Source organism: Diaphorobacter ruginosibacter (genome assembly GCF_014395975.1).
In the GTDB taxonomy this organism is placed as follows: domain Bacteria; phylum Pseudomonadota; class Gammaproteobacteria; order Burkholderiales; family Burkholderiaceae_C; genus Diaphorobacter_A; species Diaphorobacter_A ruginosibacter.
The window spans coordinates 4,271,631-4,327,330 of the sequence record NZ_CP060714.1 but is presented as its reverse complement, the minus strand read 5'-3'; the positions used below and the strand labels follow the sequence as shown (position 1 = coordinate 4,327,330).

50 protein-coding genes, 2 tRNA genes and 1 pseudogene (1 of these 53 only partly in view) are annotated in these 55,700 nt (G+C 65.4%); 29 read left to right on the top strand and 24 right to left on the bottom strand.

What is annotated here, in order from left to right:
- Nucleotides 1-58: 58 nt before the first annotated feature.
- On the bottom strand, nucleotides 59-919 hold the full coding sequence (locus H9K76_RS19610) for an energy transducer TonB (protein ID WP_187596965.1): 861 nt from the start codon (nucleotides 917-919) through the stop codon (nucleotides 59-61).
- The gene (locus tag H9K76_RS19605; RefSeq protein WP_187596964.1) at nucleotides 916-3,024 is read right to left on the bottom strand and encodes a ribonuclease catalytic domain-containing protein; all 2,109 of its coding nucleotides are present in this window, start codon (nucleotides 3,022-3,024) and stop codon (nucleotides 916-918) included. The genes H9K76_RS19610 and H9K76_RS19605 overlap by 4 nt, the downstream gene beginning before the upstream one ends.
- A gap of 183 nt (nucleotides 3,025-3,207) precedes the next feature.
- Here H9K76_RS19605 and H9K76_RS19600 point away from each other — a divergent pair, with 183 nt between their 5' ends.
- Complete coding sequence (locus tag H9K76_RS19600) at nucleotides 3,208-4,842, top strand: PglL family O-oligosaccharyltransferase (protein ID WP_187596963.1); 1,635 nt, start codon at nucleotides 3,208-3,210, stop codon at nucleotides 4,840-4,842.
- 51 nt (nucleotides 4,843-4,893) lie between these two features.
- Here H9K76_RS19600 and H9K76_RS19595 read toward each other — a convergent pair whose 3' ends face one another.
- Entirely contained in the window at nucleotides 4,894-5,478 is a 585-nt protein-coding gene (locus H9K76_RS19595; RefSeq protein ID WP_187596962.1) for a YqiA/YcfP family alpha/beta fold hydrolase, read from the bottom strand.
- Between the two features lie 121 nt (nucleotides 5,479-5,599).
- Between H9K76_RS19595 and rodA the strand changes: the two genes are divergently transcribed.
- From rodA to H9K76_RS19575, 4 genes are all read left to right on the top strand, one after another.
- Nucleotides 5,600-6,772, top strand: a complete 1,173-nt coding sequence (gene rodA / locus H9K76_RS19590; protein ID WP_187596961.1) for a rod shape-determining protein RodA — start codon at nucleotides 5,600-5,602, stop codon at nucleotides 6,770-6,772.
- A 72-nt stretch (nucleotides 6,773-6,844) separates the two neighbouring features.
- Nucleotides 6,845-8,305, top strand: a complete 1,461-nt coding sequence (gene tldD / locus H9K76_RS19585; RefSeq protein WP_187596960.1) for a metalloprotease TldD — start codon at nucleotides 6,845-6,847, stop codon at nucleotides 8,303-8,305.
- Between the two features lie 750 nt (nucleotides 8,306-9,055).
- Nucleotides 9,056-10,177, top strand: a complete 1,122-nt coding sequence (locus H9K76_RS19580; RefSeq protein ID WP_187596959.1) for a 3-deoxy-7-phosphoheptulonate synthase — start codon at nucleotides 9,056-9,058, stop codon at nucleotides 10,175-10,177.
- 62 nt (nucleotides 10,178-10,239) lie between these two features.
- Nucleotides 10,240-10,551 carry a hypothetical protein gene (locus H9K76_RS19575; protein ID WP_187596958.1) on the top strand — a complete coding sequence of 104 codons (312 nt, stop codon included), beginning with the start codon at nucleotides 10,240-10,242 and terminating at the stop codon, nucleotides 10,549-10,551.
- Nucleotides 10,552-10,639: 88 nt separating this feature from the next.
- Here H9K76_RS19575 and mpl read toward each other — a convergent pair whose 3' ends face one another.
- Nucleotides 10,640-12,052, bottom strand: coding sequence for a UDP-N-acetylmuramate:L-alanyl-gamma-D-glutamyl-meso-diaminopimelate ligase (gene mpl, locus H9K76_RS19570; protein ID WP_187596957.1), 1,413 nt, complete (start codon nucleotides 12,050-12,052; stop codon nucleotides 10,640-10,642).
- Between the two features lie 254 nt (nucleotides 12,053-12,306).
- Between mpl and H9K76_RS19565 the strand changes: the two genes are divergently transcribed.
- The 8 genes and pseudogenes from H9K76_RS19565 to H9K76_RS19530 all read left to right on the top strand — a co-directional run bounded on the left by H9K76_RS19565 (nucleotide 12,307) and on the right by H9K76_RS19530 (nucleotide 19,220).
- Entirely contained in the window at nucleotides 12,307-12,903 is a 597-nt protein-coding gene (locus H9K76_RS19565) for a hypothetical protein (RefSeq protein ID WP_187596956.1), read from the top strand.
- Nucleotides 12,904-12,961: 58 nt separating this feature from the next.
- Entirely contained in the window at nucleotides 12,962-13,546 is a 585-nt protein-coding gene (locus H9K76_RS19560) for a TlpA disulfide reductase family protein (protein WP_187596955.1), read from the top strand.
- A 111-nt stretch (nucleotides 13,547-13,657) separates the two neighbouring features.
- Complete coding sequence (gene accB / locus H9K76_RS19555; RefSeq protein WP_187596954.1) at nucleotides 13,658-14,122, top strand: acetyl-CoA carboxylase biotin carboxyl carrier protein; 465 nt, start codon at nucleotides 13,658-13,660, stop codon at nucleotides 14,120-14,122.
- 10 nt (nucleotides 14,123-14,132) lie between these two features.
- Nucleotides 14,133-15,482, top strand: coding sequence for an acetyl-CoA carboxylase biotin carboxylase subunit (gene accC, locus H9K76_RS19550; protein ID WP_187596953.1), 1,350 nt, complete (start codon nucleotides 14,133-14,135; stop codon nucleotides 15,480-15,482).
- Nucleotides 15,483-15,597: 115 nt separating this feature from the next.
- Nucleotides 15,598-16,488, top strand: a complete 891-nt coding sequence (gene prmA / locus H9K76_RS19545) for a 50S ribosomal protein L11 methyltransferase (RefSeq protein WP_187596952.1) — start codon at nucleotides 15,598-15,600, stop codon at nucleotides 16,486-16,488.
- 87 nt (nucleotides 16,489-16,575) lie between these two features.
- Nucleotides 16,576-16,641 (top strand): annotated as a pseudogene (locus H9K76_RS23730) (MJ0042-type zinc finger domain-containing protein); the annotation flags it as partial.
- A gap of 252 nt (nucleotides 16,642-16,893) precedes the next feature.
- Nucleotides 16,894-18,246 (top strand): DUF3426 domain-containing protein, encoded by a 1,353-nt coding sequence (locus H9K76_RS19535; protein WP_187600820.1) that lies wholly within the window; start codon nucleotides 16,894-16,896, stop codon nucleotides 18,244-18,246.
- Between the two features lie 74 nt (nucleotides 18,247-18,320).
- On the top strand, nucleotides 18,321-19,220 hold the full coding sequence (locus H9K76_RS19530; protein WP_187596951.1) for a carbohydrate kinase family protein: 900 nt from the start codon (nucleotides 18,321-18,323) through the stop codon (nucleotides 19,218-19,220).
- 131 nt (nucleotides 19,221-19,351) lie between these two features.
- Here the strand turns inward: H9K76_RS19530 and H9K76_RS19525 are convergent, their stop codons facing one another.
- The 8 genes from H9K76_RS19525 to H9K76_RS19490 form a co-directional block, all read right to left on the bottom strand.
- A complete protein-coding gene (locus tag H9K76_RS19525) occupies nucleotides 19,352-20,020 on the bottom strand; it encodes a histone H1 (protein ID WP_187596950.1) in 669 nt (222 codons plus the stop codon).
- A 194-nt stretch (nucleotides 20,021-20,214) separates the two neighbouring features.
- On the bottom strand, nucleotides 20,215-21,411 hold the full coding sequence (locus H9K76_RS19520) for a ribonucleotide-diphosphate reductase subunit beta (RefSeq protein WP_187596949.1): 1,197 nt from the start codon (nucleotides 21,409-21,411) through the stop codon (nucleotides 20,215-20,217).
- Nucleotides 21,412-21,545: 134 nt separating this feature from the next.
- A complete protein-coding gene (locus tag H9K76_RS19515; protein WP_187596948.1) occupies nucleotides 21,546-24,482 on the bottom strand; it encodes a ribonucleoside-diphosphate reductase subunit alpha in 2,937 nt (978 codons plus the stop codon).
- 365 nt (nucleotides 24,483-24,847) lie between these two features.
- Nucleotides 24,848-25,459: a 1,6-anhydro-N-acetylmuramyl-L-alanine amidase AmpD gene (gene ampD / locus H9K76_RS19510; protein ID WP_187596947.1), complete on the bottom strand. Its 612-nt coding sequence runs from the start codon at nucleotides 25,457-25,459 to the stop codon at nucleotides 24,848-24,850.
- Nucleotides 25,440-27,011, bottom strand: coding sequence for a sigma-54-dependent transcriptional regulator (locus tag H9K76_RS19505; RefSeq protein WP_187596946.1), 1,572 nt, complete (start codon nucleotides 27,009-27,011; stop codon nucleotides 25,440-25,442). The genes ampD and H9K76_RS19505 overlap by 20 nt, the downstream gene beginning before the upstream one ends.
- A 14-nt stretch (nucleotides 27,012-27,025) precedes the next feature.
- Nucleotides 27,026-28,729 carry a sensor histidine kinase gene (locus H9K76_RS19500; RefSeq protein WP_246475165.1) on the bottom strand — a complete coding sequence of 568 codons (1,704 nt, stop codon included), beginning with the start codon at nucleotides 28,727-28,729 and terminating at the stop codon, nucleotides 27,026-27,028.
- Between the two features lie 27 nt (nucleotides 28,730-28,756).
- Entirely contained in the window at nucleotides 28,757-29,005 is a 249-nt protein-coding gene (locus H9K76_RS19495) for a PP0621 family protein (RefSeq protein WP_187596945.1), read from the bottom strand.
- Between the two features lie 2 nt (nucleotides 29,006-29,007).
- Entirely contained in the window at nucleotides 29,008-29,808 is an 801-nt protein-coding gene (locus H9K76_RS19490) for a cytochrome C assembly family protein (RefSeq protein WP_187596944.1), read from the bottom strand.
- Between the two features lie 95 nt (nucleotides 29,809-29,903).
- Here H9K76_RS19490 and ffh point away from each other — a divergent pair, with 95 nt between their 5' ends.
- Nucleotides 29,904-31,295 carry a signal recognition particle protein gene (gene ffh, locus H9K76_RS19485; protein ID WP_187596943.1) on the top strand — a complete coding sequence of 464 codons (1,392 nt, stop codon included), beginning with the start codon at nucleotides 29,904-29,906 and terminating at the stop codon, nucleotides 31,293-31,295.
- 99 nt (nucleotides 31,296-31,394) lie between these two features.
- Nucleotides 31,395-31,937, top strand: coding sequence for a hypothetical protein (locus tag H9K76_RS19480; protein ID WP_187596942.1), 543 nt, complete (start codon nucleotides 31,395-31,397; stop codon nucleotides 31,935-31,937).
- Between the two features lie 73 nt (nucleotides 31,938-32,010).
- Here H9K76_RS19480 and H9K76_RS19475 read toward each other — a convergent pair whose 3' ends face one another.
- Both H9K76_RS19475 and H9K76_RS19470 read right to left on the bottom strand, forming a co-directional pair.
- Nucleotides 32,011-32,973 (bottom strand): sugar kinase, encoded by a 963-nt coding sequence (locus H9K76_RS19475; protein WP_246475164.1) that lies wholly within the window; start codon nucleotides 32,971-32,973, stop codon nucleotides 32,011-32,013.
- 88 nt (nucleotides 32,974-33,061) lie between these two features.
- Nucleotides 33,062-33,454: a RidA family protein gene (locus tag H9K76_RS19470; RefSeq protein ID WP_187596941.1), complete on the bottom strand. Its 393-nt coding sequence runs from the start codon at nucleotides 33,452-33,454 to the stop codon at nucleotides 33,062-33,064.
- Between the two features lie 114 nt (nucleotides 33,455-33,568).
- Here H9K76_RS19470 and H9K76_RS19465 point away from each other — a divergent pair, with 114 nt between their 5' ends.
- Genes H9K76_RS19465 through H9K76_RS19430 form a run of 8 tightly spaced genes read left to right on the top strand, consistent with a single transcriptional unit; the run spans nucleotide 33,569 to nucleotide 42,837 of the window.
- Entirely contained in the window at nucleotides 33,569-35,164 is a 1,596-nt protein-coding gene (locus tag H9K76_RS19465) for an ABC transporter substrate-binding protein (RefSeq protein ID WP_425489629.1), read from the top strand.
- A 42-nt stretch (nucleotides 35,165-35,206) separates the two neighbouring features.
- Nucleotides 35,207-36,157, top strand: coding sequence for an ABC transporter permease (locus H9K76_RS19460; protein ID WP_187596940.1), 951 nt, complete (start codon nucleotides 35,207-35,209; stop codon nucleotides 36,155-36,157).
- The gene (locus H9K76_RS19455; protein ID WP_187596939.1) at nucleotides 36,157-37,002 is read left to right on the top strand and encodes an ABC transporter permease; all 846 of its coding nucleotides are present in this window, start codon (nucleotides 36,157-36,159) and stop codon (nucleotides 37,000-37,002) included. Before H9K76_RS19460 ends, H9K76_RS19455 begins: the two co-directional genes overlap by 1 nt.
- Nucleotides 36,999-38,063 carry an ABC transporter ATP-binding protein gene (locus H9K76_RS19450; protein ID WP_187596938.1) on the top strand — a complete coding sequence of 355 codons (1,065 nt, stop codon included), beginning with the start codon at nucleotides 36,999-37,001 and terminating at the stop codon, nucleotides 38,061-38,063. Before H9K76_RS19455 ends, H9K76_RS19450 begins: the two co-directional genes overlap by 4 nt.
- Nucleotides 38,060-39,034, top strand: a complete 975-nt coding sequence (locus tag H9K76_RS19445; RefSeq protein ID WP_187596937.1) for an ABC transporter ATP-binding protein — start codon at nucleotides 38,060-38,062, stop codon at nucleotides 39,032-39,034. Before H9K76_RS19450 ends, H9K76_RS19445 begins: the two co-directional genes overlap by 4 nt.
- Nucleotides 39,031-40,341 carry an amino acid deaminase gene (locus H9K76_RS19440; protein ID WP_425489628.1) on the top strand — a complete coding sequence of 437 codons (1,311 nt, stop codon included), beginning with the start codon at nucleotides 39,031-39,033 and terminating at the stop codon, nucleotides 40,339-40,341. The genes H9K76_RS19445 and H9K76_RS19440 overlap by 4 nt, the downstream gene beginning before the upstream one ends.
- A 19-nt stretch (nucleotides 40,342-40,360) precedes the next feature.
- On the top strand, nucleotides 40,361-41,314 hold the full coding sequence (locus tag H9K76_RS19435; protein WP_187596935.1) for a MurR/RpiR family transcriptional regulator: 954 nt from the start codon (nucleotides 40,361-40,363) through the stop codon (nucleotides 41,312-41,314).
- A 53-nt stretch (nucleotides 41,315-41,367) separates the two neighbouring features.
- Nucleotides 41,368-42,837, top strand: a complete 1,470-nt coding sequence (locus tag H9K76_RS19430) for an N-acyl-D-amino-acid deacylase family protein (RefSeq protein WP_187596934.1) — start codon at nucleotides 41,368-41,370, stop codon at nucleotides 42,835-42,837.
- Nucleotides 42,838-42,863: 26 nt separating this feature from the next.
- Here the strand turns inward: H9K76_RS19430 and miaB are convergent, their stop codons facing one another.
- Nucleotides 42,864-44,204 carry a tRNA (N6-isopentenyl adenosine(37)-C2)-methylthiotransferase MiaB gene (gene miaB, locus H9K76_RS19425; protein WP_187596933.1) on the bottom strand — a complete coding sequence of 447 codons (1,341 nt, stop codon included), beginning with the start codon at nucleotides 44,202-44,204 and terminating at the stop codon, nucleotides 42,864-42,866.
- Nucleotides 44,205-44,379: 175 nt separating this feature from the next.
- Nucleotides 44,380-44,775, bottom strand: coding sequence for a hypothetical protein (locus H9K76_RS19420; RefSeq protein WP_187596932.1), 396 nt, complete (start codon nucleotides 44,773-44,775; stop codon nucleotides 44,380-44,382).
- 31 nt (nucleotides 44,776-44,806) lie between these two features.
- Between H9K76_RS19420 and H9K76_RS19415 the strand changes: the two genes are divergently transcribed.
- Together H9K76_RS19415 and H9K76_RS19410 are read left to right on the top strand one after the other, a co-directional pair.
- Complete coding sequence (locus H9K76_RS19415; RefSeq protein ID WP_187596931.1) at nucleotides 44,807-44,962, top strand: hypothetical protein; 156 nt, start codon at nucleotides 44,807-44,809, stop codon at nucleotides 44,960-44,962.
- Nucleotides 44,963-45,028: 66 nt separating this feature from the next.
- Nucleotides 45,029-45,787 carry a metallophosphoesterase gene (locus H9K76_RS19410; protein ID WP_246475163.1) on the top strand — a complete coding sequence of 253 codons (759 nt, stop codon included), beginning with the start codon at nucleotides 45,029-45,031 and terminating at the stop codon, nucleotides 45,785-45,787.
- Between the two features lie 26 nt (nucleotides 45,788-45,813).
- Here H9K76_RS19410 and H9K76_RS19405 read toward each other — a convergent pair whose 3' ends face one another.
- Nucleotides 45,814-46,737 (bottom strand): LysR family transcriptional regulator, encoded by a 924-nt coding sequence (locus tag H9K76_RS19405; protein WP_187596929.1) that lies wholly within the window; start codon nucleotides 46,735-46,737, stop codon nucleotides 45,814-45,816.
- 101 nt (nucleotides 46,738-46,838) lie between these two features.
- On the opposite strand from H9K76_RS19405, the gene H9K76_RS19400 reads away from it, so the two are divergent.
- From H9K76_RS19400 to H9K76_RS19390, 3 genes are read left to right on the top strand one after another with little or no spacing between them, the layout of a single operon-like run.
- Complete coding sequence (locus H9K76_RS19400; RefSeq protein ID WP_187596928.1) at nucleotides 46,839-47,471, top strand: glutathione S-transferase family protein; 633 nt, start codon at nucleotides 46,839-46,841, stop codon at nucleotides 47,469-47,471.
- A gap of 47 nt (nucleotides 47,472-47,518) precedes the next feature.
- Nucleotides 47,519-48,442, top strand: coding sequence for a DMT family transporter (locus H9K76_RS19395; RefSeq protein WP_187596927.1), 924 nt, complete (start codon nucleotides 47,519-47,521; stop codon nucleotides 48,440-48,442).
- A 29-nt stretch (nucleotides 48,443-48,471) separates the two neighbouring features.
- On the top strand, nucleotides 48,472-48,786 hold the full coding sequence (locus H9K76_RS19390) for a DMT family transporter (RefSeq protein WP_187596926.1): 315 nt from the start codon (nucleotides 48,472-48,474) through the stop codon (nucleotides 48,784-48,786).
- 85 nt (nucleotides 48,787-48,871) lie between these two features.
- On the opposite strand, the gene H9K76_RS19385 is transcribed toward H9K76_RS19390, so the two are convergent.
- The 6 genes from H9K76_RS19385 to H9K76_RS19360 all read right to left on the bottom strand — a co-directional run bounded on the left by H9K76_RS19385 (nucleotide 48,872) and on the right by H9K76_RS19360 (nucleotide 54,051).
- A tRNA-Met gene (locus H9K76_RS19385) sits at nucleotides 48,872-48,948 on the bottom strand.
- A 59-nt stretch (nucleotides 48,949-49,007) separates the two neighbouring features.
- Nucleotides 49,008-49,084 (bottom strand) — tRNA-Met (locus tag H9K76_RS19380).
- A gap of 111 nt (nucleotides 49,085-49,195) precedes the next feature.
- Nucleotides 49,196-49,975, bottom strand: a complete 780-nt coding sequence (locus H9K76_RS19375; protein WP_187596925.1) for an enoyl-CoA hydratase — start codon at nucleotides 49,973-49,975, stop codon at nucleotides 49,196-49,198.
- 136 nt (nucleotides 49,976-50,111) lie between these two features.
- A complete protein-coding gene (locus H9K76_RS19370; protein ID WP_187596924.1) occupies nucleotides 50,112-51,926 on the bottom strand; it encodes a M61 family metallopeptidase in 1,815 nt (604 codons plus the stop codon).
- 169 nt (nucleotides 51,927-52,095) lie between these two features.
- Nucleotides 52,096-52,812: a DsbC family protein gene (locus H9K76_RS19365; RefSeq protein WP_187596923.1), complete on the bottom strand. Its 717-nt coding sequence runs from the start codon at nucleotides 52,810-52,812 to the stop codon at nucleotides 52,096-52,098.
- A gap of 75 nt (nucleotides 52,813-52,887) precedes the next feature.
- The gene (locus H9K76_RS19360) at nucleotides 52,888-54,051 is read right to left on the bottom strand and encodes an FAD-dependent monooxygenase (RefSeq protein ID WP_246475162.1); all 1,164 of its coding nucleotides are present in this window, start codon (nucleotides 54,049-54,051) and stop codon (nucleotides 52,888-52,890) included.
- A gap of 121 nt (nucleotides 54,052-54,172) precedes the next feature.
- Between H9K76_RS19360 and H9K76_RS19355 the strand changes: the two genes are divergently transcribed.
- A complete protein-coding gene (locus H9K76_RS19355; protein ID WP_187596921.1) occupies nucleotides 54,173-55,063 on the top strand; it encodes an MOSC domain-containing protein in 891 nt (296 codons plus the stop codon).
- Between the two features lie 32 nt (nucleotides 55,064-55,095).
- Here H9K76_RS19355 and H9K76_RS19350 read toward each other — a convergent pair whose 3' ends face one another.
- A protein-coding gene (locus tag H9K76_RS19350; protein ID WP_187600744.1) for a pirin family protein crosses the window boundary here: on the bottom strand, nucleotides 55,096-55,700 show its 3' portion. Its footprint extends 274 nt past the window's final position; only the last 605 of its 879 coding nucleotides appear in the window; the start codon falls outside the window, past its right edge — the gene reads right to left on this strand; it ends in the stop codon at nucleotides 55,096-55,098.

Here is a 55,700-nt window from a genome sequence, read left to right as displayed (position 1 = left end):
ATGCGTCGCGTTCAGGAGAGGCAGGTGCTGCACCGGCTGCAGGCACCATGGACCACCCTCAGCGCAGGTCGGTTTCCAGGGTCTGGTCGCGCGTGAACTTGAAACGCGAGACCACGGCGATCTGGTCTGCCTTGGAGCGCATCGCGGGGCCGAAATGGCCGAACGGGCCCGAGGCGGTGGCGATGGCTTCGGCGCGGCGATCCAGCTGCTTGTTGCCCGAGGTCTGGGCGACCTCGGTGTCGAGCACGCGGCCGTCGTGGTTCACCGTGATGATCATGATGAGCTCGCCGTAGAGCTTCTTGCCGCCCGCTTCCGGGAAGTTCTCGGTGCCCTTGTCCTCGACCTTGCGGCGCAGCGCATCGTAGTAGACGGCGTACACCTCCTCGCGCGTGGCGGGGCTGATGTAGCGTTTCTTGGGGCGCGCGTTTTCCTCGTTGATGCGCTTCTCGATCTCGGCAAGCACCTTCAGGAGCTGCTTGCGCTTTTCCTCCTGCACCTGGTTGTCGGCGCTCTGCGCCTGCTTGCGCGGATCGGGCGGAGGCAGCTTGGCGAGTTCCTTGCGCAGCGTGGCGAGCAGCTGGGTCTGCTGCTCCATCATCGAATCCATCTTGCGCTGTGCTTCTTCCAGGTCGTCGCCGATCGAGGTGAGCGCCGAGTAGGGCAGCGGGCTCGTCGCGCGGCCGCTGGCGGCCTCGCCGCCGCCGGCCAGCGCGGACTGCGCCACGGCCTGTGCCTTGTCGGGCGCCTCGGTGGATTTGGCATTGACCAGGATGACCTCGAGCGGCGTGTCCTCGAACACGCGATTGAAGCTTTCCGGGTCGACAAAGCGCACCGACAGGACGGCGGCGTGCACCAGGATGGAGGCGCCGAGCGCCAGTTGAAGGACGCTGAAGCGCTGGAGGAAGGCAGGCAGTTTCACGGCGCCTGATTATCTTCGGTGTTGGCGCTTTTGGGCTTGCCTTGTGGCGCATCTGCCGCATCGTTTTCGTTGACATCCACGGCGATCGCGATAGGGCCTGCCACCGAGTCGTCATCGTCCTCGTCTTCGGTGACGTCGCCGTCGTCGCCGGCATCGTCCGGATCGTCGAGGCGCTGCAGCACCGTGCCATGGATGTCGAGCGTGATCTCATCGATCTCGCCCAGCCTCACCAGCGCGCGCGCGCCGCGCGGCAGGTTCTGCGCGCCGAGCACGGAGATCACCAGTGGCAGCGTATCGGCGCGCACAAGCATGTTGCCGGCGCCGTTGTCCTTGATGACGGTGGCCTCGATTTCGGTGATCTGGTTCTGCTCCAGGTACTTCAGCGTCCAGAAGCGCTCCATGCCGGCCTGGTAGCCGTTGTAGGCGCTGTAGGCCGCATCGAAGCTCGAGATGATCGAGAACAGGTCCGCGTCCTTCGGCTTGAACGGTGCGGCGAGCGCGGCCGTCTTGCCATGGCGCGCGCACGCGATGATCTGCCACTGGTTGACCAGGTCGACATAGCGGCGCAGCGGCGATGTGGACCACGCGTAGCACTTCACGCCGATCCCGGCATGGGGCTGAGCCTTGGTGCCCATGCGCACCTTCACGCCGGGCGCGAGGCTGTACTGGCTACGGTAGATGCCGGGCACGTTGTGATCGGCAAGCAGCTGGCCCCAGGTGCTGTTGGCGACGATGGCTGCCTCGGCGACGATCAGGTCCAGCGGCGCGCCGCGCTTGCGCGTGGTGATGCTCACGGTTTCGCTGCCGTTCGGTTCGGCGCCGCCGTTGCCTTCCAGGCGGAAGGTGTAGTCGGGGCGGTTGAAGGTTTCGGGCTTGCCGCGCACCACCTCGCGCTGCGCCTTGAGCTGGCGGGCCAGGCGGTACAGGAACGAGAGTTCGGCGCGGCGATCAAGCAGCTCCTGCGGCGTTCCTTCGACGGTGAGGGAGGCATCGCCCAGCCATTCCTCGGTCACGATGTGGTCGAGCCGGTCGTGGCGCAGGTTGACGGCGACCGGCACGCGCTCGAGCCGGGTTTCGGTGCCGGTGATCTCCAGCGTCTCCTCGTTGATGGTCACATACAGCGAGACGGCCGGATTGGCGCGGCCTTCGTCGAGCGTGTAGATCTGCACGACCTCGTCGGGCAGCATCGTGATCTTGTAGCCCGGCATGTAGACCGTGGACAGGCGTGCACGCCCCACGTGGTCGATGGCCGAGCCCGGGTCGATGGCAAGGCCGGGCGCCGCGATGTGGATGCCCAGCGTCACGGTGCCGGAGCCCAGGCCCTGCACCGAGAGCGCATCGTCGATCTCGGTGGTGGCCGAATCATCGATGGAATAGGCCTGCACGTTCGCCAGCGGCAGATCCTGCGGGGGCTGAGGCGCGGTGAGCGGCGGGAAGCCGGTTCCCTTGGGGAAGTTCTCGAACAGGAAACGCTTCCAGTGGAACTGGTAGGCCGAGTCGATCGCGCCCGCGGCCTGCAGCAGGTCCAGCGGCGCCTTGTGCGTGGCGCGGCTGGCTTCGACGACGGCCTTGTACTCGGGAGCGTTCTTGTCGGGCTTGAACAGGATTCTGTAGAGCTGGTCGCGGATCGGCTGCGGGCAGGTGCCCGCGGCAAGTTCGTCCGCCCAGGCGGTGATCTGTGCGGCGATCTGCTTCTTCTTCTCGATGGCGGCCAGCGCCTGCTGCAGGATCTCGGCCGGCGCCTTCTTGAAGCGGCCCTTGCCCGCGCGACGGAAATAGTGCGGAGCCTCATGGAGCGCCAGCAGCGCGGCGGCCTGCTCGGTGAGCGATGCGGATTCGGAGAAATAGTCGCGTGCCAGGTCGGCGAATCCGAACTCGTCCTCGGGAGCGAATTCCCAGGCGAGGTCGAGCTCGATCGCGGCCGCCAGCTCACGCGCCTTGGCGAGCAGCTCGGCGGGCGAGGGCTTCTCGAACTTCAGCAGGATGTTGGCGGCCTTGACCTTGACGCGTTTTCCAGAGTCCAGCTCGATCTGGGCCGAGCTTTCCGCTTCAGAGAGGATGCGGCCGGCCTGAAACTTGCCGGCTTCTTCGAATAGTGCATGCATGGCGCTATTTTCCCATGGCGCGCCGTCTCCCCCAGGTGGGCCGTGAGAACCAAAGGATTTAACGGCAGGATTTAACGAAGGGATTAGCCCGGGAATCACCCAGGGGCGACGCATGCGCCCGAAGGCCGCTTGCCCGTCTATGATGCAGGGCTTGTCGCATTGCGCACGAGCCTGCGTGCCCAAATGAAAGCAGTCACTCACGTTCTTGCCCTGGCCACCCAAAGTCTGGCCGTGGCGGTTCCATTTCTCTTCGCCTACACGCGCTCGCCGATGACCAATTTCTGGCCATTGGTGGCAAGCGCCATGTGCGGCTGGCTGATCGTCATGCTCTGCATCACGCGCGTCGATCGCCCGGCCGAACTGCGCGAGGACCTGGGGCGCTGCCTGTGCTGGGGCCTGATCCTGGCCGGTGCGCTGGCATCGGTGATCGGGCTGATCCAGTTCTTCAAGGGCGATGCGGGGCTGTCGCCATGGATCTACCAGTCCACACTGGGGCAGGCCATCGGCAACCTGCGCCAGCGCAACCAGCAGGCCACGCTCATCCTGATGAGCGCCTTGGCACTGTTGCTGTGGCTGCCCGCCTTGCTTTCGCCGAACGCGCGCCCGCTGCGTCCGCGCTGGGGACCCTTGCTGTCGATTCTGGCGGCCGCGGCGCCATGGGTCCTGGTGCTGCTGTCCATGGGCAGTGGCGTGACGGCGTCGCGCACCGGTGCCGTGGAGTGGCTGGCGCTGGTCGTGCTGCTGTGGTTCTGGCGCGCCAGTGTGGGGCGGCTGGCGCTGCTCATGGGCGTGGCCGGGCTGCTGGCCTATCTGCTGTCGGCCTGGCTGTTGCCCGAGCTGCTTCTGCGCTGGACCGGCGTGCAGATGGATGGCCTGTTCATGCGCGTGGCAGACACCTCGCATCGCTGCACCAGCCGGCTGACGCTGTGGTCGAACATGCTGTACCTGATCGAGCAGCGGCCATGGCTCGGATGGGGCTGGGGCGAGCTCGACTACGCGCACTACAGCACGCTTTTCCCGGGCGAGCGCTTCTGCGTGCTGCTCGACAATGCCCACAACCTGCCGCTGCACCTGGCCGTCGAGCTGGGCCTGCCCGCGGCAGGCGCCTTCTGCGTTCTGGTGATCTGGGCCGTGTGGCGCGGCAAGCCCTGGCGCGAGACCGACCCCGTGCGCCAGCTGGCATGGGGGGTGCTGGCCCTCATCGGCATGCACAGCATGCTGGAGTTCCCGCTCTGGTACGGTCCGTTCCAACTGGTGGCGGTGCTGTCCATTGCCATTCTCCTGCTGCCGCGCGGCGAGGCACAGCCGAGGCCGCGGACGGTGATCCGGGTGCAGGTGGCGCTGCTCACGGCCTGTGTGGCGTGGCTGGCGGGAGCGTTCATCATCGGCAACGATTTCCGCCGCATGGCGCAGCTGTACATCGATCCTCCGCATCGCCTCGCCCAGTGGCGCGACCTGACCGCGCGCGAGGTGAGCCAGACCACCGGCTTCTTCGTCAACCCGGCCGAGTTCGCCTGGCTCACCACCACGACGGTGAACGAGCAGAACGCCGTGCAGATGCATGCGATGGCGCGGCGCCTGCTGCACTATTCGCCCGAGCCGCGCGTGATCACGAAGTTGATCACCAGCGCGCAGTTGCTGGGCCTCCAGGCTGACGTGCAGGAGCAGACCCAGCTGCTCGAGCGGGCCTATCCCGATGCGAGCAAGACGTTCCGGGAACAGCAAGAGCAGCAAAAGCAGAAGGCGTCGGCGGCATCCCAGGCCGGCAGCAGTGCGAGCCAGGCCACACCCGAGGGCTCCGGCGTCGCGGGGTCCTGAGTTCAGTCGCGAAGCAAGAGGACGCAAAAGGAGGGCGCGCGCGCCCTCCCGTCACACCAGGTCGCAGAAGCGGATCACGTCGCCCACCTGCGAGGCGAAGCTGCTCAGTGCGTGGTCGCCGCCCTCCAGCACGTGCAGCTCGGCGTGCGGATAGCGCTCCACCATCTCGCGCCAGTCCAGCAGTTCGTCACCCTTGGCGATGACGGCCATTTCGGGTGCGGCGGGCGGCAGGTGGCGTACGTCCAGGGCCTTGAGCTCATCGACGAAGTGGGGCTGGAAATAGAAATGCTCGTTCGGGTTGTGCCACGCGGTCTGCTCGCCGATGTGCCGCTGCAGGTCGCGTGCGGGATTCACCGCGGGGTTGAGCATCACGCTGCGGCAGGTTTGGTGCTGCGCAAACCAGCTCGCATAAAAGCCTCCCAGAGACGAGCCGATCACGGCGGTTGTCGCGCGCGGCCAGTGGCTGGTGGCGCTCGCCACCATCGCCATCGCATCCCGGGGAGACGGCGGCAACTGGGGGCACCAGAAGTGCACGTCGGGATGATCCCGCTTCACGGCGGCTGCGGTCAGCTGCGCCTTGGCGGACTGGGGGGATGAACGGAATCCGTGCAGATAGAGCAGATGCGTCGTTGCCATGGGAAGAAAGGAACAGAAGAGGAGAGAGCGTCGTCGAGAGCGCTGTCGAGTTCGATGTCTTGGTGCCCGATTCTGCACCTCGTGCGCAGGGTTGTGCGCCGCGCGGGGATAATCGCCGCCCATGTCCGCCGTTTTCGACAAACCCACCGTTCTGCAGCGCATCCTGCCCATGTTGCGCGGGTTCGACTGGCCGCTCATTTTCCTGCTGTTGGTGCTCACCTCGATCGGGCTCACGGCGATGTATTCGTCGGGCTATGACCACGGGACGCGGTTTACCGACCATGGCCGCAACATCCTGCTGGCGGCGGGCATCCTCTTCTGCGTCTCGCAGGTGCCGCCCCAGAAGCTCATGGCGCTGGCCGTGCCGCTCTACACCTTGGGGGTGGCGCTGCTGGTGGCGGTAGCGTTGTTCGGCATCACCAAGAAAGGAGCACAGCGCTGGATCAACGTGGGTGTGGTGATCCAGCCCAGCGAACTGCTCAAGATCGCGACGCCGCTGATGCTGGCATGGTGGTTCCAGAAGCGCGAAGGGCAGCTGCGCGCGCTGGATTTCGTGGTGGCCGGGGTGCTGCTGATGATCCCCGTGGGGCTGATCATGAAGCAGCCCGACCTGGGCACCTCGCTGCTGGTGATGGCGGCAGGGCTCTCTGTGATCTTCTTCGCGGGACTGCCATGGCGGCTGGTGATTCCGCCGATGGTGATCGGTGCCATCGGCATCGTGCTGATCGTCTGGTTCGAGCCGCAACTGTGCGCGGACGGGGTGCGCTGGCCCGTGCTGCACGACTACCAGCAGCAGCGCATCTGCACGCTGCTCGACCCCACGCGCGACCCGCTGGGCAAGGGGTTTCACATCATCCAGGGCATGATCGCGATCGGCTCGGGCGGCGTCTGGGGCAAGGGCTTCATGGCGGGCACGCAGACGCACCTGGAATTCATTCCCGAACGTACGACCGATTTCATCTTCGCCGCCTTCTCCGAAGAGTTCGGGCTGGTGGGCAATATTGCGCTGATCGTGAGCTTCCTGCTGCTGGTGTGGCGCGGCCTGGCCATCGCGGTGGGCGCGACCACGCTGTTCGGGCGGCTGATGGCCGGCGCGGTGTCGATGATCTTCTTCACCTACGCCTTCGTGAACATGGGCATGGTCAGCGGCATCCTGCCGGTCGTGGGCGTGCCTCTGCCGTTCGTGAGCTACGGCGGTACGGCGATGGTCACGCTGGGCCTTGCGCTCGGCGTGCTGATGTCGGTCGCGCGGGCCCAGAACCAGCCGTCGCAGGCGCCGCAGGAGGCGGCATAGCCGCCCAGGTCGCTACAGCGCTCTTACGCACATGTTGCAGCAGGGAGATGAGGCTCTGCCTAAAATGGGCGAATGATCTCCCGCGAACCCACCATTGAACGTTTGGCCATCGCCCGGCAGCTGCTGCTGGAGCCGTTCGGCCTTGATGAGTCCCATCTGGCCCGTGCGCTGGCGGAAATCCGCGCGCACCAGGTGGACGATGCCGACCTGTACTTCCAGTACACGCGCAGCGAGGGCTGGAGCCTGGAGGAGGGCATCGTCAAGACCGGCTCGTTCAGCATCGACCAGGGCGTCGGCGTCCGTGCGGTGAGCGGCGAGAAGACGGCCTTTGCCTATTCCGACGATATTTCCGAAGCCTCGCTGCTCGACGCGGCACGCACCGTGCGCTCGATCGCCTCGGTTGCCAAGTCGGCCCGCACCCGGGTGGGTGCCCGCAAGATTGCCCAAAGCCGCTCGCTGTATCCCGAACTCGACCCCATCGCGACCATGGACAGCACGGCCAAGGTGCAGTTGCTTGAGCGCGCCGAGAAGCTGGCCCGCTCCAAGGACCCGCGCGTGGTCCAGGTCATGGCGGGCCTGGCCGGCGAATACGACGTGGTGCTGGTCGCGCGTGCGGATGGCACGCTGGCGGCCGACGTGCGCCCGCTGGTGCGCATGTCGATCACCGTGATCGCAGAACAGAACGGGCGCCGCGAGGTCGGCTCGGCCGGCGGCGGCGGTCGCTTCGGCCTGGCCTACTTCGATGACGAACTGGTCCACCAATACGTGAGCGAAGCCGTGAATGCGGCGCTTGTCAATCTCGAATCGCGTCCTGCACCTGCCGGCGAGATGACCGTGGTGCTCGGCCCCGGCTGGCCCGGCGTGCTGTTGCACGAAGCGGTCGGGCACGGCCTGGAGGGCGATTTCAACCGCAAGGGATCGAGCGCATTCAGCGGCCGCATCGGCGAGCGCGTGGCCGCCAAGGGCGTCACCGTGCTGGACGACGGCACCATCGCCGACCGCCGCGGCTCGCTCAATGTCGACGACGAAGGCCATGCCACGCAGAAGAACGTGCTGATCGAGGACGGCATCCTCAAGGGCTACATCCAGGATGCGATGAATGCGCGCCTGATGAAGACCAGGCCCACGGGCAACGGCCGACGCGAGAGCTACGCGCATATTCCGATGCCGCGCATGACCAATACCTACATGCTGGGTGGCGACAAGGACCCGCAGGAAATCGTCGCCTCCATCAAGAAGGGCCTGTATGCGACCAATTTCGGTGGTGGCCAGGTGGACATCACCAGCGGCAAGTTCGTGTTCTCCGCGAGCGAGGCCTACTGGGTGGAGAACGGCAAGATCCTGTATCCCGTGAAGGGCGCCACCATCGTGGGCAGCGGCCCCGAGTCGCTCAAGAAGGTCAGCATGATCGGCAACGACATGAAGCTCGATTCGGGCGTCGGCACCTGCGGCAAGGAAGGCCAGAGCGTCCCCGTGGGCGTGGGTCAGCCGACCATGCGCATCGAGGGCCTGACCGTGGGGGGCACGGCGTGACCAGAACAACCCCCTGAGGCGCTGCGCGCCTTCCCCCTTCTCTCGAACTGCTGCGCAGTTCGGGAAGGGGGACGCAGCCGGTGCGGCGGGGCGGCCCTTGCACGGCTGCCTGCGCATCAGGCCACGCCAGTTTCAAAGGGCGCGTCCAAAAAACGAGTAGTGGGCAGATACCACTCAATCCAATTCCAACGAAGCCCAAAGCACGAGCGCAGCGACGTGCCGAAAATTCCTCTTCCAGACTGACTCGCGGTGGCTGTCTGAACGGAGCGCGTAGCGCGCAGTGAGTTTTACCGCGTGACCCCGTATGCCAAGCGCATTTTTGGTGACTTTTTGGGCAAGACCAAAAAGTTACTGCCCCGCCGGGGGCACTCCCGGCCTCCGCCCTCAACCCAAGAATAGCGACCGCATCAAAGCCCCCGGCACCCATCATCACCCACCCCCGACACAGAGCACCCCGATCAGGCCCCACAGAGGCTGTTGCGAAATCGCCACCAAAATTCTTGGTTGCAGTGCATCAAAAAGTGCTACATTGAACCCCTATGCAAGTACGCAGCGCGTTTTACTTTTACTTTTGGTTCTCGTCCAAGGCGGATGAGAGGCCACTGCGCGCACGTTAAAGACTAGCAAGCAAGTTCTCCCAAAAAACCGCCGAAGCTGAAAAGCCCGGCGGTTTTTTGTTTTTCCAGTCCCCTTTTTTGCCACGTTTCCCTTTCAGACAGTCAACCCGAAATCCACGAGGACGCAATTCAAATGACGACTCAAGCAACTTCTTCCGCTGATGCCTGGTATCGCAACGTCGAAAAAACCAGCAGTACCGACGACAACCGCATCAAGGACATCACCATGTTGCCTCCTCCGGAGCATTTGATCCGCTTCTTCCCGATCCTCGGCACCGAAGTGGAATCGCTGATCACCAACACGCGCCAGAACATCCAGAGGATCATGTCGGGCGAGGATGACCGCCTGCTGGTCGTCATCGGCCCCTGCTCGATCCATGATCCGGCGGCCGCCATCGACTACGCGAAGAAGCTGCGGGTCGTGCGCGAGCAGTACAAGGACACGCTGGAGATCGTGATGCGGGTGTACTTCGAGAAGCCGCGCACCACGGTCGGCTGGAAGGGCCTGATCAACGATCCGTACCTGGATGGCAGCTACCGCATCGATGAAGGGCTGCGGATCGCGCGCCAGCTGCTCATCGACATCAACCGCCTGGGCATTCCGGCCGCCAGCGAGTTCCTAGACGTGATCTCGCCGCAGTACATCGGCGACCTGATCAGCTGGGGCGCGATCGGTGCGCGCACGACGGAAAGCCAGGTGCACCGCGAACTCGCATCGGGCATCTCGGCGCCGATCGGCTTCAAGAACGGCACGGACGGCAACATCCGCATCGCCACCGACGCGATCCAGTCGGCCAGCCGCGGCCACCACTTCCTGTCGGTGCACAAGAACGGCCAGGTCGCCATCGTGCACACCAGCGGTAACCAGGACTGCCACGTCATCCTGCGCGGCGGCAAGACGCCGAACTACGATGCGGAGCATGTGGCAGCGGCATGCAAGGACCTCGAGGCCGCAGGCCTGAAGCCCACGTTGATGGTCGACTGCAGTCATGCCAATTCCAGCAAGCAGCACGAGAAGCAGCGGGATGTGGCGCGTGATATCGGCGCCCAGATCGCGGGTGGCTCGAAGTCGGTCTTCGGCGTGATGATCGAGAGCCACCTCAATGCAGGCGCGCAGAAGTTCACCCCCGGCAAGGATTCGCCCGCCGCGCTCGAGTACGGCAAGAGCATCACCGACGCCTGCCTCGGCTGGGACGATTCGCTGGCGACGCTGGCCGAATTGTCGTCTTCCGTACAGACGCGCCGCGCAGCTTGATGGAAAATGGGGTGCATGGCGACATTCGCCCTGATTTTTCCATTCGGCAAAGGACCATCACCATGCGCAGCGAAGTGACCGTGACATTCAGCCCGGAACAGGAGTTCCGCTTCGATCTCGAAGGCGCGGAACCGATGACCAACGATGCGGCGCGTCGCTGGCTGGACGGCGAGTTCGTGCGTCTGGACTGCGAACCCCTGCGCCCCAGCGGCAAGGTGCTGCTGGCCGACAAGGTGCTGGTGGTGGCCGCCAGCGCAGGCCCGCGCCTGCTGGAGGACGCCGGCTGGTCCATGCAGTTCGCGCGCGCGGCCAAGGCCGCCCTGGGCCGCGATGCGGTGCGCATCGACATTCCCTCGATGGCCGTGACATTCTGAGCCCGCTCTCGCTGAACAAAAAACGGTGCCCTGGGCACCGTTTTTTTATGGGATGAAAGGTGGGGGAGGCGCGTTCGCGCCTGTCGCGTCAGGGCTGTGCCAGTGCGGTCAGCAGCTTGGCGTGGATGCCGCCGAAGCTGCCGTTGCTCATGCAGACGATGTGGTCGCCGGGCCGGGCCTCGGCCATCAGCTGGGTTACCAGTGTGTCGATGTCTCCCGCCACATGGGCGCGCGCGCCCATCGGGGCCAGCGCCTCGGAGGCATTCCAGTCAAGTCCGGCGGTGTGGCAGAACACCTGGTCTGCGGACTCGAGCGCCCAGGGCAGCTGCGACTTCATCGTGCCGAGCTTCATGGTGTTGCTGCGCGGCTCGAATGCGGCGAGGATGCGTGCGTCCTTGCCGACCACGCGGCGCAGGCCGTCGAGCGTGGTGCGCAGCGCGGTCGGGTGGTGCGCGAAATCGTCATACACGGCGATGTTGCGTACCGTTCCGCGCAGTTCCATGCGGCGCTTGACGTTTTGGAACAGGGACAACGCCTCGGCCGCCTGGGCCGGGGAGACGCCGACGTGTTCCGCGGCAGCCATCGCGGCCAGGGCATTGAGCTGGTTGTGCACGCCGCTCAGGTCCCACTTCACGTGGGCGACGGCCTGGCCACGGCGCAACACGTCGAAGTCGCCGGGTTCGCCGCTCGCGCCAAAATCGCTGATCGCGTCGCCGAATGTCGTCACTTCGCTCCAGCAGCCTGCATGCAGCACGCGGGTCAGGCTTTCTTCCAGGGCATTCACGACCACCCGGCCGCTTGCGGGCACGGTGCGCACGAGGTGGTGGAACTGGCGCTCGATTGCGGCGAGATCGTCGAAGATATCGGCGTGATCGAATTCAAGGTTGTTCAGCACCGCCGTGCGGGGGCGGTAGTGCACGAACTTGCTTCGCTTGTCGAAGAAGGCGGTGTCGTACTCGTCGGCCTCGATCACGAAGAGCGGAGCCTCGCCCTGTCTTGCCGCTCCATACGCCGAGGCGGCAGGCGAGCCGAGGCGCGCGGACACGCCGAAATTCAGCGGCACGCCGCCGACCAGGAAGCCGGGTTTGCGGCCAGCATGCTCAAGGATCCAGGCGAGCATCGACGTGGTCGTGGTCTTGCCATGGGTTCCCGCGACGGCCAGCACATGACGGCCCTGCAGCACGTTCTCGGACAGCCACTGCGGCCCGCTGATATAGGGGGCGCCGGCATCGAGGATGGCCTCCATGAGCGGAAACTTCGGGGTGCCGTCCGGCAGGCGGGCGCGGCTCACCACATTGCCGATCACGAACACGTCGGGCTTGAGCGCCAGTTGGTCGGCCGCGTAGCCTTCGATCAGATCAATCCCCAGGGCCCGCAGCTGATCGCTCATCGGCGGGTAGACGCCCGCATCGCAACCCGTCACGCGGTGTCCGGCTTCCCGGGCCAACGCAGCCACGCCACCCATGAAGGTGCCGCAAATCCCCAGAATGTGTATGTGCATGGCGACGATTCTACGAGTGGATCGAAAGCACGCCGGTCGAAGCGCGGGAAGAGGCCCGTTTGTGGGGGTATTGCGCTCCTGAATATGTAGCCAATGGTGTTATTTGCCGAGGTGGGCGGTTGCAGGATGTCACGCAAACTTTCAGGTATTGGCATTGGAGCGACAATGTCTGCTGGTCTGCCGTTCTCCCGCCCTGTGCCGCCAGGCCATTGGAAGAGGCGGGGCGAACCCATGCCGAGAACAGGATTGCCGCCATGAATGACGCTCTTGCCACCGAAATTGCGAATGCCGCCGCACGCCTTGTGGTCGAAGAGGGCCTGGAGTGGGGGCCTGCCAAGCGCCGTGCGGTCAAGCAACTGGGACTGCCGCACCGCACGCAGCTGCCGGACAACGATCTGGTGGAAGATGCCGTGCGTGAGTACATCGGCCTGTTCTGCGCGGACACCCAGCCCACCGAACTGCGCGCATTGCGCCAGCTGGCCCTGGTCTGGATGGAGCGCATGCGCGACTTTCGCCCCTATCTGGCAGGGGCGGTCTGGCATGGCACGGCCACCCGGCTGTCCGACGTATATATACAGATGTTCTGCGATGACCCCAAATCGGCAGAGATCTGCCTGATCGATCATCACGTGGAATACGAGCCCCGGTCCGTGACGGGCTTTCGCGGGGAGCTGGTGGACGCGCTGAGCGTGAGCAGTCTCTCGCCGGAGCTCGCAGAGCACATCGGCGTGCACCTGATGGTCTATGACCTCGACGACCTGCGTGGTGCGCTCAAGCCGGACGCGCGCGGCAGGCTGCCGCGCGGCGACCTGGAGGCCGTGCGTGCGCTGCTGGCGCGGCCCGATGCCTGAGAGCGCAACCATCCTCGATACCCCGACTGCACTTTCCGAATTTTCCGAGACCCCTCACATGTCCACTCCCGCCGAACCAGAAGCCGCTGCTACCCCGTCCACCGTTGCCGGCGATTCGTCCGTGTCGCGCCGCCGCTGGCTGATGACGGGTGCCGGTGTGGCCGCCGCCGCTGCGGGAGCCGGCCTGGCGTGGTGGAGGCTGCAGCCGCATGCCGTGGAGGATGGAGTGGCCGCATCGTTCTGGAATGCGTCGATGGAGACATTGGATGGCGCTACCCTGACGATGCGCAAATTCCATGGCCGCCCGCTGCTGCTGAACTTCTGGGCCACGTGGTGCCCGCCCTGTGTCGAGGAACTGCCGCTGCTCAACCGATTCTTTACCGAACATGCCGGCAAGGGCTTTCAAGTGTTGGGATTGGCCATCGATCAACCGGCAGCCGTACGAAAGTTCCTGGACCGTACGCCACTTGATTTCCCCATTGCGCTGGCTGGATTGGCGGGAACGGATCTGGGCCGCGCACTCGGAAACGACGCGGGGGGGCTGCCGTTTTCTGTTCTGTTCGGTAAAGATGGGAACATCTTGCAGCGTAAAATGGGACAATTGAACGAACAAGACATGCTGCAATGGACTTTGCAGGTCTGAGAAGCCCCTCATTCCCTGCTGGAGTTGCAGATATTTGCGCTTAGTTCGATGCAATAGGCTGAAATTGGGGTAAATTTGCGCCCCATTCTGTTTCTAGCCGTTGGAGCTCCCATGGATTTGCGAAAACTTAAAACCCTCATCGACCTGGTGTCCGAGTCGAACGTCTCTGAACTCGAGATCACCGAAGCCGAGGGCAAAGTGCGCATTGTCAAAGGCGGTGGTGCCGTGGTGCAGCAGGTGGTTGCTGCGCCGATGATGGCCCAGCCCATGGCGGCAGCGCCTGCCGTCGCGGCTGCTGCCCCGGCAGCCGAAGCTGCAGCGCCTGCAGCTGCAGCGCCTGCGGGACATTCCGTCAAGTCGCCGATGGTCGGCACGTTCTACCGCTCGGCCAGCCCTGGAGCCAAGCCGTTCGTCGAGATCGGCGCCCAGGTCAAGGAAGGCGACACGCTGTGCATCATCGAGGCGATGAAGATCCTCAACGAGATCGAGGCCGACAAGTCCGGCACGGTGACCCGCGTGCTGGCCGAGAACGGTCAGGCGGTCGAGTACGGTCAGTCCCTGTTCGTGATCGAGTGAAGCGACACGCATGTTCAAGAAAATCCTAGTTGCCAACCGCGGTGAAATCGCCCTGCGAATTCAGCGCGCGTGCCGCGAGCTGGGCGTCAAGGCGGTGATGGTCTACTCCGAGGCCGATCGCGATGCCAAGTACGTCAAGCTCGCAGAGGAAGCGGTCTGCATCGGCCCCGCGCCGTCCGCGCTTTCCTACCTGAATATGCCGGCCATCATTTCCGCTGCGGAAGTGACGGACGCAGAAGCCATCCATCCAGGCTATGGCTTCCTCTCCGAGAACGCCGACTTTGCCGAGCGTGTGGAGAAGAGCGGTTTCCAGTTCATCGGCCCCACGCCAGAATCCATCCGCATCATGGGCGACAAGGTGTCGGCCAAGCAGGCGATGATCCGCGCGGGCGTGCCCTGCGTCCCGGGCTCGGACGGCGAACTGCCCGATGATCCGGTGGCGATCCGCCGCATTGCGCGCTCGGTCGGCTATCCCGTGATCATCAAGGCCGCAGGCGGCGGCGGTGGCCGCGGCATGCGTGTGGTGCACACCGAGGCCGCGCTGGTCAACGCCGTGCAGATGACCAAGGCCGAGGCGGGCACCGCATTCGGCAATCCGGCCGTGTACATGGAGAAGTTCCTCCAGAACCCGCGCCACATTGAAATCCAGGTCATCGCCGACAAGTTCAAGAACGCCGTGTATCTGGGCGAGCGCGACTGCTCGATGCAGCGCCGCCACCAGAAGGTGATCGAGGAAGCGCCGGCGCCGGGCATTCCGCGCAAGCTGATCGAGAAGATCGGCGAGCGCTGCGTGGCTGCCTGCAAGAAGATCGGCTACCGCGGCGCGGGCACGTTCGAGTTCCTGTACGAGAACGGCGAGTTCTACTTCATCGAGATGAACACCCGCGTGCAGGTGGAGCATCCGGTGACCGAGTGGATCACCGGCGTGGACATCGTGAAGACGCAGATCATGGTCGCCGCCGGCGAGAAGCTGCCGTTCACGCAGCGCCAGATCGAGATTCGCGGCCATGCCATCGAATGCCGCATCAACGCGGAAGATCCCTACAAGTTCACCCCGTCGCCGGGCCGTATCTCGATGTGGCATGCACCGGGCGGCCCCGGCGTGCGCGTGGATTCGCATGTCTACACGAACTACTTCGTGCCGCCGAACTACGACTCGATGATCGGCAAGCTCATCGTGCACGGCGATACCCGCGAGGAAGCGATCGCGCGCATGCGCACCGCGCTGCTCGAGACCGTGGTCGAGGGCATCAACACCAACGTGCCGCTGCATCGCGACCTGATGGTGGACGCCAAGTTCAATGCCGGCGGCACCAACATCCACTACCTGGAAGAGTGGCTCGCTCAGCGCAAGCGCTGATGCACCTCCTGTTCCGGCCGGCCTGCGCCCTGGTGCGCGGGTTCTGTTGAAATCGACATGCTGGCATCCATCCCGGATGCCGGCATGTTTTGCTTGAAAGATTGGGAGCCGCATCATGTATGAGCTGTCCTTGTTGTCCCCCGAAGAGCGCGTCGAGGATCTGAGCGAAGCGCTCGAGGCACTGGATGCCCTGAGCGTTTCGGTCGAAGACGCGGATGCGCAGACCGATGCCGAACAGGCGCTGTTCGGCGAGCCCGGCATGCCCGCACCCAAGGGCGGCTGGAACCGCAGCCGCGTCGTGGCGCTGTTCCAGACGCGCGAGCAGGGCGAGGAGGCGCAGCAGATCCTGCAGGTGCAGGACTTCTTCGAAGGCTGCAGCATCGTTGCACTGACGGAGGTGCAGGACCAGGACTGGGTGCGCATCACGCAGTCGCAGTTTGCGCCCGTCGACATCACCGAGGATTTCTGGATCGTGCCGTCGTGGCATGAGCCACCAGCCGCCGCGAAGCACTGCATCCGTCTCGACCCGGGACTGGCCTTCGGCACGGGCACGCATCCCACCACGCGGATGTGCCTGCGCTGGATCGCACGGCACGGACAAGAGGCAGGCGTGCTCGGCCGCGTGCTGGACTACGGCTGCGGCTCGGGCATCCTCGCGATCGGTGCGGCGAAGTTCGGCGCGAAAGACATCGATGCGGTCGATATCGACCAGGCGGCGGTCGACTCCACCATCGCCAATGCCTCGGCCAACAACGTCACGCTCAAGGCCGGACTGCCCGACAAGGCCGAGGGCCGCTACGACCTGGTGCTGGCCAACATTCTGGCCACGCCGCTGAAGGTGCTCGCACCCCTGTTGTGCGCGCATGTCGCGGAAGGCGGTGCGCTCGTGATGGCGGGCATCCTGGAGCGCCAGGAAGACGAGCTCAAGGAAGCCTACGCGCCCTGGCTGAAGCTCGGGGTCAGCGATCGCGAGGACGGCTGGATCTTGATGACGGCGCGTCGCTGACGCGTCGCGCGGGGCCGTGGCTGTTGCCTTTGCTTGCAGGCAGCGCCGATGGTGCCTGCCTGACGCTGCCCCTACAATGCAAAGCCGATGAGCCAGATAACGCGCTGCCCAGCCTGCAAGACAAGTTTCAGAGTTGTCGCCGACCAACTGAGAATCTCAGGGGGATGGGTGCGTTGTGGCCGCTGCAAGGAAATCTTCGATGCCTCCGCGCATCTGGTCGTGCCCCGCTCGCCTGCGGGCGAAGCGGTGAAGCCACCGCAACCCCTGCCGGTGCCGCAGGCCCCTGCTGCACCTGCGCTGGCTCAGGCCTCGACATCTTCGCCTGCGCCTTCCGCATCTGCTGCCATTGAGACTGCGGCAGTTCCTGTGGCCCCTCCTCCTTCTCCTCTTGTTTCGGCGCCTGCCTTGCAAGAGGGCCACGAGCAGGTGCCCAGTCGTCCGAACGTCTGGGGCAGCGCCCGCGATGGCGTTGCAGGACCGCCTGACGCGTTCTCGCCTCCGGCGAACGATGCGGGCGAAAACGCCGCATCCGCAGTGTCCGCCGCGCCTGCCGAATCGCCTCTTGCACCGCCGCCACCTGCGCCGCAACCTTGGGCGGGCTATTTCGCTGCCCCCGTCGCTGCGGCTGCCACCACCGTGACCACGCGTCTGCCTGACAGCATGACGCAGAACATCACCTACGGTTTGCGCCGCGAGGCCAACGTGGTTCCTCCCGGCTGGCGGCCCGATCAGGAACGCTCGGTGCCGGCCGGTGCACCGGCCGTCGTGGCTTCTGCTCCCGTGCCAGCACCCGTCGCTCCTTCTTCGATCGGTGCCGACCCGCTGCAGCGCGAAGAGCCCGCCTTCCGAGATTCCAGCACGTTCCATCCGGCACCTGCACCCGTGGCCGAGCCCGCCGCGGCTGAGCCTCCGGCTCCCGAGCCGTCGATTCCCGAGCCCCTCGTGGCATCCGTTGTCGAGTCCGCGACGGCTCCCGCCACCTCGGCTGCCTTGCACGAGGCTGAGGCCTGGGAGCACGAGGACCAAGCCTCCGGGAGCGTCCCCGAACTCACTTTCGAGGCATCGCGCTTTCCGCTGCCGTTCGATGAACCGGCATTGAGGGTGGACCGCGGTGCCGAACCCGAGAGGAAGGCCGAACCCGCGCTGGAGAGCGAGGCAACGGCTGCTTCCGCCGAACCGCAGCCCGCGCCGCAAGCCACCATTGCCGCGTCCGTAGTGGAGGCAAGCGAGGGCGATGACGAGGTCGGCTTCATGCGTGCTGCTCGCCGCAAGGCATTCTGGAACCGCCCGGCTGTGCGCATCGCGCTGTGGCTTTTGGCCTGCCTGATGGTGGTGGTGCTGCTGGCGCAGTATGTCTTGGCCGAGCGCGATCGCGTGGCGGCCATGTATCCACAGGCCCGTCCCCTGCTCGAGCGGATGTGCAGGCCGCTGAACTGCGTGGTCAGCGCGCCGAGGCAGATTGCCTCGATTGCCATCGACAGCTCGACCTTCACCAAGGTGAAAGACGACACCGATGCGTTCCGCCTGCAGGTTGCGCTCAAGAACAGTTCCGACCTGTCGCTGGAAATGCCGGCGCTGGAGCTCACGCTGACCGACGCCAACGACCAGCCGGTGCTGCGCAGGGTGATTCAGCGCGATGATTCCGGTGCTCCGGCCGAGCTGGCCGCACGCGGTGACTGGAATGGCGTGATCAGCCTGCGCGTGCCGGAAGTGGCGGACCGCGTCACGGGCTATCGCCTGCTGGCGTTCTATCCCTGACCGGCGGGCAAAGGCCACTCACTCCTTTTCTTTTTTCTTCTTCTCTTCACCATCACTGGGCAATTAGCAAAACTATGGCCGTTCTGATCTGTGGCTCCCTGGCTTACGACACCATCATGACTTTCGAGGGGCGCTTTGCCGAGCAGATCCTGCCCGAGCAGTTGCACATCATGAATGTCTCCTTTCTCGTGCCCAGCCTGCGCCGCGACTTCGGTGGCTGCGCCGGCAACATTGCCTATGCACACAAGCTGCTCGGCGGCGATCCGCTGCCGATGGCGGCACTGGGCCGGGACGGTGCGGACTATGTCGAGCGCCTGGGTGTCCTGGGCATCGATGCGCGCCATATCGCGCAGGTGGACGACACCTACACCGCGCAGGCCATGATCATGACCGACCGCGACAACAACCAGATCACCGCCTTCCACCCCGGCGCGATGATGCAGGCGCATGTGAACAAGATCACGGCGGACTTGGGCGCCGCCGTAGGCATCATCGCCCCCGATGGCCGCGATGCGATGCTGCAGCATGCAGAGCAGTTCGTGGCCGCGGGCATCCCGTTCGTGTTCGACCCGGGTCAGGGCCTGCCGATGTTCAATGGCGAGGAGCTGCGTCACTTCATCGAACTCGCCGACTGGGTCACGGTCAACGACTATGAAGGCAAGATGCTCTGCGAGCGCACCGGCTGGAGCGCCGCCGAGATCTCGCAACGCGTGCGCGGCCTGGTGATCACACTGGGCGGCGAAGGCTGTGAGGTCTGGGAGAAGGGCGAGAAGCAGCATGTCGCGCCGGTCAAGGCCCGCGAAGTGGTCGATCCCACGGGCTGCGGCGATGCATGGCGCGGCGCGCTGCTGTTCGGCCTGGAGCGCAACTGGACGCTTGCCAAGTGCGCGGAACTGGGCAACAGGCTCGGCGCGCTCAAGATCGCACAGCGCGGCCCGCAGAACTACACGCTGGATTTCACGGTCGAAGCCTGATCACTGCCCCTCCGCGAGGGGCTTTTTTCATCGTGGGGCGCGGCCCAAGATGAAAAAAGCCCGATGCGCAGGCATCGGGCTTTGGATGGGCGGGCGCAGCAGCATCAAGGCGCTGCGCTGACTCCCATGGCTTAGGGCTTGGCGCCTGTAGGGAAAGGCCACGCAGCCTGTGGGTTCAGCGTGGTCTGTGCTGCGGGTGCAGCAGCAGGGGCAGCGGCAGGTTTTGCTGCAGCCTTCTTTGCAGCGGCCTTCTTTGCAGCAGGCTTCTTCGGTGCAGCAGCCTTCTTCGCAGGAGCAGCAGCCTTCTTGGCGGGTGCAGCTTTCTTCGCAGGAGCAGCAGCCTTCTTGGCAGGTGCAGCCTTCTTCGCAGGAGCAGCGGCCTTCTTGGCAGGTGCAGCCTTCTTCGCTGGAGCAGCAGCCTTCTTGGCAGGTGCGGCCTTCTTCGCAGGAGCAGCAGCCTTCTTGGCGGGTGCAGCCTTCTTCGCCACAACCTTCTTTGCTACTGCCTTCTTGGCAGCGGCCTTCTTGGCTGGAGCAGCGGCCTTCTTCGCCGGTGCAGCCTTCTTTGCAGCCACAGCCTTCTTCGCTGGAGCGGCCTTCTTTGCTGGGGCAGCCTTCTTTGCAGCCACAGCCTTCTTCGCTGGAGCAGCAGCCTTCTTGGCAGGTGCAGCAGCCTTCTTCGCTGGAGCAGCCTTCTTTGCCGCTACAGCCTTCTTCGCTGGAGCAGCAGCCTTCTTGGCGGCCGGAGCCTTCTTTGCAGGAGCTGCCTTCTTAGCAGCAGGTTTCTTCGCAGTTGCCATCATTTTCTCCTTGGGTCGATTAGCAAAGAGCACCCCGTGTCTACTTTGGACACAGAGCGATTCGTGGCCCGGGGAAGTCGGATGTCCAACTCCGAACCACAAATACGGTCACAACCCCGCACCGTGCCTCGTGCGGGCACTGGGTTGCGGGGATGTGTTGGAAAGAACATGACCTGCTGTAATTGGATGATCAATCAGTCCCAGGACAGGGCTCCGCCGGATTGGTACTCGATGACGCGCGTTTCGAAGAAGTTGCGTTCTTTCTTCAAGTCGATCATCTCGCTCATCCAGGGGAACGGGTTCTCTTCATTCGGGAACAGCGCTTCCAGGCCAATCTGCGTGGCGCGGCGATTGGCGATGTAGCGCAGGTAGCTCTTGAACATCGAGGCGTTCAGGCCGAGCACGCCGCGTGGCATGGTGTCTTCGGCGTAGGCGTATTCGAGCTCGACCGCCTTCTGGAACAGGCCCTTGATCTCTTCCTTGAACTCGGGCGTCCACAGGTGCGGGTTCTCGAGCTTGAGCTGGTTGATCAGGTCGATGCCGAAATTGCAGTGCATCGATTCGTCGCGCAGGATGTACTGGTACTGCTCGGCAGCGCCGGTCATCTTGTTCTGGCGACCCAATGCCAGGATCTGCGTGAAGCCGACGTAGAAGAACAGGCCTTCCATCAGGCAGGCGAAGACGATGAGCGACTTCAGCAGCGTCTGGTCGTTCTCGGGCGTGCCGGTGTGGAAGTCGGGATCCATGATCGCTTCGATGAACGGGATCAGGAACTCGTCCTTGTCGCGAATGGACTTGACTTCGTTGTACGCGTTGAAGATCTCGCCCTCGTCGAGGCCGAGCGATTCCACGATGTACTGATAGGCGTGCGTGTGGATCGCTTCCTCGAATGCCTGGCGCAGCAGGAACTGGCGGCACTCGGGTGCGGTGATGTGGCGGTACGTGCCGAGCACGATGTTGTTGGCGGCCAGCGAATCGGCGGTCACGAAGAAACCGAGGTTGCGCTTGACAATGCGGCGCTCGTCCTCGGTCAGGCCGTTCGGATCTTTCCACAGCGCGATGTCGCGCGTCATGTTCACTTCCTGCGGCATCCAGTGGTTGGCGCAGGTGGCGAGGTATTTTTCCCAGGCCCACTTGTACTTGAAGGGGACCAGCTGGTTGACGTCGGTCTTGGCGTTGATGATGCGCTTGTCGGCGGCATTCACGCGTTGATAGGGGGCTGCCGATGCGGACGGCTGTGCGGCAGCCACTTGTGCAGCGGATGCCGATGCAACGGTTTGCAGTGCAGGCTGCTCGAATGCAGACGGAACTGCTGCAGCGTGGTTGTGTTGAGAACCACCTGCCGTTGTATTTTGCGATGAGGGCTTGACTTCTTCGTCCCAGGTCAGCATACGTTTTCCAGTGCTCGAATTATGAAAGCAGCGCCTCAAAAAGAAAAGCGCTGCGGCGATGCTTCGCAAAGATTTGTTGCTTCAAGGCACGCGCGTTGTGAAGCGAAGCACTTCCAACGCGCGGGTTCGGGGCCTTATTGGCAGGCTTCGCAGCCCGGATCGTCGATCGCGCAGAACTTGATATCGGTGGCCGGAATGCTTTCGCTCTGTGTGCGTGCTGCAGCGGCAGCAGCCTCCAAAGCGTTGGCTGGCGCGGCTTTCGGGGCAGCGGAGGTGTTCTGCTCGTTGCCGCTTGCGACCGCGTTGAGCTGGCGTCCGCTCACCGTGCTCATCTCCACGTGCGTCGCAGATTGCGTGCGCAGGTAGTACGTGGTTTTAAGACCACGAACCCATGCGAGCTTGTAGGTTTCATCGAGCTTCTTGCCCGACGCGCCAGCCATGTAGATGTTCAGCGACTGCGCCTGGTCGATCCATTTCTGGCGACGCGCCGCGGCTTCGACCAGCCATGTCGGTGCGACTTCGAACGCGGTGGCGTAGAGGTTCTTCACTTCCTGCGGCACGCGGTCGATCGGTTGCAGCGAGCCCTTGAAGTGCTTCAGGTCCATCACCATCACGTCGTCCCACAGGCCCAGGCGCTGCAGGTCGCGCACCAGGTACTGGTTGACGACCGTGAACTCGCCCGAGAGGTTGGACTTCACCGACAGGTTGCCGAACGACGGCTCGATGGAGGCATCGACGCCGACGATGTTGGAGATGGTGGCCGTGGGCGCGATCGCGATGCAGTTGGAGTTGCGCATGCCGTCCTTGGCGATCTTCTTGCGCAGCGCATCCCAGTCCAGCGTGGAGGAACGATCGACTTCCACGTAGCCGCCGCGCTCCTTGGCCAGCAGGTCGAGCGAGTCGATCGGCAGGATGCCGCGCGACCACAGTGAACCGTCATAGGTCGAGTAGGTACCGCGTTCCCTGGCGAGCTCGCTCGATGCGAAGTAGGCGTAGTAGCAGATGGCTTCCATCGACTCGTCGGCGAACTTCACGGCCTCCTCGCTGGCGTAGGGGATGCGCATTTCATAGAGCGCATCCTGGAACGCCATCAGGCCCATGCCCACGGGGCGGTGGCGCATGTTGGAGTCCTTGGCCTTCTGCACGGCGTAGTAGTTGATGTCGATGACGTTGTCCAGCATGCGCATCGCGGTGCTGATGGTCTTCTTCAGCTTGTCGTGATCGATCCTGCCGTCCGTGATGTGGCGCGCGAGGTTCACCGAACCCAGGTTGCAGACCGCGGTTTCGGTGTCGCTGGTGTTCAGCGTGATCTCGGTGCACAGGTTGGACGAGTGCACCACGCCCACGTGCTGCTGCGGCGAACGGATGTTGCAGGGGTCCTTGAACGTGATCCAGGGGTGGCCGGTCTCGAACAGCATCGAGAGCATCTTGCGCCACAGGTCCACGGCGGGAATCTGCTTGGCCAGCTTGAGCTCGCCGGAAGCCACCTTGGCCTCGTAGGCGGAGTAGGCCTTCTCGAACGCGCCGCCATAGAGGTCGTGCAGGTCGGGAACGTCGGCGGGGCTGAACAGGGTCCAGGTACCCTTTTCCATCACGCGCTTCATGAACAGGTCGGGAATCCAGTTCGCCGTGTTCATGTCGTGCGTGCGGCGGCGGTCGTCGCCGGTATTCTTGCGCAGCTCGAGGAATTCCTCGATGTCGAGGTGCCAGGTCTCGAGGTACGTGCAGACCGCGCCCTTGCGCTTGCCGCCCTGGTTCACGGCCACGGCGGTGTCGTTGACGACCTTCAGGAACGGCACCACGCCCTGCGATTCGCCGTTCGTGCCCTTGATGTGCGAGCCGAGCGCACGCACGCGGGTCCAGTCGTTGCCCAGGCCGCCGGCGAACTTCGACAGCAGCGCGTTTTCCTTGATCGACTCATAGATGCCGTCCAGGTCATCCGGCACGGTGGTCAGGTAGCAGGAGGACAGCTGCGAGCGCAGCGTGCCGCTGTTGAACAGCGTGGGGGTCGAGGACATGAAGTCAAACGAGGACAGCACCTCGTAGAACTCGATGGCGCGCGCGTTCTTGTCCTGCTCGTTCAGCGACAGGCCCATGGCCACGCGCATGAAGAAGGCCTGCGGCAGTTCGATGCGGGTCTTGCGCACGTGCAGGAAGTAGCGGTCGTACAGCGTCTGCAGGCCGAGGTAGTCGAACTGCTGGTCGCGCTCGGTCTTCAGTGCGGCGCCCAGGCGCTTCAGGTCGAATTCCTTGGCGAGGCGCTCGTCGAGCAGCTCGTTGTCCACGCCCTTCTGGATGAACTGCGGGAAGTACTCGGCATAGGCAGCCGGCATCTCGGCGGGTGCCACGTCGCGGCCCAGCACCTCGCGCACGATCGTGTGCAGCAGCAGGCGTGCCGTGGCATAGGTGTAGCCGGGATCCTTCTCGATCTTGGTGCGCGCGGCCAGAATCGCGGCCTTGAGCACTTCGTCCATGGGAACGCCGTCGTACAGGTTGCGCATGGTCTCGGTGACGATGGGCGCTGCCGTCACGCCTTCCCCGATGTTGGCGCAGGCCGCCTCGATGAGCGCATGCAGGCGCAGCACGTCCAGCTCGACGCGCTGGCCGTTTTCCAGCACGTGCATCGTCGGTACCTGCGGCAGCAGCTGTTCGCGGCGCTCGGCGCGCTCCTGCTTGCGGGCCTCACGGTAGAGCACATAGGCGCGCGCGACTTCGTGGTGGCCGCCGCGCATCAGGCCCAGCTCGACCTGGTCCTGCACATCCTCGATATGGAAGGTGCCGCCGCCGGGACGCGAGCGCGTGAGCGCGTACACGACCGACTGTGTAAGGTTGTCCACCACTTCGCGGATGCTGGCCGATGCGGCGCCCTGGGCGCCATGCGTCGCCAGGAAGGCCTTCATCATCGCCACGGCGATCTTCTGTGGCTCGAACGGCACGACGGCGCCGTTGCGGCGGATGATCTGGAACTGGGCGAGATTGCCGCCCGTTGCTGCGCTTTTGGTGGCAGCGGAGGCTGTTGTCTTTGCGGGCGCGTGGCTCGCTTCGGTGGCTGGGTTCTGTACAGCTTGCATTTGATCCTCTTATGGAGCAGTCAGGAGCAGGGCGGCGGGTCTGGCGACGGCGCCGCGCTGTCGGATGAGTCATGACACGGGAGGCCGTGGCACACTATATCTGGGGTGTCCCTGTGGGACAAGACGCTACCTGTAGTGTATCCGTTGCGAGCGCCGATCTGACCAATGTTCACCTTTTGGGCTGTCTTTGGAGCATCGAAAGCGGTGCGCAACGAGTGGTGCAGCCAGCGTTTTCTCATCGAAATCGCCAGTGCATGCGACCTGTCCGGCGATAAGCTCCGCCAGCCCGCATGCAGGTGGAAAAACACCATCGGGAAATTCTTCCGGGGTTGCCCGGCCTGAAGACCACAGACCGGTGTCGGGTGCTAGTGATCTAGTGGAAACCACCAGCCAAGATCACACAAATTGTTGCGTATTTTTTTCCAGTCGAAACCGGCGCCCGGATCGTGCTTGCGGCCGGGCGCCACGTGCTCGTGGCCGGCAATGAAGCGGATCGGGTAGCGCGCGGCGATGTCCCGGCACAGCGCCATCAGCGCCGCGTATTGTGCTGCGGTGAAATCCCCGCCTTCCAGGCCTTCGAGCTCGATGCCGATCGAGTCGTCATTGCAGTTGCTGCGGCCGCGGAAGTACGAGCGACCCGCATGCCAGGCACGCCGGTCGCAGTCGACGAACTGCGTGAGGGTGCCGTCCCGCGCGATCACGAAATGGCTGGAGACCTCCATGCCGCGCAGTGTCTGGAAATAGGGATGGGCGTCGAAGTCCAGGGTGTTGGTGAACAGGCGCTCGATGTCGCCGGTGCCATGCTCGCCGGGCGGCAGGCTGATGGAGTGCACCACCACCAGGTCGATGGCCGCGCCCTGCGGGCGGTGGCCGTGGTTGGGGGAGTCGACACGGCGCGCGCGCGCGTACCAGCCGGCATTCCATCGCCCATGCGATGCAGGGCCGGAAGCACCCGGCTTATTCATGGGTGTCGACATGGTCTGGGCCGCCCTCGGCTTCGGAGATGTTCAGGCGCTCGATGCGGTAGCGGATCTGGCGCAGGCTGATGCCCAGGCGCGCGGCCGTTGCCGTGCGGTTGAAGCCCGATTCACGCAGCGCGCGCACCAAGATGTCGCGCTCCTGCCTGTCGAGCCAGGCCTGCAGGTCATGCGGCAGCGGCGTGCCGCTGGGGTAGGGCGGGGGCGCGTCGGCCAGTTGCAGCGCCGTGTCGGGTGATGCGAAAGCCGACTCCTCTGTGACGGCGCGGGCCTGTGCCTTCGGCGCGGGCGGCACGGACATGACCGCGGGGGCCGCAGGGGGATCGACGAACAGTTCGTCTCCATCGCTGAGCGCCACGGCACGGTGCAGCAAGTTCTCCAGTTCGCGCACGTTGCCCGGCAATGGGTGCTGGGCAATGCGCTGCAGGGCCGGGAGCGTGAGCTTGGGAACGGGGGAACCTGACTCCTGGGCGATGCGTGCCAGCAGGGCCTCGCAGAGCGCTGGCAGATCCTCGCGGCGCTCGCGCAGCGGGGGAATCATCAGCTCGATCACGTTCAGCCGGTAGTAGAGGTCCTGGCGGAACCGTCCGGCGGCGACCTCTGCCGCGAGGTCCTTGTGCGTCGCACTGACGATGCGCACGTCCACATTCTCTTCCTGCGTGGCTCCCAGCGGACGGATGCTGCGCTCCTGGATGGCGCGCAGCAGCTTGGATTGCATGGCAAGCGGCAGATCGCCGATCTCATCCAGGAACAGCGTGCCTCCGCGCGCGGCCTGGAAGAAGCCGTCGCGGTCCGCCGTCGCTCCGGTGTAGGAGCCCTTGCGTGCGCCGAAGAACTCGGCCTCGAGCAGGTTTTCGGGGATCGCTCCGCAGTTCACGGCGATGAGCGGACCCTCCGAGCGCTGGCTGCTGCCGTGCAGCGCGCGCGCGACCAGTTCCTTGCCGGTGCCGGATTCCCCCCGCACGAGGACCGGCGCCATGCTGCGGGCCACCTTGGCGACGCGCTGCTTCAGGTTGCGCATGGCCTCCGAGTCGCCGACCAGTTGCCGCAGCACGGACGACGTGGCGGCATCGGGTGCCGTCTCTTCGTCACGTGCGGAAGGCGACGGCCTCGAGGCGGCATTCGCCGTATTTGCGGCGTTGGCCGTGGGTGCAGCGGCCCCGGGTGTCGGGACCGCGCCCGTGCCCTGGACGGCGGACGCAACGACCGAGCGGAACTGCTTCAGGTCGACGGGCTTGGTGAGATAGTCGAACGCGCCGGCGCGCAGCGCCTCCACCGCATTTTCAGCGGAGCCGTAGGCCGTCATGACCACGCAGCGCTCGCGCCGGTTGGCCTCGCGCAGATGCACGAGCACCTCCATGCCGTAGCCGTCGGGCAGGCGCATGTCGGAGATCACGACGTCGAACTGCTGCACGCGCAACTGCTGCCGTGCCTCCTCCACGGTGGCGGCCGTCTCCACCCGATACCCCTCGCGCAGCAGTGTCAGCTCGTAGAGGGTTCGCAGATCGGGTTCGTCGTCGATGACGAGGATGGAGGCGGCGTAGGCAGGCATGTGTTCGCTGGATCTCAAACCATGATTGTGTCAAAAAGTGAAGGGTTCCCCGGCAGTCGCAGTGATTTGGGGAAGTGGACTGTGAAGGCATTGCCATCGATCTCCCCGCGAGCAAGCACCAGCGCGGTGCGTTCGTAGCGGATGGTCGCACCGTGGCGGCTGCACAGTTCCCTGCTGATATAGAGGCCCAGTCCGCTGGAGCGGCTCTCGGAGGAGAAGAAGGGCTCGAACAGATGCTGCTCCACCGATTTCTCGAGCGGTGCACCATCGCTCCACACGCGCACGAAGGCAAGGCCTTCCGGTGTGAGGCCGGTGTGGATGCACATCGAGTCCTCGTGCGGTCCCATGTAGCGAAGGGCGTTGTCCGTGAGGTTGATCAGCACGCGGCGCAGGTGGTCGATGTCGAAGTTCACCTGGGCGTCCCCCGTTTCCAGCTGCAGCAGGGCCTTGCGGCGCGAAGGATTCTGCATCTGCCAGTCGCTGAAGATGTGGCGCACGGATTCGTCCAGGGATATGCCTTGGGCCGGCACGTTGTCGATCTGGTGGCGCACGCGCGCGATGTCCAGCACCTCCTCCGTGATGCGCGTGAGCCGTTCGGCGTTCTGGCGCACCATCTGGCTCAGGCGCTGCTGCACGGGGTCCTGCAGCTCTTCCTCCAGCAGGGCATTGGCCTGCAGGATGGCGGCAAGCGGATTGCGGATCTCATGGGCCACGGCCGCCGACATGCGGCCCATGGCGGCGAGCTTTTCCGTGCGCAGGCGCGCCTCCATCTCGCGCAGGTCCTGCAGGAACACCACGCACAGCAGGTCTCCGGGCTCCTGCTGGCTGGAGGCGGGGGCGCTCGCATGCGGCGTGGTCAGCCAGGTGCGGGCGCGCAGGCCCATGGGGCTGTGCCCCGGCTGCGGGATGTCGATGTCGGCGGATTGCTGCGTCGCGCTGTCGAAGGTCTTGCGCACCAGCGCCAGCAGCGGGTTCCAGCTTGGGCTGTGGCTCAGCTCGAACGGCATGCTGGCGGGCGCGGCGTCACCGAGCAGCAGCCGCGCGGAGGGATTCACCAGCCGCACCATGTCCTGCCGATCCATCACCAGCACGCCTTCCCCCAGATGCTGCATGACGAGCGCGCTCACATCTTCCTGTGTCTGTGCGGCCATGCGATTGCGCTGGGAGAGCGCGTGCTCCGCGTGCAGCTTCACCGACAGCTGGTGCACCAGATAGGTGACGATGAAGAAACCGATGGAGGTGAGCGCCGCCTGCATGTAGCGCTGGGCGCTGTCGGCGGTGGAGCGTTCGCCAAGCCAGAGCGAGCCGGCCAGCAGCAGGATGGTGATGATCGAGGTGGTGCCCAGCGCCATCATCAGCGTGCCCAGCATGCCTGCCATCAGCACGGGCAGGCCGTAGAGCGGCGTGTAGCTCAGCACGTCGGTCACGAACAGCTGCAGGTAGCCGAACATGACGATGTCCACGCCGATGGTCGGCAGCCACTGCGGTCCGGGCTGGGGCGACGGCACGGTGCGCGTGAGGATGCGCGCCAGCAGCGTGAGCGCGAGGTACGCCACGCAGACGGCCAGCGTGTTGGGGTTCACGGGCGGCAGCTGCCAGACCAGGCCGGCGGCATGCTGTAGCGTGAGGAGCAGCGCCACCATGATCCGGCCGTTCAGGAAGGCGAGCCAGATGCGCAGGAAGGTGCTGTTGCCGGTGCGTTGGGTAGACGGGGGCACGGGGCGCGTGGGTCCGGTGGGGCGGCGTCAGGAGGCCGGGCCCTGCTGCTGGTGTTCGGCGCAGCAGTAGTAGTTGCGGCCGTCCTGGTGCAGCGCATCGCTGACGGGGAGCATCAGGCCGCAGCGTGCGCACGGCACCATCTTTTCCTGCTCGAGGCGGGGGCGGCGCTGCTGCGGCGCCTGATCGCGGCGGCGGGCCGCGGCATCCAGCCGCTGCTGCTTGCGCCAGATCTGGTAGGCAACGAACAGCACGAGGAACAGCAGAAGGTATTTCATGATCATGCGCCCGCCTTGCCCAGCAGCACCTCGATGACGAAGCGCGAACCCACATACGCCAGCAGCAGCAGGACCGCGCCCGCGTACAGCACGTTCACCGCATGCCGGCCGCGCCAGCCGAATCGCGAGCGGCCGATCAGCAGCACGCCGAAGGTGATCCATGAAAGCACGGAGAAGACCGACTTGTGGTCCCACACCCAGGCGCGGCCGTACAGCACCTCGCCGAAGAACCAGCCGGCGATCAGGGTGGCGGTCAGCACCACGAAGCCGGCCGTCACGAAGCGGAAGGTGAGGCGCTCCAGGGTGAGCAGCGGCATGCCGGACGGCGAGTCGGCGGCAAGGCGGATCTGCTTCTCGGCGCGCGTCATCAGCCACGCGTGCACGACGGCGGCAGCGAACAAGCCATACGAGGCGATGCCCAGCGTGAGATGCAGCGGCAGCCACGGCGACGACAGCGCGTGCAGCGGCTTGCCGGGAAAGACCACTCCCAGCAGCACGGCGACCGCGCCCAGCAGCGTCAGCACCCAGAGTGCGCGCATCTGCGGAAAGAACTGGCGTTCCACCAGATAGGCGATCAGCACCAGCCAGGCCGTCATCGACAAGGCGGGCGCGAAACCGAAATGCGGTGCCTGTCCGAGCAGTCCCCAGGCGACCGAGGCACCGTGCAGCACCCATGCCAGCATCAGGGCGAAGCGCGCCTGGGACGGGGAAAATCGGGAACCCGCGAGGGCCGAGACCCCATAGGTCACTGCGGCTGCCAAGGCCAATAGCCATCCGACGGGGGAAGCACTGGGTAAAATCATAGACTTACAGTTTAGCCTTTTGCCCGCTTCCGGCGGGCCAAACATCGCAGCAACCGCCACCGCAGTGGCCCGGTCGCTGCCTCTGGAGCATTTGAATGGCTTCCGCGCTCACCGATAAACTCTCGCGACTCGTCAAGGAGATGCGTGGCCAGGCCCGCATCACCGAATCCAATGTGCAGGACATGCTGCGCGAAGTGCGCATGGCACTGCTCGAGGCCGACGTCGCGCTGCCCGTTGTGCGCGATTTCATTGCCCGCGTCAAGGATAAGGCCCTGGGCCAGGAGGTTCTTGGCAGCCTCAAGCCCGGCCAGGCGCTGGTCGGCATCGTCAACAGCGAACTCGCCGCCACCATGGGCGAGGGCATCGCCGACATCAACCTGAATGCGCAGCCGCCGGCGGTCATCCTGATGGCCGGTCTACAGGGTGCGGGCAAGACCACCACCACGGCCAAGCTGGCCAAGCACCTGATCGACAAGCGCAAGAAGAAGGTGCTGACCGTCTCGGGCGACGTGTACCGCCCCGCGGCCATCGAGCAGCTCAAGACCGTGACGGCCCAGGCCGGAGCCGAATGGTTCCCGTCCACGCCCGACCAGAAGCCGCGCGACATCGCGCTGGCGGCGCTCGACTATGCCAAGAGGCATTATTTCGACGTGCTGCTGGTCGACACGGCCGGCCGCCTGGCGATCGACGAGCTGCTCATGCAGGAAATCAAGGACCTGCACGCCGTGCTCAAGCCCGTCGAGACCCTGTTCGTGGTGGATGCCATGCAGGGCCAGGACGCGGTCAACACCGCCAAGGCGTTCAAGGAAGCCTTGCCGCTCACCGGCATCGTGCTCACCAAGCTCGATGGCGACTCGCGCGGCGGTGCCGCGCTGTCCGTGCGGCAGATCACGGGTGCGCCGATCAAGTTCGCCGGCGTGTCGGAGAAGATCGACGGCCTTGAAGTGTTCGACGCTTCGCGCCATGCGCAGCGCGTGCTCGGCATGGGCGACATCGTCGCGCTGGTCGAGCAGGTCACCAAGGGCGTGGACATGGAGGCCGCGCAGAGGCTCGCCGAGAAGGTCAAGAGCGGCGACGGCTTCGACCTGAACGACTTTCTTGCGCAGCTGCAGCAGATGAAACAGATGGGCGGGCTCTCCACCCTGATGGACAAGCTGCCCACCGAGCTGGCGGGCAAGGCCGGTCAGGTCGACATGGACAAGGCCGAGCGCGAAGTGCGCCGCAAGGAAGGCATCATCTGCTCCATGACCATGAAGGAGCGCAAGCATCCCGCGCTCATCAAGGCCACGCGCAAGAAGCGCATTGCCGACGGCGCCGGCGTGCAGGTTCAGGAAGTGAACCGCCTGCTCAAGGAGTTCGAGCAGATGCAGGCGATGATGAAGAAGATGAAGGGCGGCGGCCTCATGAAGATGATGAAGCGCATGGGCGGCATGAAAGGCATGAAGAACATGATGGGCGGCGGGGGCATGCCCAAGCTGCCGTTCTGAGACGCCCGGAACCCGCGCTCACCATCGACCCTACCGCCAACAACGCCGTGCAATCCAGCGAAGCTCGCCGGGTTGTGCGGCTTTTTCGTTTGAACAGGCATGAATCCTCTTTTGCTTCCACGTTGGGGCGTCGCGAGGGAGTTGTATCCCACGGTGCTGCAGGCGGTGCTCGACTATGCGGTGCTTGTCGATGAAGCCGGAGACGAATCGCTTGAGGCATACCGCGCCCTCGAGGAGCGCCTGCAGGGGCTGACCGGCAAGGACCTCAGCGCCTTCCATCTGTACGAATGGTGGGAAGAGGAGGGTGCCGAAGTACTGGCGTTTCGCATTGCCATGCCCGACCCGCCGAAGCTGGAGCGCAGGTTGAGCCGCGAAGAGGTCGCCGACGTGGTGGATCGGCTGCTGTCAGGCTCTGGCGAGTTCTCCGCTCGGCCCGAACGGGATGAGGATGCGTTCGTGGCTTCGTTCTCCCTGTATCTCGACGTCTGGTATCGACGCCTGCTCGAGTGGAATGCGCCGCGCTTTGATGTCCGCTGGTTTCATCGGCAGCAGGACCGGCAGGGGAACTGGTTCGAACATGGCCGCGATGACTTGCTGGACCTGCTGCTGGGGCTTGGGGCCAGCGGCGGAAACCGAGGCTGACGGGGCGGGGCCTCTTCTCTTGCTTCCCGGTGCAGCATGTCCTGGCGAGGGCGCTCCTCGGGTCGGGGCCCGCTCACCCCATCCGCAATGTCACCTGCTCGGGACGAGGCAGGGGCGCCACCGCGCCGAAGCCCTCCACCGCGATCGACGCCGCAGCGTTTGCGTAGCGTGCGGCGGCGGCCACATCGTCGCCCGCGGCAATGCGCGCGAGCAGGTTGCCGCAGAAGCAGTCGCCTGCGCCCGTGGCGTCCACGGCATTTGCCTTGAATACGGGAACGGCGATGCGCGCGCCGTTCACGCTGACCAGTGCGCCCTTGTCTCCGAGCTTGAGCACCACGGTGCCCGCGCCATGCCGGTGGCTCCAGTCGATGATCTCGCCCGGCTCCTGCAGGCCGGTCAGCACCGTCATGTCGTCGAGGCTGGGCAGGAAGATGTCGCACAGCGATACCGCATGCGTGATGCAGGCGCGTGCGCGCTCCAGGGGCCAGAGCTTGAGGCGCAGGTTGGAGTCGAGCGCGACCTGCGCACCGGCTGCCCGGGCCACCGTCATGGCCGCGAAAACGGTATCGCAGGCGCTCGCGGATATTGCCAAGGAGATACCCGACACCAGCAGCATGCGGGTGGATTGCAGGATGTCCCGCGTTGGAGCTTGCTCCAGCCATTGCGGCGCCATGCGGCTGGCAGCGGAGTTCGAGCGCAGGTAGCTGAACTGGTGGCCGGATTCCCCGTGGGTGACGAAATAGACCCCGGTGGGGTGGCGGGCGTCACGCTGGATGCCCGACGTGTCGACGCCTTCCGCATGCCACAGCGCCATCAGCTCGTCGCCGAACGGATCCGTGCCGAGGCGGGTGAGATAGGCGCATGTCGCTCCGGCCCGCGCAGCCGCGATGGCGGCATTGCTGGTGTCGCCGCCGAAGCCCTGCAGGAACTGGCGCTCGCCCGCGCGCGTCTGGTTGAACTCGATCATGGCCTCGCCCAGCGTGACGAGGTCGAATGCCGGGGTGCTGCTGCCAATGCTGGCGCTCATCGTGCTCATGCGGTTTGTCTCCGTTGTTGAATCTGTTTTTCGTGGCGGGGCCGCCGCCCCGGGATGAAGGCATCCCGCTGGCGGGTGGCGTGGGTGATCAGCCGCGCGGCTTGTAGGCCGTCACGTCCATCTCCACCTTGGCGTCGATGGTGAGCTGGGACACCACGGTCGAGCGTGCCGGCGCGTGGCCGCCGAAGCACTCCATGTAGACCCGGTTGAAGGCCGCGAAGTCGCGCGCGTCGTCCAGCCACACGCTGACCTTGGCCACGTCCTGCAGCGTGCAGTCGGCCAGTGCGAGCGCGGCCTCAAGGCGCTTGAACACCTGGCGCGTCTGTGCCTCGATGCCCCCGATGACGACTTCGCCGGCATCGTTGAAGGGCACCTGGCCCGACACGAACACGAAGTCGCCGCAGCGCGTGGCGGGCGAGAGCGGGCGTGGCTGGCCGTCGGAGGTCTGGGGCGATTGACCGAGCAGTTCGACTTTTGACATGGATCCACCTTGTGTAATGTTATTACTCAAAATATAGAGGAAAACCCCATATTCACGAATGTTCATCGTGAAATACAGTTCGTTTCTGTAATTTTATTACTCATCGGAGACCCTATGCAATCCCGTTCTGCAATCGACACGCCGAAACTCACGCAGGTGCTTTCCCTGGGACGCCGAGGCGCCATGGGCCTTGCCGCAGCCGCTGCTGCGATGGTGGCGATGGGCTCGTCCACCATGGCGTTCGCCGCGCCGTCGGGTGGTGCACTGAACCTGGCGATGATCGGCGAGCCGCAGGGCCTGGATCCGGTGATGTCCACCGCAGACCTGGTCGGCACCATCGCGCAGCACATATTTGAGCCGCTCTACACCTTCGATGGCAAATGGGCGATTGCGCCGATGTTGGCCGAGGCCATGCCCACGCTCTCCAAGGATGGCCTGACCTACTCGATCCCGTTGCGCAAGGGCGTGAAGTTCCACAATGGCAAGGACATGGACTCGTCCGACGTGGTGGCCTCGCTGCAGCGCTGGATGGAAGTCTCGGCACGCGGCAAGTCGGTGGCCAAGGAGGTCGATTCGCTCACCGCCAAGGGTCCGCACGCGATCGAGATCAAGCTCAAGACGCCTTATGCACCGCTGCTCGCAGTGCTGGCCGCGCCCACCGGCATGGCGGCCATCATGCCCAAGGAGGTGCTGGCACCCCAGCTCAAGCAGTTCATCGGCACGGGGCCTTTCAAGTTCAAGGAGCGCCGTCCGGACCAGTTCACGGTGCTCACGAAGTACGAAGGCTACAGCGCACGCAGCGAACCGGCCAGCGGCTACGCCGGCAAGCGCGAGGCGCTGGTGGACGAACTGCGCTTCGTGCCCGTGCCCAATGCCAACACGCGCGTCGAAGGCGCCATGTCGGGGCAGTTCCATTACTCCGACCTGCTGCCCGTCGAGTCGCTCGGCCGCTTGGAGAAGGCGGGCAATGCGGTGGTGCCCATCGTCACCAAGAACTTCGGATTTCCCTATATCGTCTTCAACACCAAGGAAGGCGTGCTGGCCAGCCAGGCGCTGCGCCAGGCTGCCCACACCGCGATGGGCGAGGGCGAGCTGATGGCCGCCGGCTTCGGCGATGCACGCCTGTTCACGCCTGAGCCCAACTTCTTCCCCAAGGGCACGCCGTTCTTCTCCGAGGCGGGCGCCAAGTTCTACAACCAGCGCAATCCGCAACTGGCCAAGGACCAGGCGGCCAAGGCGGGCTACAAGGGCGAGCCGATCCGCATCATGGCGAGCCGCCAGTACGAGTTCCACTACAACATGGCGCTGGTCTACGCCGAGCAGTTGAAGAAGGCCGGCTTCAAGACTGAGTTGCAGGTGGTGGACTGGGCCACGCTGGTGCAGCGCCGCAATGACGCCAAGCTGTGGGATGTGTACTTCACGCACTCGGGCTTCTTCCCGGAGCCCATGCTCACGCCTCCGCAGATGGGCGACGGCGCGCCGGGCGGCTGGGAGACAGAGACCAAGAAAAAGGCGCTGGCCGCGTTCAATGGCGAGGTGAATCCGCAAAAGCGCGCCGCCATGTGGGGCAGCGTGCAGCAGCTCATCTATGAGGAAGTGCCGTTCGTCGAGGTCGGCAAGTTCAACAGCGTCTCCGCGCGAGCGCCCAAGCTGCAGGGATACCAGCCTGCGTTCTGGCCGTATTTCTGGAACACCAGCCTCGCCAAGTAAGGTGCGGCCGATTCACGTCGATCCGACCAAGGAAGATAGACCATGTTCAGATTTCTACTGAACCGATTGCTGGGAGCGGCGGTGGTGCTTGCACTGGTGGCCGTGTTCGTGTTCGCCCTCACGCGCATGGCGTCGGGCGATCCGGTGGCGCTGCTGCTGGGCGACCAGGCCACGGCGCAGGACATTGCCCAGGCGCGCGAGCAATACGGCCTGGACAAGCCACTGCCGACACAGTTCGCCCTGTGGGTCGGCGAGCTGCTGAAAGGCAATCTGGGCCAGTCGCTCTTCCTCCAGCAGCCCGTCAGCCAGGCGATTGCCGAGCGGCTCGAACCCACGCTCACGCTCGCCCTGATGGCGGTGCTGATCGCGGCGCTGATCGGCGTGCCCTGCGGGATGGTGGCCGCCATCTGGCGCGGCAGCCCCGCCGACCAGGTGCTGTCCACCATCGCCATGCTCGGCGCCAGCATCCCGAGCTTCTGGTTCGGCCTCATCCTGATCCAGGTGTTCGCCGTGCAGCTGGGCTGGTTCCCCGCATCGGGCTACGGCGATCCGGACTCGACGTTCGGCCAGCGCGTGCAGCACCTGCTGCTGCCCGCCATCGTGCTGGGCGTACTCAATTCCGCGCTCATCATCCGCTTCACGCGCGCATCGCTGCTTGACATCCTGGGCGAGGATTACGTGCGCACCGCGCGCGCCAAGGGCCTGCCCGAACGGGTGGTGATGATCAAGCATGTGCTGCGCAACGCGCTCGTGCCCATCATCACGGTGCTGGGTCTCACGCTGGCACTGATGATCGGTGGCACGGTGGTCACCGAAACCGTCTTCAACCTGCCGGGCGTCGGCAATCTGGTCGTGCGCGGCGTGCTGCGCCGCGACTACCCGGTCATCCAGGGAACGCTGCTGATGATTGCGGCGGTCTATGTCTTCATCAATCTCGCCATCGACCTGCTCTACACGCTGGTCGATCCGCGCATCCGCCTGGAGAAGAAGTGATGCTGCAGAGCTGGAAAAAGCTGCTCCGCCAGCTGTTCGCGCGCAAGGTCGTGCTGGTGTCGGCGCTGTTGCTGCTGCTGGTGGTGATCGTCGCGGTGGTGTTCCCCTGGGTCTCCAGTGCCGACCCGACGGCCATCGCCATCGGCAAGCGCCTGAATGCGCCGTCGGCGGAGCATTGGGCCGGCACCGACGAACTGGGCCGCGACGTGATGCTGCGCATCGTGCACGGCGCGCGTTATTCGCTGATGATCGGTTTCTTCACCGCGGCTGGCGCCGTGGTGCTGGGCACATTGCTGGGCATGCTGGCGGGATTCTTTCCGCGCCTGGATGCCGCGATCATGCGCTGCGTTGACGCGATGATGTCCTTTCCCGACATCCTGCTCGGCATCGCACTGGTGTCCATCCTGGGCGCTTCGCTCTGGAACGTGATCCTGGCACTCGTCATCGTCTATACGCCGCGCGTGGCGCGCATCGTGCGCGCCAACACGCTGGTGCTGCGCGAGCTGCTGTTCGTCGATGCGGCGCGTGCCATCGGCGTGCGCACGCCCCGCATTCTGTGGCGCCATATCCTTCCCAACCTGATGTCGCCGGTGCTGGTGCAGGTCACCTTCATCTTTGCCTATGCGATCCTCGCCGAGGCAGGGCTGTCCTTCCTGGGCGTCGGCGTGCCTCCCGACATTCCCACCTGGGGAACCATGATCGCCGGCAGCCTCGAATCGGCCGACAAGGCGTTCTGGACGATTCTCTATCCGGGTCTTGCCATCGTGTTCACGGCGCTGTCGCTGCAGCTGCTGGGTGATGGCGTGCGCGACCTGATGGATCCGAAACTGAGGAAGACGGCATGACGCATTCCCCTGCAACACCCTCCGCGGTGGCATCCGGCGCCGCAGCGCGCCTGCGCGTCTCGGGCCTGTCCACGTCGTTCGCGACCGAGGCCGGCCGCATCCACAGCGTGTCCGACGTATCGTTCGTGATCGAACCCGGCAAGACGCTGGCCCTGGTCGGCGAATCGGGATCGGGCAAGTCGGTCACCAGCCTCTCGCTCATGGGACTGCACGCGCGCACCTCGCATGCCGAGGTGGGCGGACAGGCCATCTTCGTCAAGCGCAACGGCGAGGCGGTCGACCTGCTCGCGCTGAAGGAGTCCGACAAGCGCGAGCTGCGCGGCAACGAGATCGCGATGATCTTCCAGGAGCCGATGACCAGCCTGAACCCGGTGCTCACCGTGGGCGAGCAGATCGCCGAGAGTGCGCGCCTGCACCTGGGCATGGACCGCCGGACGGCCCATGCCCACGCTCGCCGCATGCTGGAACTGGTCGAGATCCCCGCGGCGGGCCAGCGTGTGAATGAATACCCGCACCAGCTCTCGGGCGGCATGCGCCAGCGCGTGATGATCGCGCAGGCCATGGCCTGCAACCCCACGCTGCTGATCGCCGACGAGCCGACCACCGCGCTCGACGTGACGATCCAGGCGCAGATCCTCGCGCTCATGGGACGCCTGCAGAAGGAGACGGGCATGAGCATCCTGTTCGTCACGCACAACCTGGGCGTCGTCGCGCAATATGCCGATGCCGTGGCCGTGATGTACGCGGGGCGCATCGTGGAATCGGCATCGGTGCATGCGCTGTTTGCCGAGCCGCAGCATCCCTACACGCGCGGCCTGCTGGCCTGCCTGCCCGGTGTGGCGCGCCGCAATGCGCTGGCGCAGGGCCTGCATGGAAAGCCGGTGCTCAAGGCAATTCCGGGGCAGGTGGCCAGTCCGCTGGCACCTCCGCCGGGCTGTGCCTTTGCACCGCGCTGCGATCGCGCGTCGGCCGACTGCGACCGGCAGGTACCGAAACTCGTGGCAACAGGGGAGGCGAGACTCACCCGTTGCCTGCAATATGTGGAAAGGGTCGCAGCATGACGACGAGCGCCAACCAGCTCCTGGAAGTGCGCGGACTGCGCAAGTACTTCGGCAGCGGCAGCCATCCGGTGCGAGCCGTTGATGACGTGAACTTCTGTGTGAACGAAGGCGAGACGCTGGGGCTCGTGGGAGAGTCCGGCTCCGGCAAGAGCACCATCGGGCGCCTGCTCACGCGCCTGATCGATCCGACCGGCGGGCAGATGATCTATCGCGCAAACGGGGCCGAGAAGGACCTCGCGGCGCTGAGCGCGTCGGCCTACCGGCCGCTGCGTTCGCAGATCCAGATCATCTTCCAGGACCCCTATGCCAGCCTGAACCCGCGCATGCGCATCCGCGACGTGATCGCCGAGGCGCTCGACACGCACGGCCTTGCACGCGGCGCGGCGCGGACGCCGCGCATCCACGAGCTGCTGCAGCAGGTGGGCCTCAGGCCCGAGCATGCCGACCGCTTTGCGCACGAATTCTCGGGCGGGCAGCGCCAGCGCATCGGCATTGCACGCGCCCTGGCAGTGCAACCCCGTTTCATCGTGGCGGACGAACCGCTGTCGGCGCTGGATGTGTCGATCCAGGCCCAGGTGGTCAATCTGCTGGGCACCCTGAAGCAGGAGCTGGGGCTCACGCTGCTGTTCATCTCCCACGACCTCGACGTGGTGGAGTATCTGTGCGACCGCGTCGTGGTGCTCTACCTGGGCCGGGTGATGGAGGTGGGCCCCACGGAGGCGATCTATGCGAGGCCGCTGCACCCCTATACCCGCGCTCTTCTCGAGGCCGCGCCGATTCCCGACCCCGCGCAGCGTCGTACCATTCCCCTGCTCAAGGGCGACCTGCCCAGTCCCGCGAATCCTCCTTCGGGATGCGTTTTCCGCACGCGCTGCCCGCGTGTGGAAGCGGCCTGCGAGCGCGCCGACATGCGCCTGCGCGAGGTGAGTCCCGGACGATTCACCGCCTGCTGGCGCGACGACTCTCAATGACGCCTATGACCACCAACACCCCATTCCCCGAGCTGACGCTGGACCCCGACTACAAGGGCTTTCCGTTCACCGCAGAGCCTTGCCGCGCGAGCGAGATCGCCGGTCGCGGCTGGAACATCCTCGCGGACGACCTGCCGTTTCCCATCGCCGTTCTGCAGCGCTCCGCGCTGGAGCACAACCTGGCCTGGATGCACGACTACACCCAGCGCAAGGGCGTGCTGCTCGCTCCGCATGGCAAGACCACCATGTCGCCCGAACTGTTCGCCGCGCAGCTGGAAACGGGTGCATGGGGCATGACCTTTGCGACCGCCTACCAGGCGAGCGTGGGCATCCGCTCCGGTGCGCGCCGCATCATCATCGCCAACCAGGTGGTCTGCGACGCGGACCTGGATGCGCTCGATGCACTGCTCGCGCAGACCGACGGCCTGCGGATCTGGTTTCTGGTCGATTCGCTCGCGCAGGTAGCGCTGATCGAGGACTGGGCGGCTCGCCGCGCGCGCGCCCGCCGCTTCGAGGTGCTGCTGGAGATGGGCATTCCCGGCAAGCGCACGGGCTGCCGGACGCTGGAGGAGGCGCTGGCCGTGGCCGAGGCGATCTCCCGATCGAGCGCGGTGTGTCTTGCCGGCGTGGAGGTCTACGAAGGCTCCGTCGCCAATTGCGACAGCGAGCATGACGCGCGCGCCGTGACCGAACTGGTGCGCCGCGTGGTGGAGGTGGCGCGTGCCTGCGATGCGCGCGCACTGTGGTCGCAAGGCGATGACCACATCCTGCTGACCGCCGGCGGCTCGGCCGTGTTCGACCTGGTGATCCCCCTGTTGCGGACCCAGGGCCTGTCGCGACCTGTGCACGGCGTGCTGCGCGCGGGTTGCTACATCACGCACGACCACCTCAACTACGCGCGTTTTCTGGGCCAGCTCGAGAAGCGCGAAGGGCTCGACCGTTCGCTGCGTCCGGCGCTCAGCGTCTGGTCCATGGTGGAGTCGGTGCCCGAGCCCGGCCTCGCCCTGCTCACCTGCGGCCGCCGTGACATCTCCTACGACCTCGAGATGCCGGTGGCACTGCGCATCGCGCGCCGCGGCGAGCGCTCCGCACAGGCCGTGCAGTCAGCCCCCGCCGCCTGGAGCATCACGGCGTTGAACGACCAGCATGCCTACCTGAGCTTCGACCCCGCCGGCACGGCGCCCGCGGTGGGCGATCGCGTGGAGCTGGGCATATCGCATCCATGCACCACGTTCGACAAGTGGCGCTGGGTGCCGATCGTCGAGGACGACGGGCGCGTGACGGGCGCCATCCACACGCGTTTCTGAAAAGAGGCACGGCACAGCCATGGCCAAGAAGCATTCCTCCTCCGCACCCTCCGCGTCCACCACCCCGGGGACATCGGCCGCGCCCGCCGGCAGCCTGCTGCAGCAGCTGCGCGACCGGCAGGCGCAACTGCCCGAAGCCCAGGCCGCGGTCGTGCGCAGCATCCTGAACGATCCGCAGGCCGCTGTGGCCGCCACCGTGGAGGTGATTGCGCAGAACGCGGGCGTTTCCATGCCGACCATCGTGCGCACCTGCCGCAGCTTCGGCTATGCGTCGGTGCGCGAGTTCATGGTTGCTCTTGCACAGGATCTGGCCGTCTCGGGAACCTTCCTGCACCGCAGCGTGCTCAAGGACGATTCCGCGGAGGACGTGGCCGCCAAGATCGTGCATGCGGCGACGTCCTCCCTCACGCACCTGGGCCGCAGCCTCGACATGCAGGTGATCGACGAGGTGGCCTCGCATCTGGCCGAGGCCAAGCGCATCGACTGCTATTCGGTCGGCATCGGCTCGACCTTCATCGCCACGGAGCTGCAGATCCGCCTGATGCGACTGGGGCGCAACTCCAACGCCACCTATGACGCGCACCAGCAGCTCATCTCGGCCAGCAACCTGGGCAAGGGCGACGTGGCGTTCGCCGTGTCGCACGTGGGCCGCATGCCGTACATGCTGGAGTCCGTGCGCTTCGCGCGCTCGCAGGGTGCCACGGTGATTGCGCTCACGCAGCCTCAGACGCCGCTCGCCCAGCTCGCCGACCTGGTGCTCGAAATCGCGGTGCCGCAGGATGCGGTGATGCGCGTGGGCACGGAAACCTATCTTTCCCATCTGGTGGTGCTCGAGGTCCTCATGGTGCGCCTCGCGCAGAAGCTCGGTCCCGACGTCGCCCGCAAGCTGCAGAGCTTCCGGCAGACGCTTCACAAGCACGGATTCGACAGTGCCGAGTTCGAAGGCAGCCAGCAGTCGTATTCGCACCCTTGATGCCTGCCCCGACATCCATTCCTGACACTCATCCCTGAAAAGGTAACCGAACAATGAAGGCAACGTGGCTGCGTGGCGGGCAGATCGTGGACGGCACGATGGCTCCCGCATGGAAGGGTGACCTGCTCATCGCCGGCGGACGAATTGCCGCACTGGGCGCCGGCCTTTCCGAGGCGCGGGTGGCGGAGCATCTCGCAGCGCTCGGAGCCGAGGGCGTGACCGCGACCGAGATCGACTGCGCGGGCAAGGTGATCGCCCCCGGCTTCATCGACGTGCATACGCACGACGACGCGACCGTGCTCGACATGCCGCAGAACCTGCCCAAGCTCTCGCAGGGCATCACCACAGTCATCGTGGGCAACTGCGGCATCTCGCTGGCGCCGGTGATCACCCAGGCGCCCATTTCACCGCTGTCGCTGCTGGGTGACCAGCAATTCCGCTTCGGCAGCTTTGGCGATTACGCCGACGCGGTCGATGCGGGACACCCCTGCGTGAACGTGGCGGCGCTGCTGGGGCATACGGCGCTGCGCATCAAGCACATGGAGGATCTGGGCCGTACCGCGACGGTGGCGGAACGCGATGCGATGCTCGCCGACGTGCGCGAGGCGATGCTGGCCGGCGCGCTGGGGCTGTCGTCCGGTGTGTTCTATGAACCGGCGTTTGCCGCCGACATCGACGAACTGGTCCCGCTGGCCACCGAGGTGGCACGCCATGGAGGCGTGTACGCCACGCACATCCGCAGCGAACTCGAAACACTGCTGCCGTCGATGATGGAGGCCGCGGACACCGCGCGCAGCGCCGGCGTGCCGGTGATCTTCTCGCACCACAAGTGCTGCGGCCCGAGCAACTGGGGCCGCGCACGCGAGACGCTGGCGCTGATCGAGAAGCTGGCCGAGGAGCAGGGTGCGGGGCTCGACGTCTATCCCTATACCGCCGGCTCCACCGTGCTGCGGCCCGACCTGGCCGATGGCGTGATCGACATCCTCATCACCAACAGCGAATCGCATCCCGAGATGATGGGCCGCTATCTCAAGGACATTGCCGCCGAATGGAATGTCGACCAGCAGACGGCGGCCGAGCGGCTCAAGCCCGGCAACGCCTGCTATTTCCAGATGTGCGACGAGGACGTGGACCGCGTGGTGGCGCATCCGCAGAGCATGATCGGCTCGGACGGCCTGCCGCACGACGTACGGCCGCATCCGCGCCTGTGGGGGGCTTTTCCCCGGGTGCTCGCGAGCTACTGGCGCGAGAAGAACCTGATGAGCATGGAGCAGGCCGTGCACAAGATGACGGGCCTGTCGGCGCGGCGCTTCCGCATCCCCGAGCGCGGCGAGCTGCGCGAGGGCTTCCATGCCGACGTGGTGGTGTTCGACCCCACGCGCGTGCGCGACCGCGCGAGCTTCGAAGATCCGATCCAGTTCAGCGAGGGTATCGAGCAGGTCTACGTGAACGGAGAGCTCAGCTACACCGAAGCGGGCCGGGGAACCGACGCGCGCGCCGGCCGCTTCGTGCGCCGCGGCTGATGCCGCGACGAGGTCAAACGAATTGACTAGGCAGCCACGCCTTCGTTGAACACGACTTCGCCGCGCAGGGTGTAGGTCTTGGCTTCGGTGATGCGCACATCGATCATCTGGCCGATCAGGCGCTCCTGGCCGGGGAAATTCACCACGCGGTTGCACTCGGTGCGGCCCATCAGTTCGCTGCCGTCGCGCTTGGAGACGCCTTCGACCAGCAGGCGCTGAACGGTGCCCACGCGCTCTTCGCTGATGTCCTTGATGTTCTGGTTGATCACGGCCTGCAGCTCCTGCAGGCGGCGCAGCTTCACCTCGTGCGGCGTGTCGTCGTGCAGATTGGCGGCGGGCGTGCCGGGACGGGGGCTGAAGATGAAGCTGAAGGAGTTGTCGAAGCGGATGTCGTGGATCAGCTTCATCATCTTCTGGAAGTCATCCTCGGTCTCGCCGGGGAAGCCCACGATGAAGTCGCTGCTCATCGCCAGGTCCGGACGGATCGCGCGCAGCTTGCGCACCGTGCTCTTGTACTCCATGGCCGTGTAGCCGCGCTTCATCGCCATCAGGATCTTGTCGCTGCCATGCTGCACCGGCAGATGCAGGTGGCTCACCAGCTTGGGCAGCTGGGCATAGGCCTCGATCAGGCGCGGTGTGAATTCGTTCGGATGGCTGGTGGTGAAGCGGATGCGCTCGATGCCGGGAATCTCGGCCACGTACTCGAGCAGCAGCGCGAAGTCGGCGATCTCGCTGGTCTCGCCCATCTTGCCGAGGTAGGCATTCACGTTCTGGCCCAGCAGCGTGATCTCCTTGACGCCCTGGTCGGCGAGGCCGGCCACTTCCACCAGCACGTCCTCGAACGGACGGCTCACCTCTTCGCCGCGCGTGTAGGGCACGACGCAGTAGCTGCAGTACTTGGAGCAGCCCTCCATGATCGACACGAAGGCCGATGCGCCCTCGACGCGCGCGGGGGGCAGGTGGTCGAATTTCTCGATCTCGGGGAACGAAATGTCCACCTGAGGCTTGGCCTTGGCGGAGCGCGCGTTCAGCAGCTCGGGCAGGCGGTGCAGGGTCTGCGGGCCGAACACCACGTCCACGAACGGCGCGCGCTTGATGATTTCCTCGCCTTCCTGGCTGGCCACGCAGCCACCGACGCCGATCAGCACGCCCTTTTCCTTGAGGTGCTTGACGCGGCCCAGATCGCTGAACACCTTCTCCTGCGCCTTCTCGCGCACCGAGCAGGTGTTGAAGAGGATCAGGTCGGCCTCGTCCATGTTGGTCGTGGGCTCATAGCCCTGGGCGGCACCGAGCACGTCGGCCATCTTGTCCGAGTCGTACTCGTTCATCTGGCAGCCGAAGGTTTTGATAAAGACTTTCTTGGACATGGCAATCATCACTCGAAGGGCGTGAACCGATGGAAGGCGCTGGCCGCGCGCTCATCGGTTCGGAAAAGGACGGAAGAATGGAAGCGGCGCAGACTCCGCCTGGCGTGGCGGATGTCCGGCCTGTGTGCTCACGGGGCGAGGAGGGGGGCGGGGCCGGCTGCCCGGCCAGCGGGCCTCACTTGAGCCAGCTGCGCTTGGGTTCCCGGGCGACCTCGGTCTGGGTCAGGATCCACGCGGTGAGCAGCATGCCGGTGCTGGGCTCGACCAGGTAGCGGACATCGAGTTTCTTGCCGATCACGGCGTGGGCGAACACCAGCTGGTTCTGCTGGTTGAAGATGCGAAGGCCGGGGGCCAGGCGATAGTCCTTGCCGTCTGCCGAGCCTTCCACCGTGCTCTTGATGATCAGCTCGCCACGCTGCGAGCTGGGTGGGAAGTTGCGCGCCACGGCATGCTCCAGGGTCTGGTTCTGCTGGGCGAAGGCGGGGGTGACGGGAACTGCGGCGAGCAGGGCGCAGAGGGCTGTCGCTGTGGCTGCAAGTGCAGAGCGGCGTGCTGTCGTCGATGGCTTCAAGTGGGGGACTGGTGGCTTGAAACAGCGGTTCATGGTGTTCATCCAGAGGCTGAAAGTGCCGCGATTCTATCTGTCCCCGCTGTGGCTCGCGCCTCGTGGCGGCATGACACCGGAAAACCGTATGGCATTCGAGCAGGGCGTCGCGGCCCGTTTTCATTGCTGCAGCCAATTGGTGGGTATTCACTGATTTGTTTATATAAACCTTCGAAATTTACGGTTTGACACAAGGTACAGTGGCGGAATGACCGATGCCGTGCTCCGTTCCTCCGCCACCCCGAAGCAGCTGGTTCGCTTCTCTGCGAACCACCTTGGCAGGGATCTGGCGGTGGGCGACATCCACGGCTGCTTCTCGCGGTTGCAGGCGGCGCTGGCCGCCGTGCAGTTCAACCCCATCAAGGACCGTCTGTTCTCGGTCGGCGACCTGGTGGACCGCGGCCCGGAGTCGCACCTGGTGCTTCAGTGGCTCGACAAGCCCTGGTTCCATGCGATCCGGGGCAATCACGAGCAGATGGTCGTCCGCACCGCCTTGGGTGACCCCATGCCCGATGTGGACCACTGCCAGCAGGGGGGTGAATGGCTGCTGCGCCTCACCGAAGGCGAGCGCAGGACCATCGGTGAGCGCCTGGCCTGTCTTCCGCTGGCCTTCGAGGTGCAAACGGCCCTGGGGCCCGTGGGAATGGTCCATGCCGACTTCCCGTCGGACGACTGGGAGGACATCGAGCGATTCGCGTTCGGCGAGGGCGCGGTCGACTGTTGCCTGTGGTCGCGCGAGCGGTACCTGAGGCGCGACGAGCGGCCGGTGACCAACGTGCGCGCCGTGGTCCATGGCCATACCGCGGTCGCCAAGGTCGAGACGCTGGGCAACGTGCATTTCATTGACACCGGGGGCTGGCGCGAAGGGGCCCGACGCGGCCATTTCACCTTGCTTGACCTGCATACGCTGCTGCCGTGCACGGCGGCATCCGCGTCCTTGCCTTCGTTCGCTCGCGAGCTGGAGGGAGCACCTCACTAGCAGCAGCGGTTGCCCGGCCCCTGTCTTCAGGGCCGTGGTGCCGAGCCTCGCTCCACCCGGCGCGGCGTGCCCAGCACCATCTCGTGGGCCGCCAGCCGGGCATGGATGAAATCGGTGAAGGCCTTGATCCGGGCCACGTCCTTCAGGTCGGGGTGGGTCAGCACCCAGACCTGGGTGTCCAGATCCTCGGAAGGTGGCTCGATCTGGACCAATTGCCTGTCGCCGTCCGCCAGCATGCACAACAGCAGACCCGTGCCCATGCCCGCCCGGACGAGCTGCGTCATGCCATTGAGGCTGTCCACCTGGGCCACGATGCGTTCCATGGGGATGTGGGTGCGCAGCCATCGGGCCTGGGCCAGATGCGAGAGGCCTTCGTCCAGTGCCACCCAGTCAAGTTCGGCCAGCTTCCTGTGCCGGGGGCGGGCCTTCAGGTACGCCTTTGACGCATAGATGGCCGTCTGCACCCGTCCCGCGCGGCGGCCGATCAGGTAATCCGGCGGTGTGTTGCTCGGACGGATGGCTACGTCGGCCTCGCGCTTGTTCAGGCTGAGAAAGCTGTTGTTGACCACGAGCTGCAGCTGGATGCCCGGATGCAGCGCACGGAACTCCGCCAGCATGGGGCCGAGCAGGCCGATGAGGAGGGTGTCCGTCGTCGTGATGCGGATGGTGCCCGACAGACGCAGGTCCAGTCCGGAGAGCTGTCGCTGTGCGGTGTCGATCTGCTCCTCCACGCCGCGCAGCCGGTCTCGCAGCGACTCGCCAGCCAGCGTCATTGCATAGCCGGTGGGCAGGCGGTCGAACAGGCGCACGTCCATGCGGGACTCCAGCGCACCCAGGCGGCGCAGCACCGTCGAGTGGTTCACGCCCAGGGCACGCGCCGCGGCAGACAACGCGCCTTCGCGTGCAACCGCCAGAAAAACGCGCAGATCGTCCCAATCCGTGTTCTGCATTTATGCATACCTCAAATGCGATTTTTGGGAATTTCCCTGCGAAGAAGCATAGCCTACATTCGGCTCCATCGTCACCCCGACACCTTTGCAAGGAGCTTCACATGATCGTCTTTCATACCGCCAACACGCCCAATGGCCACAAGGTCGCCATTGCCCTGCAGGAACTGGGCATGCCGCACGAGGTCGTGCCTGTCGATCTCGGCAAGGGGGAGCAGCACCTTCCCGAATTCATCGCGCTGAGCCCCAACAACAAGATTCCCGTCATCGTCGATCGGCGCGACGACGGCAGCGGTGAGCAGGTGGTGTTCGAGTCCTGCGCCATCCTGATCCACCTGGCCGACAAGGCCGGCCGCCTGCTGTCGGGCGATCCCGTCCGGCGCAGCGAGACCTTGCAGTGGCTCTTCCTGCAGACCTCGAGCATCGGGCCCATGCTCGGCCAGCTCTGGTGGTTCCGCCACGGCACGAGCACCCGCAACGAGCAGGCGCTGGAACGCTACACGCGGGAGGCCAGGCGCCTGTACGGCGTCATCGAGCGGCGTCTTGCCGCCCATCCCTACATCGCGGGCGATGCCTATTCGATCGCAGACATCGCCATGTTCCCCTGGTTGCGCACCACGGAAGAACTGGGGCTGGACGTCGCGGAGTGGCCGCATGTGCAGGCCTGGCTGAGCAAGGTCGGCGAACGCCCCGCCGTGCAGCGCGGATTGGCGCTGCTGCAGCCGCAGATGGCCTGAGCCGCTGTCCCCGTTTCACGGAACCCCATTTTCCTTTGGAGAACCTCATGGAAGCCCTTCTGATCCCGGCATCGCTCATCGCGGGCGGCCTGCTCGCCGTGCAGGCGGGTGCCAATGCACAACTGTCCAAGGCCACCGGCAGCCCCTTTGCGGCGACCACGCTGCAGCTCTCGGTGGGCACGCTGGCGCTGATGGTGCTGGTGCTTTTCACCGGCACGCTGACCACGCTTGCCGCTCTGCCCGGGGTGCCCTGGTGGCATGCCGTCGGCGGGGTGGCCAGCGCGTTCTATGTCGTCTCCACGATCCTGCTGTTTCCGCGCCTCGGGGCCGTGGTGTCGGTCGGCCTCTTCATTGCGGGCCAGATGCTGGCCTCGCTCGCCCTCGATGTGGCCGGTCTGGCCGGTGGTGCGCCACGCGACATCGATGCGCCTCTCGCGATCGGCATGCTGGCCGTTCTGGCGGGTGCCGCGATCATCGTGAAGGGCCAGCCCGGTCAGCCGTCGCAACCCATTGCAGGCAAGGCTGGCTGGATTGCGCTCGCGTTGCTGGCGGGAGCGGTGCTGCCGGTGCAGGGCGTGGTCAACGGCCTGCTGCGCAACGACCTTGGTGCGCCCTTCGCCGTCGGCGCCGTGAGTTTCCTGGTCGCCACACTGGCCATGGCGGGTGTGCTGCTTTTCTCGGCACTCTTCCTGCGCACTCCCGCGCCCAGGCTGCAAGGCCTGCCAGCCATGCCCTGGTGGGGCTGGCTGGGCGGCTTCGCCGGGGCCATCTACGTCACCACCGTCTTCACGGCGATTCCGGTCATCGGTGCCTCGGCAGCCGTGGGGCTCACGGTGGCGGGCCAGCAGCTTGCCTCCGTCTTCGTCGACCGGCAAGGCTGGTTCCGCCTGCCCCGGCGCGAGGTCTCGCCACTGCGGCAGTTCGGTGTGGCGCTGCTGCTCGTCGGCGTGGCCATCATCAAGCTGCTTTGAACCTATCCCCGCATTCCCAGGAGATTCTCATGGACTGGATCCTCTTGCTTCTCGCCGGCCTGGTGGAAATCGGCATGGCCTTCGCCCTCAAGGCCGCCGCCGGGTGGACCCGGCCGGTGCCTGCCCTGCTGGGCCTGGGTGCGGCCATTGTCAGCATCGCCCTGCTCACGGCGGCGCTGCGCAGCCTGCCCATCGGCACCGCCTACGCCATCTGGACCGGCATAGGCGCCATCGGCGTCACGGTCGTCGGCATCGTGGTGTTCCAGGAAAGCGCCTCGCCGCTGCGACTGGCCTGCATTGGAATGATCTTTGCAGGGATCATCGGGCTGAAGTTGCAAGGGTGAGTGTCGGTATGAGGGCCTCTCTGGAGTGGCCATCTTGCGGCGGCCCGACAATGAAAAAAGCCACGCTGTGCGTGGCTTTTTCGATTGGTGGTCGTAGAGGGACTTGAACCTTCGACATCAGCATTATGAATGCTGCGCTCTAACCAACTGAGCTATACGACCCTGTTCATGCAACCCACAGGCTTGGAAGCGTACTTCTGAAAGTACTGAGGGCTGGAATCTGGTGGTCGTAGAGGGACTTGAACCTTCGACATCAGCATTATGAATGCTGCGCTCTAACCAACTGAGCTATACGACCGGAGACAAAGATTATAGCCCAGGAATCGAGAACACGAAAAATTTCATGGCGGATTGTGAGCGCCGCCATGAGTTTTTCCCGGTCGGGGCCGGTCAGATCCGGTCAAATGGGTCAGGTGTTGGTGAAGTTGGCCTTGCGCTTGTTCACGAAGGCATCCATGCCTTCCTTCTGGTCATTGGTGGCGAACAGCCCGTGGAACAGGCGGCGCTCGAACATCAGGCCATCGGAGAGCGAACTCTCGAAGGCGCGGTTCACGGTTTCCTTGGCGGCCATCACGGCGATCTGCGAGAAATCGCTGATCTGCAGCGCCGCGCCCAGGGTTTCCTCCATGAGCTTGTCCAGCGGCACGACGCGGCTCACGAGGCCCGAACGCTCGGCCTCGGCGGCGTCCATCATGCGGCCCGTGAGAGCCATGTCCATGGCCTTGGACTTGCCGATCGCACGCGGCAGGCGCTGGGTGCCGCCGGCGCCTGGAATCACGCCCAGCTTGATTTCAGGCTGGCCGAACTTGGCGTTATCGGCGGCGATGATGAAGTCGCACATCATCGCCAGCTCGCAGCCGCCGCCCAGCGCATAACCTGCCACGGCGGCGATCACGGGCTTGCGGATCTGGCGGATGGTTTCCCAGTTGCGGGTGATGTAGTCGTTCTTGTAGACGTCGGCAAAGCCGTACTTGGCCATGGCCACGATGTCGGCACCCGCGGCAAATGCCTTTTCGCTGCCGGTCAGGACGATGCAGCCGATCTTCTCGTCCGCATCGAAGGCGCGCAGCGCAGCGCCCAGCTCGTCCATGAGCTGGTCGTTCAGCGCGTTCAGCGCCTTGGGGCGATTCAGCGTGATGATGCCGACCTTCTCGGCTTCGGTGCGCACTTCAATCATTTCGTAGGCCACGGTTATCTCCAAAGTATCTAGTCAGTGGTGCAGGCGGAAAGCATTCACTATACCGAAGCAGGCCCGAAACCGGCTGGCGCCCCGGTGACGGTGCCCGCGCAAACGGAATCAAACGGCAGGAAGTGTGAACTATCTGTCAGAGTTTGGCGTCTTCGCGCAGCCAGTTCTTTGCCAGCTCCGCGTTGTCCACGTCCAGGCGCACGGTGTCGGGCTCGCCCGAGGAGGCGCCGGGCAGCGCGGCGGGCAGCGTGAGCGGCAACCGCAGCAGGCGGCGGTCGCGTGCGACCAGGGCCGTCACGCGCCTGGCATCGCCTGCGTAGAGGGTCAGGTCGTCGAGCTTGTGAAGGCGCCAGCCTTCGCCGCCCGCCAGTTCGATCCCGATCCACTCGTCGCCCGACATGAAGCCTGCCTGTTCCGCTGCGCCGCCGCCTAGCACGACCTTCACGGTGACGCCCGAGCTGCCTTCCTGCACGCGCATGCCCAGACGCTGCGCGGGGGCGCTCTTGTCGGCCGCGAGGCTGATGCCCTGGGTTGCAAGCAGTTCCCTGAGCGGCAGGTCATCGGTGCCGTAGGCCCAGCGGTGAATTTCGTCGCTCCAGTCCTTGCCGGTGAGCTTGTGCAGCACCTGCAGCACATCGTCCCGGGACATCGGGCCGCCCCGCGTACGCTGCCACAGTCCGCGCATCACATCGTCGAGCGTGGCCTTGCCGTGCCGGCGCAGGGCCAAGTCGAGGCACAGCGCCACGAGGGAGCCCTTGGTGTAGTAGCTCACCGTCGAGTTGGGTGTGTTCTCGTCCTGGCGGTAGTACTTCACCCAGGCGTCGAAACTGGCGTCGGCCACGGACTGCACGTGGCGTCCCGGGGTTTGCAGCACCTGGTTGATCGTCTTGGTGAGCAGGCGCAGATAGGTCGCATGGTCGATCAGCCCCGCGCGGCGCAGCAGCAGGTCGTCGTAGTAGCTGGTAAAGCCTTCGAAGAACCACAGCAGCTGGGTGTAGTTCTCGCTGTTGTAGTCATAGCGCCCGAACTCTGCGGGGCGCATGCGCTTGACGTTCCAGGTGTGGAAGTATTCGTGGCTGATCAGTCCGAGCAGCGTGTTGTAGCCCTCGGGGGCCTGCTTCTCGCCAGTGCGCGGCAGATCCCGGCGGCCGCAGATCAGCGCGGTGCTGTTTCGGTGCTCTAGTCCGCCGTAGCCGTCGTCCACCACGTTCAGCATGAACAGGTAGTGGGAGTGCGCGGCCTTGTTGTTGCCATGCCAGAAACGGATCTCGGCCTCGCAGATGCGGCGGGTGTCTTCCACGAGCCGCGCGCCGTCGAACGAGGCCGCGGCGCCGGCCACGACGATGCGGTGCGGCACGCCGCACGCGGTGAAGCGCGCGCTCCAGAACTTGCCCATCTCCACGGGGCTGTCGACCAGCTCGTCGTAGTGGGCGGCGATGTAGGTGCCGAATCCCGCACGGTTCACCTGCACTGGCGTGAGCGAAGTCGCAGCCTGCCATCCCTTGATGCGAGCGGGCGGCGCGATGTCGATGCCGTGCGGCCGGTCTTCCTGGCCCACGGCCCGCAGGCACAGGCTCGTGCCGTTGAAGAAGCCGCGCGACGCGTCGAGCCATGCGGTGCGCACCGAGTGGTCGTAGGCCGCCACCTGGTAGGTCAGCGTGAGGGGCTTGCCCCTGCCGCACTCGGCGATCCAGCGATGCTTGTCGAGCTGCCGCAGCGGCACGGGCCTGCCATTCTGCTGCGCGCTCAAGTGCTGCAGGTTCTTCGAGAACTCGCGCACCAGGTAGCTGCCGGGAATCCATACGGGCAGGGCCAGTTCCTGCTCGGCAGCGGGGCGTGCGACCACCATCGTCACGTGAAAGAGGTGGTTGTGCGGGTCGGTGGGCTCCACACGGAAGTAGACGGCAGGCGTGGCAGGCGTGGCAGACGTTGCAGGCGTGGCAGTGGTCATGGAGGGATTTCGTTCTGTGTCGATGGCTCACTATATGCGGCCGCGGCACCGGGAGATCAAGGGACGCGGCGAAGCCTGCGAAGGGGAATAGAAAAAGGCCGGAGCAGCGAGCACCCGGCCTGGTTCGTGGAGCGTGGATTCGCCGACGCACGGTGCGTCGACGGCTGCATCACTTGGACGCGGTGATCGCGTTGAGGCGCTTTTCCACTTCCTGCGAGCTGATGGCGCCCGGGACGCGTGTGCCGTCCTGGAAGATGATGGTGGGCGTGCCCGTGATCTTGTGCTTGCGGCCGAGCGCCAGGTTGCGCTGGATGGCCGCGGTGTCGCAGCTTGCGGACGGGGTGACCTTGTCGCGCAGCATGTGGTCTTCCCACTCCTTGGCGCGATCCTTCGAGCACCAGATGTTGCGGCTCTTTTCCGCCGAGTCGGGGCTCAGGATCGGGTAGAGGTACAGGTACACCGTCACGTTGTCGATGTTCTGCAGGTCCTTCTCGAAGCGCTTGCAGTAACCGCAGTTCGGATCCTCGAACACGGCGATCTTGCGCTTGCCGTTGCCACGCACGATGGTGAATGCATCGGCGGTGGGCAGGGCGTTGAAATCGATGGCGGTGAGCTTGTTGATGCGGTCTTCCGTCAGGTTGCGGCGCGCCTTGGTATCGATGAGCTCACCCTGGATCAGGTAGCTGCCCGTGGCATCGGTATAGAACACGTCGGTGCCCACGCGAACCTCGTACAGGCCCTTCATGGGCGTTGCGACCACTTCGTCGATGTTCTGCAGCTGGGGGATGCGCTCCGCCAGGGATTTGCGGATGGCGGCCTCCTGAGCAAATGCGCCGACGCCTGTCAGCAATGCGGCGCCTGCCAACAAGGTAGTGACTAGTTTCATGGTGGTTTTCATCAACTCAATGGTTTTCAATTTCAAAACATCAACGATGGCGGCAGGTCGCGGCGCAGGCCATGATCAGGGCCTGGGCGGCGGCTGCAGCCCCATGGCCTGCCGTGCGACCCATTCCTTGAACGGGCCACTCATCTCGAATCCTCGCATGCCCCAGTTGCGCAGTGTCTGCAGCGGCGATTCCCGGCGCGCGAACAGCTGCTGCAGCGCGTCCATGGTGGCGCCCAGCGGCAGCAGCGCGGACTTGCGTTCGCGCTCATACTGCCGCAGAAGGCGCATGTCGCCCACGCTGCGCCAGCCCTGGCGTTCGCCGAGAATGCGCGCAAGCGCAGCGACGTCGCCCAGGCCGATGTTCAACCCCTGGCCTGCGAGCGGATGCACCGTGTGCGCGGCATCGCCTGCAAGGGCCCAGTGCTGCCGATGCCCGTCGGCCGTGGCCATGTCGCCGCACCAGCGGCGCGCCTGCGCCTGCTGCAGCGGCCACGACGCACGCGGCGCGATCGACTCGAGAGTTCCGAGGCTGTATTCGCTGAGTTCCTGAAGCTTCTGCACGAACGGCGCATCATCGCTTTGCAGCCAATGCTGCGCCTGATCGTGGGGGATTGACCAGACAACCGCCACAGAGTTCCCCTGATCGCCTTCGAGCGGCAGAAATGCCAGGATGCTGCCATCCGCCGTGAACCATTGCCGTGCGATCTGGCTGTGGGGGCGCTCACAGCGCAGGCGCGTGGCGATGGCCGTCTGGCCGTAGGGGGTCACGTCGAACTCCACGCCGAACTCCGCGCGGCTGCTGCTGGCGCGGCCTTCGCAGACCACGGTGAGGGGCGCGGCCACGGGCTCCTTCACCACATCGACCAGGGGCTGGAAGCGCGTGGCGTCGGCCAGGCGCCTCTCCAGCGCGGGCACATCCACGATCCAGGCCATGGCCTCGGCGTGCTGGCGCCCGGCGTCGAAGGTGACGGCGCCGCCCTGGTCGCCATGCACCTGCATCTGCAGCACGGCGGTGGCGTGTTCGGGATCGGGCCAGCTGCGTACCGACTCCAGCAGGGTGCGCGAGGCCGTGTTCATGGCGTAAGCGCGCACATCGCTGTGCGACGGCGCGCGCGAACCCGCGGTGTCGACCAGTGCGACGGAAAGCCGCTCCCGCGCGAGCAGCAGGGCGAGCGTGCGGCCCACGATGCCTGCGCCGCGGATACAAACATCAAAGGATCGTTCAAATGATTGCGCCATACGGGAATTGTAGGAGGCGCGGCGGACCCTGTCGGCGAGCGTGCAGAATCCCCGTCTCGGCAGCGCGCGTCCACACGTTCCAAAGGATGCAGGGCGGCCCTTGCAAACGAAGGCTAGCGACATGAATTTCGAGACTGATCACGATCTGACGGGCACCATCCGCCATCTTTTCATCTACCCCATCAAGTCCTGCGCGGGCATTGCCGTCGAGGAGGCGCGGCTGGTGGAGAGCGGGCTGCAGTGGGATCGTGCGTGGATGGTGACGGACATGGACGGCGCGCTGCGCACGCAGCGTGAGCTGCCGCGCATGGTGCTCGTCCAGCCCGCGCTGGTGGGCGATGAGCTGGTGCTCAACGCGCCCGGCATGCCGGAACTGAGGCTGCCCACGGCCGTGCCATCCGGCGCGCAGAACGCACGGAACGCATCCACGCGCGCGCGGGTCTGGAGCGATACGGTGGACGCGCTCGACATGGGCGAGGAGGCGGCCGGCTGGTTCTCGCGCTACCTCGAGGTGCCCTGCCGCCTCGTGCGCTTCAACCCCGAATGTCGCCGTATCGTCGACAGCGACTGGACGGGAGAGGTCGAGGCCGTGACGCAGTTCGCCGATGGTTTCCCGCTGCTGGTCACCAGCACGGCGTCCATCGACGAGCTCAACCAGCGCCTGCAGGCGGCCCGCGAGCAGACTGTGGACGTGCGCCGGTTCCGTCCCAATCTGGTGATCGACGGCGTCGAATCGCATGACGAAGACCGCATCGACTCGCTCTATATCGAGGCGCAGGAGTCCCTGGTCGAGCTCCGCATGGCCAAGCCCTGCAGCCGCTGCCCGATGCCCGACGTGAACCCGGACAACGCGGCCGTGGGCACGCAGGTCAACGGCATGCTGCGCCAGTACCGCGCCGATCCGCGCGTGAACGGCGCGCTGACCTTCGGCATGAACGCGATCACGCTGCAGGGCGAGGGCCAGTGGCTGCGCGTGGGTCAGCGCGTGGGCGGGAACCTGAGCTTTGACTAAAGGCCGCCCGCCCGCTCCCGCGAAATTGCGCGTCAGTGCGCCGCCGGGCTGGCGATCTGCCCGAACCGACCGGTATTGAAGTCCGTGATGGCCTGCCGGATCTCGGCATCGGTATTCATCACGAACGGCCCGTAGCCGACCACAGGTTCGTCGATCGGCTCGCCCGCCAGCCACAGCAGGGTCACGTCGCCGTTGGCCTCGAGATGCACGCTGTCACCCTCGCGGTCCATGTGCACCAGTTGGCCCGAGCGGGCGATCTCCTCGCCATTGATCTGCACCGTGCCGTGTAGCACCACGAGCGCTAGCGTATGGCCGGGCTGCGCGGGCAGTTCCACCGACGCCCCGGCTTTGATCCGCACGTCCCACACGTTGATCGGCGTGAAGGTGCGGGCCGGGCCGCGTGCACCGGCATAGTCGCCCGCGATCACGCGCAGCTGTCCCGCGCCACCGGGCAGGTCGACCTGCACAATGTCCTTGTTCAGCAGGTTCTGGTAGGTGGGGGCGCTCATCTTGTCCTTGGCGGGCAGGTTGACCCAGAGCTGAACCATCTCGAACGGGCCGCCCTCGCGGGCATAGCGCTCGGAATGGAACTCCTCGTGCAGGATGCCCGAGGCCGCTGTCATCCACTGCACGTCAC

Excerpts from the sequence above, each read along its gene's own strand:
- H9K76_RS19605 (WP_187596964.1), bottom strand. The coding sequence starts at position 3,024 with ATGCATGCACTATTCGAAGAAGCCGGCAAGTTTCAGGCCGGCCGCATC.
- H9K76_RS19600 (WP_187596963.1), top strand. The coding sequence starts at position 3,208 with ATGAAAGCAGTCACTCACGTTCTTGCCCTGGCCACCCAAAGTCTGGCC.
- H9K76_RS19595 (WP_187596962.1), bottom strand. The coding sequence starts at position 5,478 with ATGGCAACGACGCATCTGCTCTATCTGCACGGATTCCGTTCATCCCCC.
- rodA (WP_187596961.1), top strand. The coding sequence starts at position 5,600 with ATGTCCGCCGTTTTCGACAAACCCACCGTTCTGCAGCGCATCCTGCCC.
- tldD (WP_187596960.1), top strand. The coding sequence starts at position 6,845 with ATGATCTCCCGCGAACCCACCATTGAACGTTTGGCCATCGCCCGGCAG.
- H9K76_RS19580 (WP_187596959.1), top strand. The coding sequence starts at position 9,056 with ATGACGACTCAAGCAACTTCTTCCGCTGATGCCTGGTATCGCAACGTC.
- H9K76_RS19575 (WP_187596958.1), top strand. The coding sequence starts at position 10,240 with ATGCGCAGCGAAGTGACCGTGACATTCAGCCCGGAACAGGAGTTCCGC.
- mpl (WP_187596957.1), bottom strand. The coding sequence starts at position 12,052 with ATGCACATACACATTCTGGGGATTTGCGGCACCTTCATGGGTGGCGTG.
- H9K76_RS19565 (WP_187596956.1), top strand. The coding sequence starts at position 12,307 with ATGAATGACGCTCTTGCCACCGAAATTGCGAATGCCGCCGCACGCCTT.
- H9K76_RS19560 (WP_187596955.1), top strand. The coding sequence starts at position 12,962 with ATGTCCACTCCCGCCGAACCAGAAGCCGCTGCTACCCCGTCCACCGTT.
- accB (WP_187596954.1), top strand. The coding sequence starts at position 13,658 with ATGGATTTGCGAAAACTTAAAACCCTCATCGACCTGGTGTCCGAGTCG.
- accC (WP_187596953.1), top strand. The coding sequence starts at position 14,133 with ATGTTCAAGAAAATCCTAGTTGCCAACCGCGGTGAAATCGCCCTGCGA.
- prmA (WP_187596952.1), top strand. The coding sequence starts at position 15,598 with ATGTATGAGCTGTCCTTGTTGTCCCCCGAAGAGCGCGTCGAGGATCTG.
- H9K76_RS19530 (WP_187596951.1), top strand. The coding sequence starts at position 18,321 with ATGGCCGTTCTGATCTGTGGCTCCCTGGCTTACGACACCATCATGACT.
- H9K76_RS19525 (WP_187596950.1), bottom strand. The coding sequence starts at position 20,020 with ATGGCAACTGCGAAGAAACCTGCTGCTAAGAAGGCAGCTCCTGCAAAG.
- H9K76_RS19520 (WP_187596949.1), bottom strand. The coding sequence starts at position 21,411 with ATGCTGACCTGGGACGAAGAAGTCAAGCCCTCATCGCAAAATACAACG.
- H9K76_RS19515 (WP_187596948.1), bottom strand. The coding sequence starts at position 24,482 with ATGCAAGCTGTACAGAACCCAGCCACCGAAGCGAGCCACGCGCCCGCA.
- ampD (WP_187596947.1), bottom strand. The coding sequence starts at position 25,459 with ATGTCGACACCCATGAATAAGCCGGGTGCTTCCGGCCCTGCATCGCAT.
- H9K76_RS19505 (WP_187596946.1), bottom strand. The coding sequence starts at position 27,011 with ATGCCTGCCTACGCCGCCTCCATCCTCGTCATCGACGACGAACCCGAT.
- H9K76_RS19495 (WP_187596945.1), bottom strand. The coding sequence starts at position 29,005 with ATGAAATACCTTCTGCTGTTCCTCGTGCTGTTCGTTGCCTACCAGATC.
- H9K76_RS19490 (WP_187596944.1), bottom strand. The coding sequence starts at position 29,808 with ATGATTTTACCCAGTGCTTCCCCCGTCGGATGGCTATTGGCCTTGGCA.
- ffh (WP_187596943.1), top strand. The coding sequence starts at position 29,904 with ATGGCTTCCGCGCTCACCGATAAACTCTCGCGACTCGTCAAGGAGATG.
- H9K76_RS19480 (WP_187596942.1), top strand. The coding sequence starts at position 31,395 with ATGAATCCTCTTTTGCTTCCACGTTGGGGCGTCGCGAGGGAGTTGTAT.
- H9K76_RS19475 (WP_246475164.1), bottom strand. The coding sequence starts at position 32,973 with ATGAGCACGATGAGCGCCAGCATTGGCAGCAGCACCCCGGCATTCGAC.
- H9K76_RS19470 (WP_187596941.1), bottom strand. The coding sequence starts at position 33,454 with ATGTCAAAAGTCGAACTGCTCGGTCAATCGCCCCAGACCTCCGACGGC.
- H9K76_RS19465 (WP_425489629.1), top strand. The coding sequence starts at position 33,569 with ATGCAATCCCGTTCTGCAATCGACACGCCGAAACTCACGCAGGTGCTT.
- H9K76_RS19460 (WP_187596940.1), top strand. The coding sequence starts at position 35,207 with ATGTTCAGATTTCTACTGAACCGATTGCTGGGAGCGGCGGTGGTGCTT.
- H9K76_RS19455 (WP_187596939.1), top strand. The coding sequence starts at position 36,157 with ATGCTGCAGAGCTGGAAAAAGCTGCTCCGCCAGCTGTTCGCGCGCAAG.
- H9K76_RS19450 (WP_187596938.1), top strand. The coding sequence starts at position 36,999 with ATGACGCATTCCCCTGCAACACCCTCCGCGGTGGCATCCGGCGCCGCA.
- H9K76_RS19445 (WP_187596937.1), top strand. The coding sequence starts at position 38,060 with ATGACGACGAGCGCCAACCAGCTCCTGGAAGTGCGCGGACTGCGCAAG.
- H9K76_RS19440 (WP_425489628.1), top strand. The coding sequence starts at position 39,031 with ATGACGCCTATGACCACCAACACCCCATTCCCCGAGCTGACGCTGGAC.
- H9K76_RS19435 (WP_187596935.1), top strand. The coding sequence starts at position 40,361 with ATGGCCAAGAAGCATTCCTCCTCCGCACCCTCCGCGTCCACCACCCCG.
- H9K76_RS19430 (WP_187596934.1), top strand. The coding sequence starts at position 41,368 with ATGAAGGCAACGTGGCTGCGTGGCGGGCAGATCGTGGACGGCACGATG.
- miaB (WP_187596933.1), bottom strand. The coding sequence starts at position 44,204 with ATGTCCAAGAAAGTCTTTATCAAAACCTTCGGCTGCCAGATGAACGAG.
- H9K76_RS19415 (WP_187596931.1), top strand. The coding sequence starts at position 44,807 with ATGGTGTTCATCCAGAGGCTGAAAGTGCCGCGATTCTATCTGTCCCCG.
- H9K76_RS19405 (WP_187596929.1), bottom strand. The coding sequence starts at position 46,737 with ATGCAGAACACGGATTGGGACGATCTGCGCGTTTTTCTGGCGGTTGCA.
- H9K76_RS19400 (WP_187596928.1), top strand. The coding sequence starts at position 46,839 with ATGATCGTCTTTCATACCGCCAACACGCCCAATGGCCACAAGGTCGCC.
- H9K76_RS19395 (WP_187596927.1), top strand. The coding sequence starts at position 47,519 with ATGGAAGCCCTTCTGATCCCGGCATCGCTCATCGCGGGCGGCCTGCTC.
- H9K76_RS19390 (WP_187596926.1), top strand. The coding sequence starts at position 48,472 with ATGGACTGGATCCTCTTGCTTCTCGCCGGCCTGGTGGAAATCGGCATG.
- H9K76_RS19370 (WP_187596924.1), bottom strand. The coding sequence starts at position 51,926 with ATGACCACTGCCACGCCTGCAACGTCTGCCACGCCTGCCACGCCTGCC.
- H9K76_RS19365 (WP_187596923.1), bottom strand. The coding sequence starts at position 52,812 with ATGAAACTAGTCACTACCTTGTTGGCAGGCGCCGCATTGCTGACAGGC.
- H9K76_RS19360 (WP_246475162.1), bottom strand. The coding sequence starts at position 54,051 with ATGGCGCAATCATTTGAACGATCCTTTGATGTTTGTATCCGCGGCGCA.
- H9K76_RS19355 (WP_187596921.1), top strand. The coding sequence starts at position 54,173 with ATGAATTTCGAGACTGATCACGATCTGACGGGCACCATCCGCCATCTT.